Raw genomic sequence first — 55,808 nt, forward strand, 5'->3', positions numbered from 1 at the left:
ACCACGCCCGACGGCGGCGCGCTGCTGCGGGTGATCGCCGGCGACGTGGCGGGCGCGTCCGGACCGGGCTCGACCCACACCCCGATGGCGATGGTGCACGCGACCGTCTCCCCCGGCGCGCAGCTGCGGCTGCCCTGGCCGCGGCCCTACAACGCGCTGGTCTACGTGCTGAACGGGTCCGGCACCGTCGGTGCGGACCGGCGCCCGGTCCGCACCGGCCAGCTCGCCGTGTTCGGCCCCGGGGACCTGATCACCGTCGAGGGCGGCACGGGGCAGGAGTCCCGTCACCCGTCGCTGGACGTGGTGGTGCTGGGCGGGCAGCCGATCCGCGAGCCCGTCGCGTGGGCGGGCCCGTTCGTGATGAACACCCGCGAGGAGGTGCAGCAGGCGTTCGAGGACTACCAGCGCGGCCGCCTCGGCGTGGTGCCGTCGGACTACGTGCCGCACGGCTCCCTCCCCGGCTCGTTCAACTGACGGGTTGAGTACGGGCCCTCCCGGCGCTACGGTGTATTCAATCGAGAGGTTGAACGAGGAGGAGACGTGGAGGACCGGCTGAACCGGGTCTTCGCCGCACTGGCGGACCCGATCCGGCGCGACATGGTGGCCCGGCTGGCGACGGCCGACGCGACCGTGAACGAGCTGGCCGAGCCCTACGACGTCTCCGTGCAGGCCGTCTCCAAGCACATCCGGGTACTGGAGGACGCGGGGCTGGTCCGGCGCAGCCGGCAGGCCCAGCGCCGTCCGGTGCACCTCGAGGCGGAGGTCTTCGACCTGATGACGGCCTGGATCGAGCGGTACCGGCGGCAGGTGGAGGAGCGCTACGCGCGCCTCGACGACCTGCTCGCCGAGGGCGCACCCACCGAGCACGAGGAGACGGCATGAGCACCACCGGTACCCGCGGCACGGCCATCGACACCGTCGACGACCTGCCCGCCATCCGCATCACCCGCGAGTTCGACGCCCCGCCGGAGCGGGTCTTCGACGCCCACGTCGACGAGGACAAGGTCGTGCGCTGGCTGGGCCCGCGCGGGCTGACGATGACCGTGCACCGCTGGGACGCCGCGACCGGCGGCGGCTACCGCTACACCCACGCCGACGAGGGCGGCGAGTACCGCTTCTTCGGCTCGTTCCACGAGGTCCGAGCCCCCGAGCGGATCGTGCAGACCTTCACCTTCGAGGGCTTCGGCGACAGCGTCTGCCTGGAGACGATGACCCTGACCCCGCTGCCCGGCGGGCGGACCCGGCTGGTCGCGGAGTCGCTCTACGACTCGTTCGCCGCCCGCGACGCGATGCTCGCCTCGGGGATGGACGTCGGGGTGAACGAGGGCTACGAGCAGCTCGACGAGCTGCTCGCCGAGCGGGCGCCCTCCCGGTAGGCCGCCGGGGTCAGGCCCGTCGCGCGTTTGAACACCTGCCCGAAGTGCGACGGCCCGCGGAACCCCCACCGCGACCCGATCGCCGCGGCGGGCACGTCGGCCAGTGCGGGGTCGGCCAGGTCGCGCCGGCACATCTCGACCCGCCGCGCGCGGATCCAGGCCGCGGCGCTCGTGCCGGTCCCCGCGAACAGGTTGTGCAGGTGGCGCGCGGAGACGAAGTGCGCGGCGGCGATCCCGGCGGGCGCGAGGTCCGGGTCGCCGAGGTGCGCCTCGACGTGGGCCTTGATCCGGTCCAGCAGGTCGCAGTGCGGGGCGGGCTCGGCGCCGGCGGTGCTCCGCAGCAGCACCCCGACCAGGTCCACGGCGTGCCGCACCGCGACGGCGGCGTGCGGACCCATCGCGAGCCGGTGCGCGTCGAGGTGGCACAGGGTGTCGCAGACGTAGCCGGCCAGGCCGGGGCCGGCGTCGAAGGCGGTGCCCGCCACCCCGGTGAGCGGCTCGCCGCGGGGCTCGACGCGGTCGCGCGGGAACCGCACGCACAGCGCGCGGAACGCCCGGTCCGCGGTGGGGGTCCCCGGGTGGGCCGGGTCCAGCAGCGCCCACCGCCCGGGGACCAGCGGCTCACCGTCGCCGAGCAGGGCACTGCCCGCGAGCGCCACGACCAGCACGAGCCGCTCGTCGCCGGGAGTGGGCAGGTCACCGGTGACGGTGGTGAAGGAGACGCCGTCCGGTCCGGGGACGGAGCCGGGTCCGGAGTCGGTGGGACGGTCGGCGACGGTCGTCATCGGCGGCTCCTGGTCGTGCTGGTGGCCGCACCCAGCCTAGTCACGCCGTAGCCGCCCGCCGGGCCTGTGCGGGCGTGCACGCGGGCGACAGCGGTCTGCGCCCGTCGGCGATGTGCCGCGGCCGCAGTGTTCCTAGCGTCGGGCACGTGGCTCATGTCGAAGGCTCGCACCATGTGACCCTGTCCGTCGCCGGCGCCCAGGAGGACGTCGACTTCCACACGAAGATCCTCGGCATGCGCTTCATCAAGCGCACCGTCCTGTTCGACGGCTCGCTGCCGATCTACCACCTCTACTACTCCAACGCCGACGGCGACCCGTCCAGCGTCGTCACCACGTTCCCGTGGGCGCAGGCGGGCCAGTTCGGCACCCGCGGCACCAACCAGGCCCGCGAGGTGCTGCTGTCGGTGCCCGAGGACTCGCTGGACTACTGGTCGGCGCGGCTGCGCTCGCACGACGTCGAGGCGACCGACCTGGAGCGCTTCGACCGGCGCCGCCTGGCGTTCCGGCACCCGTCGGGCATCGAGTACCAGTTCGTCGGCACCACCGGCGACCCGCGGCGCGGCTACGAGGGCAACGGTGTGCCCGGTGAGCACGCGATCCACGGCATCCACGGCGTCGGGGTGCACATGACCACCCCGGACCGGATGGTCGAGTTCGCCGACACCTCGTTCTTCGCCCAGGGCGCCCCCGTCGAGGACGGCGACGTGTTCGGCCTGCGGATCGGCGACGCGAAGGTCGGCAACCACCTGGAGATCACCGTCAACCGCCGCGATGACCAGGGCACCTGGCGCTACGGCGCGGGCACCTACCACCACTTCGCGTGGAACGTGTCCGACCTGGCGAACCAGGACGCGGTGAAGTTCGACATCGAGGGCGCCGGCTACACCGACATCTCCGAGCTCAAGGACCGCAAGTACTTCAAGAGCGTCTACGTCCGGACGCCGAGCGGGGCGCTGTTCGAGCTGGCCGTCACCCACGACGAGGGCGGCTGGACCTGCGACGAGTCCCCGCAGGAGCTCGGGACCCGGTTCCAGCTGCCCGAGCAGTTCGAGCACCGGCGCGAGGAGATCTTCGCCAAGCTGGAACCGATCGAGGACTGATGGCGACCTGGGGGGATCCGGACGCGCCGCTGGTCGTGCTCGCCCTGCACGGGCGGGGCCGCGACCCCGACGACATGCGGGCCACCGCGGCCCGGTTCGGGGACGTGCCCGCCCGGTTCGTCGCGCCGCCGGCGCCGGGCGGCAGCTGGTACCCGAAACCGTTCCTGGAGCCGTTCGACGAGAACCGCGACGCGCTGCTGCGTGCCCTGGGCATCGTCGACGACGAGCTGGCCCGGCTCGCCGACGCCGGTGTCGGCCGGGACCGGGTGGTGCTGTGGGGGTTCTCCCAGGGCGCCTGCCTGGCCGCGCACCACCTGCTGGTGCGCGACCCGCGCCCGTGCGCGGGACTGGTGCTGTTCACCGGCGGGTTCGTCGGTCCGGAGCCGGTCCCGGCGCCACCGGCCGGGGCGCTGGCCCCGACCCCGGCGGTGCTGCGGTCGATCTCGCACGACCCGTGGGTGCCCGCGCACCGGGTCACCGAGACCGCATCGCTGCTGGTCGCCGGCGGTGCGCGGGTGGACCTGCGGATCGACGACGGCGACGAGCACGTGATCACCGACGAGGCGTGCGCGGCCGCGGCCGGGCTCCTGCACGCGGTCGCTGTCGGGGGTCGCCTCTAGCGTGGGGGTGTGTTCGTCGTCCACGCCCTGCACTCCCCCACCCGGGGCGTCCTGCTGTGGGCGGAGGACGGCGAGCGCACCCCCCGCACCGACCGCCGGTCGCTGCGCACGGCGCGGCCGCACCCGTTCGCGGTGCCGTCGGACGAGCTGGCCGCGATCCATCCGGGCAAGCCGGCGTCGGTGACGGTGCTGCTGCCCTCGCACCCGTCGGGCCCGCAGGACTCCCCCGGCCTGGTCCGGTCCCGGCCGCGCACCCGGAGCCGGGGCACGCCGACGCTGGCGCCGTGGACGTTGCCCGCGGTCGTCGTCGACCCCTCCGAGCTGACCGACCCCTCCGACGAGGTCCGCTACGGCGCCGGGTTCGCCCACCTCGCCGACCTCGCCCGGCTGGCCGAGGAGCTCGCGGCCCGCGGCCGGGTGCTGCCGGTGCTGCTCACCGAGTCCGGCCGGCCCGCGGCGCGCTGGCGCCCGGTCGTCCAGGGTCTCGACGCGGTCGCCCGCGCCGACCTGGTGCGGCGGCTGCCCCCGGTCGCACGGGCCGAGCAGCGTCGCCCCGGCGACGTCGCCGGGCAGGACCCGGACACCCTGGTCGACGCCGCGCTGGCCCGGTTCACCGACGCCGCCGTCCGCGAGCGGCTGGGGCGCAGCGCCGCGATGCCCGTCCCGCTGCCCGCCCGCGCGGACGCCCCGGCGTCGCTGCTGCACGCGCTGACCGGCCCGTCGGCGGACCTGCCCGCGACCGGTGCCGGGCTGCGGGTGCTGCGCGAGGCACTGGCCGTTTGGGACGACGTCGGCCGTGAGCAGCCCGGCGCCGCCACCGCGCTGTTCCGGCTCGCCGAGGTCTCCACCCTGCACGACCCGGCCGACCCCGGCCCGGACCTCGACGACCAGACCGGCGACGGCACCCGGTGGGAGCTCCAGTTCGCGCTGCGCTCCACCGAGGACCCGAGCCTGGTGTTCGACGCGGCCGGCGTGTGGGCCGGGGAGGCCGACGCCCTGGTCTCCGGCGCGCAGGACGTGCTGCTGGCCGAGCTGGGGCGGGCCGCGCAGGTGCTGCCCGGGCTGGTGCCCGCACTGCGCCGGGCCCGCCCGACCGGGCTCGAGCTCGACGTCACCGGCGCCCACCGGTTCCTCACCCGGGACGCACCCGCGCTGCTCTCGGCCGGGTTCGGGGTGGCGCTGCCGCGCGGCTGGGACGGGCGCCGCCCGCTGGGGCTGCGGCTGTCGGCGTCGTCGGCCCCGGCGCCGGGGGTGATCACCCGCGGCGGGCTGGGCCGTGACGAGCTGGCGGAGTTCCGCTGGTCGCTCGCCGTCGGCGACGAGGAGCTGGGCGAGTCCGAGATCGCCGCGCTGGTGGCGGCGAAGGCGCCGCTGGTCCGGCTGCGCGGGCGCTGGGTCGCCGTCGACGCCCAGGCGCTGGCCCAGGGGCTGGACTTCCTGCGCCGCCACCGGGACCGGCCGCCCACCGTCGGCGAGGTGCTGGCCGCGGCCCGTGGTGAGGCGGGCGCCCCGCTTCCGGTGACCGACGTGTCCGCCCGCGGGCACCTCGGGGGGCTGCTGGAGGGCACCGCCGAGGCGACGCTGACGCCGGTGCCGTCGCCGCCGGGGTTCACCGCGACGCTGCGCCCCTACCAGGAGCGCGGGGTGGCGTGGCTGGCGTTCCTGTCGTCGCTGGGGCTGGGGGCGTGCCTGGCCGACGACATGGGGCTGGGCAAGACCGTCCAGCTGCTGGCCCTGGAGGCCCACGACCGGTCCGGCGGGCCGACCGGCGCCCCGACCCTGATCGTGTGCCCGATGTCGATGGTCGGCACCTGGCAGCGGGAGGCCGCGACGTTCGCACCCGGCCTGCGGGTGCACGCCCACCACGGGGCCGCCCGCCCGCGCGGCGATGCCCTGCACGCCCGGCTCGGCGAGGCCGACCTCGTCGTCACCACCTACGCGACCGCGACCCGCGACGCCGAGGACCTGCGGGCGTGGCGGTTCCACCGGCTCGTCCTCGACGAGGCCCAGATGATCAAGAACGCACACGCGGCGGCGTCGCGCACGATGCGGTCGTTCGACGCCGGCCACCGGGTCGCGCTGACCGGCACCCCGATGGAGAACCGGCTGGCCGAGCTGTGGTCGGTGATGGACTTCCTCAACCCCGGCGTGCTCGGGGTGCCGGAGGTGTTCCGGCAGCGGTTCGCGGTGCCGATCGAGCGCCACCGCGACGCCGGGACGGCCCGCATGCTGCGCCGGATCACCCGGCCCTACCTGCTGCGGCGGGTGAAGACCGACCCCACGGTGATCGACGACCTGCCGGAGAAGATCGAGATCGTGGCCGACCACCGGCTCACCCGGGAGCAGGCGTCGCTGTACCGGACCGTCGTCGACGACATGATGGAGAAGATCGAGGGCAGCGACGGCATCGAGCGCCGCGGCAACGTGCTGGCCGCGATGAGCAAGCTAAAGCAGGTCTGCAACCACCCCGCGCAGCTGCTGCACGACGGGTCCCCGATCCACCGCAGCGGCGGGCGGCACCGCTCGGGCAAGGTCGCCCGGCTGGAGGAGATCCTGGAGCCGGTGCTCGCCGCCGGGGACCGGGCGCTGCTGTTCACCCAGTACACCGAGTTCGCCGCGATGCTGCGCCCGCACCTGTCGGCGCGGTTCGACACCGAGGTGCTCTACCTGCACGGCGGCACCCCGAAGAAGCGGCGCGACGAGATGGTCGCCCGGTTCCAGTCCGGGGAGGGACCGTCGCTGTTCCTGCTCTCGCTGCGCGCGGGCGGCACCGGGCTCACGCTCACCGCGGCGAACCACGTGATCCACCTGGACCGGTGGTGGAACCCGGCGGTGGAGGACCAGGCCACCGACCGGGCGTTCCGGATCGGGCAGCGGCGCGCGGTGCAGGTGCGCCGGTTCGTGTGCCCGGGGACGGTCGAGGAGCGGATCGAGGATCTGGTCACGGCGAAGCGGTCGCTGTCGGACATGGTGGTGACCGGCGGGGAGGACTGGCTGACGTCGCTGTCGACCTCCGAGCTGCGTGCGGTGTTCGCGCTCGGCTCGGACGCGGTGGCCGACCCCGACGAGGAGACGGGCGACGCCGATGAGTGACCGGCCGTTCTGGGCGCAGGAGGACTTCACCGGTGGGCCGCCGCGCCGCGTCGAGGGCGGGATCCGGATCCACGCGTCGAGGGGCGCGGTCGCCCGGACCTGGTGGTCGGCGCGGTTCCTGGCGGTGCTGGAGCGGCTCGGCGTCGGCGGGCGGCTCTCGCGTGGCCGCAGCTACGCCCGGTCGGGGCAGATCGTGTCCCTCGACGTCGACGCGGGCGCCGTGGTCGCGCTGGTGCAGGGCACCCGGCCGCAGCCGTACCGGGTCCGGATCGGGCTGGGGGTCTGGGACAAGACGCAGTGGCGGCGCGTGGAGCAGGCCCTGGCCGCCGACGCCTGGTACACCGCGGCCCTGCTGTCGGGGACCGTGCCCCCGGAGATCGAGGAGCTGCTCAACGGCCTGGAGCTCTCGTTGTTCCCGGCCGCGGGCGCCGACCTGTCGCAGGACTGCTCGTGCCCGGACCACACGGTGCCGTGCAAGCACCTGGCCGCGGTGTTCTACGTGCTGGCCGAGCGCTGCGACACCGACCCGTTCACCCTGCTCACGCTGCGCGGACGCGACCGGGACACGCTGCTGGAGCGGTTGCGGGCCGAGCGCGACAGTGGCGACGGCCCGTCCGGACCGGCCGGGCCGGCGCCGCTGGCGGACCTGCTGGACAGCTTCTGGGAGGGCGCGGCGGGGTCCGCTCCCCCGCGGCCGCCGGACACCGAGCCGGGCGCGGTGCTGGACCAGGTGCCCGAGCCGTCACTGCGGTCCGGCGGCGGGCGACTGACCGACGCGTTGCGGCCGGTGTACCGGGCGCTGGCCCACCCGGACGCGTGAGGAGCCGGAAATATGTGAGGGCCCGGTCGCCGTGGTCGAGCGACCGGGCCCTCGTCCCGAACTGACGCGCCGCTCCCACCACGAAGCGACACGTGAAACTTAGCCAAGGCTTACCTACGCTGTCAAGCCGTGGGCGGGAGCGGATGCTCCCGGAGAGTCGGGAACCGGCGCCGCCGGGTTCCGCGGGACCGTCGAGACCGACACCGACCCCGGAACGCGGGACGCGGGACGCGGGACGGCCCGGCCGCTGTGGTCGATGCGGCCGGGCCGTGTTTCCCGAACTGACGCGCCGCTCCCACCACGAAGCGACGAGCTGAAGTTAGCCTAGGCTAACCTCAACCGTCAAGAGCGGCACGGGAATCCGGGAGGTCTCAGCCGGCGACGGGCTGGGCGCGGGCCGGGTCGAGGCGGCCGGTGGCGCCGGCGTGGCGCTCGAACCAGATCGTCGTCAGCGGCGGGATGCTCGCGAGCAGGCCGATCACGGTGGTGCGCAGGTCCCAGCGGAACAGCCGCGCGGTCCACAGCGTGACGAGCACGTAGGCGACGAACAGCGCCCCGTGGATCGGCCCCATGACCTGCACCCCGACCTCGGTGGTGGCCAGCACCCACTTGAAGAACATGCCGATCAGCAGGCCGGTCCAGGACAGCGCTTCGGCGATCGCCACGACGCGGAAGGCCTTGGCGACGAGGGACGGGTCGTTCATGACGGTGCTTCCTCCAGGCGGACGGGACGTCGGAGACCACTCTGCCGTATCCCCGGCACCACCTTCTACCGGGTGTCGAAAGACACGCGGTGCGATGAGTCGGCGCGCCGCGACCGGTCGGAGCAGGCAGGGCCCCGCGACCGTGGGGCGCCGACCCGACCGGAGGTGGCATCCGTGCTCGATCTCGCCCCGACCGCCCGCGCCGTCGCCGACGTCGTCGCCGGTGTCCGCGACGACCAGCTCCACGACCCGACCCCCTGCGACGACATGACCGTCGCCGCCCTCCTCGACCACCTGCACGGTCTGGCGTGGGCGTTCCGGGTCGCGGCGCAGAAGTCCCCCGAGGCCGCGGGTACCGCGCCGAGCGCCGACGCCGCGCACCTCGTCGCGGACTGGCGCACCGCGGTCCCGGCCCGGCTCACCGCGCTGGCCGAGGCCTGGCGCGAGCCGACCGCCTGGGAGGGCTTCACCGCCGCGGGCGGGATGGACCTGCCCGCCGAGGTCGCGGGGGTCATCGCGCTCGACGAGCTGGTCCTGCACGGCTGGGACCTCGCCGTCGCGACCGGCAGCCCCTTCACCCCCGACGACGACGCCGTCGCCGCCGTCCTGGAGTTCACCACCGCGATGTCGGAGCCCGGCCAGGAGGCGTCCCGGGCGGGCCTGTTCGGGCCGGTCGTCGCCGTCGGGGACGACGCACCGGCGTTCCACCGGGCGCTCGGCAACAGCGGCCGCGACCCGCGCCGGGGCCGCTGACGCGGGGTAGCGTCGACCGGCGTGGTGACGTCCCCGCACGGCAAGGTCCGCATCGGCGTCGGCTCGGTGGGGCTGCGCGCCACCGACCCCGGCTCGGAGTTCGACGAGTTCGTCGACGCCCTCGAACGCGCAGGCGTCGACTCGCTGTGGCTGCCCGACCTCGTCTCCGCCCCCGGCGTCGACGCGCTGGTCGGCACCACCTGGGCGGCCGCCCGGACCCGGACGCTCAAGGTCGGCACCGGCGTCACGATCCTGCCCGGCCGCAATCCGATGCTGCTCGCGGCCGAGCTCGCGTCACTGGCGGTGCTGGCGCCGAAGCGGATCCTGCCCGCGTTCGGCATCCGGGCGGCGACGCCGTCGGAGCGCCAGCTGTTCCCCGTCCCCGGCACCCGGGCCGCGGTGTTCGAGGAGTCCCTCGTGGTGCTGCGACGGCTGCTGTCCGAGGAGTCGGTGACCCACCACGGCGAGTTCTTCACCCTCGACGACGCGACCGTCGCACCGCGCCCGGCCCGCCCGCTCGACCTGTGGCTGGGCGGGCGCGCCGAGGTCGGCCTGCGCCGGGTCGGCCGGCTCGCCGACGGCTGGCTGGGCAGCTTCCTCACCCCCGACGAGTCCGCCCGCGCCCGCACCGTCATCGAGGCCGCCGCCCGCGACGCCGGCCGGGAGATCGACGACGACCACTACGGCACCAACGTCACCGTCGTGCTGCCCGGCGAGGGGTCCGGTGCCGCCGCCGACCACGCGCTGCACCGGGCCGCCCAGCAGCGGCCCGACGCGGACCCCGAGCAGCTGGTCGCCCGCGGCTGGGACGGCGCCGCCGAGCAGATCCGCCGCCACGTCGAGGGCGGGCTGACCAAGTTCGTGGTGCGCCCCGCCGCCCCGGCGCAGGACTGGGCCCGGTTCCTCGACGAGTTCGTCGCCGAGCTGGGGCCGCTCGAGTCGGACTGAATGTTCCCGAACGGGTGACCGATCACCTACGGTGAGTGAGTGGCCGACTCCCCGCACGGCAAGGTCCGCATCGGTCTCGGCCTCGTCGGGGCCCGCGACCTGCCCACCTTCGCCGACGAGTTCGACGAGCTGCTCCACGCCCTCGACGCTGCCGCCGTCGACTCGCTGTGGCTGGCCGACATCGCGTCGAAGTCGGTGGTCGACCCGATGGTCGGCAGCACCTGGACCGCGGCGCGCACCCGCACCCTGAAGGTCGGCACCAGCGTCACGGTGCTGCCCGGGCGCAACCCGATGCTGCTCGCCTCCGAGCTCGCGTCGCTGGCGGTGCTCGCCCCCCGGCGGATCCTGCCGGTGTTCGGGCTGCAGGCCGCCCAGCCCTGCGACCGGCAGCTGCACCCCGTACCGGGCCGGCGCGCCGCGGTGTTCGAGGAGTCCCTCGTGGTGCTGCGCCGGCTGCTCACCGAGGACTCCGTGACCCACCACGGCGAGTTCTTCACCCTCGACGACGCCGCCGTCCTCCCCCGCCCGGCCGCCCCGCTCGACCTGTGGCTGGGCGGACGCGCCGACGCCGGGCTCCGGCGCGCCGGGCGGCTCGCCGACGGCTGGCTCGCCAGCTTCCTCACCCCCGCCGAGACCGCCCGGGCCCGCGGGATCATCGAGACCGCCGCCCGCGACGCCGGCCGCACGATCGACGACGACCACTACGGCACCAACCTGTGGGTCGCCCCGCCCGGCGCGGACCCCGGCCCCGCCCGGGCGCTCGCCGGGGCCCAGCGTCCGGACGTGGACTGGCGCGACATCGTCGGCGACGGCTGGGACGGCGTCGCCGAGCTGGTCCGCCGGCACGCCGACGGCGGCCTCACCAAGTTCGTGGTGCGCCCGACCGGCCCGGTGGCGGACTGGCCGGGGTTCCTCGACCGGTTCACCACCGAGCTCGGGCCGCTGCAGTCCGGCTGAGCGCCGCGGTGCGGCGCCGGGTCAGCGCGTCGTCCAGATCCCCCCGTCGACCGGCAGCACCGCGCCGGTCACGTAGGACCCGGCGGCCCCGGCCAGGAACAGCGTCGCCCCGACGACGTCCGAGGGCTTCCCCAGGCGTCCGAGCGGGGTGGAGTCGGCGATCTCGTCGCCCGCCGCCTCCAGCGTGGCGCGCATCATCCGCGACGGGAACGGACCCGGCGCGATCGCGTTCACGGTGATCCCGCGCCCGGCGAGGTCGCGGGCCAGCACCCGGGTCAGCTGGTGCACCCCGGCCTTGCTGGCCGAGTAGCTGTAGTTCGGCAGCTCGGGGACGCGCAGCCCGTCGATGCTGCCGATGTTGATCACCCGGGCCGGGTCCTCGGCCGACCCGGCGGCCTCCAGCAGCGGCAGGAACGCCCGGGTCAGGAAGAACGGCGCCTTCAGGTTGAGGTCGAGCACCTTGTCCCAGGCGTGCGCCGGGAACTCCTCCAGCGGCGCACCCCAGGTCGCGCCGGCGTTGTTGACGAGCAGGTGCACCCGCTCCTCGCGCTCCCCGACCTCGGCGGCCAGCCGGACGCACTCGTCCTCCGACGACAGGTCCGCGGCGATGCCGGTGCCGCCGATCTCTGCGGCGGTGTCGGCGCAGGCGTCGGCCTTGCGGCTGGACACGTAGACCCGCGCCCCGGCCTCGGCGAGACCGCCCGCGATCATGCGGCCGATGCCGCTGGTGCCGCCGGTGACCACGGCCACCCTGCCGCGGACGTCGAACAGTTCGGTGATCATGACGCACGCTAACCGGAGAGCTGGCACCCTCGCAGGCATGACCCGTTCCCGCGACCGCGACGACCGGGGCCGTGCCCGCAACGCCCGCCCCCGCGACGCCGCCGGGCGTCCGCTCCCGCACGGCGCACCCGGCGTCGAGCGGGTGCCCGAGGACCTGGTGCTCTCCCCCGCCGACGCCGTCACCGAGGCCCAGCGGCTGCTCGACTCGGGCCTGCCGTTCAACGCCCACGAGATCCTCGAGGGCGCCTGGAAGGACGCGGGCGACGACACCCGCGACCTGTGGCGGGCGCTGGCGCAGCTCGCGGTCGGGCTGACCCACGCCCAGCGCGGCAACGCCCGCGGCGCCGTCGCGCTGCTGCGCCGCGGCGCGGAGGGCGTCCGGCTGTGGCGGGTGCTCGACGTCGCCGTCCCGGCCGGGCTGGACCTCGACGGGCTGGTCGCGCACACGGACGCCCTCGCCGACGACGTCGAACGCGACGGTGCCGGCGCCGTCACGGCGGCGCGGCTCGCCCCGCGACTGCGCGGGACCCGGGCGCCGGGGAACCCGGGAGCCTGATCGCCGCGCGGCCGCGCGCCGGGAGCCACCCGCCGGGGAGTCCGACGCCACCCCACGACGTCCGTGACTCCGGCCCGTCCCCCGGGCCACCATGGGGCCGTGCCCCTCCACCTCGTGTCCCGCCCCGCACACTGACGGTGGCCGCCCGTCCCACCTCCCGGTCCTGGCCCCGCGCGCTGCTGCGTGAGGCCCGGTCGCTGCCCACGCTGGCGCTGCTCGGGCTGATCGCCGTCGTCGGTGTCCCGCTGGTGATCCTGCTGACGCCGGAGAACCACGTCGAGGTGTTCGGTCAGGACGTCGGCGTGGGCGCCCGGGTGCCGCCGCTGACGCTGTCGGGGCCCGCGCAGATCGCCCAGCTCGGCAACGCCGAGTTCGACCTCACGACCGTGCAGGTGTGGGGTCCCATCCGGCCGCGGCTGTCGATCGGGCCGTTGAAGCGGCCCGCCGACAACGGCCCGGTGCTAGGCCCGCACACCGTCGACGGCGCGGGCGACGCGGTCCGCGACCTCGGTGAGGGGTTCGTGACCTGGTACCTGTGGGGCGCCGCGGGCATCGTGCTGGTCGCGCTGCTGGGCAGCGGGCTGATGGCGACCGCGCGGCTGCTGCTGGCGCTGCGCCGGACCCGCACCCGCCGGTACCGGCCGGTGCACTGGGACGACCTGGCCGGGCCGATCGGGCGGATGACCGTCGTCGCGGTGACCGCGTCGGTGCTGCTGTGGGCGGGCGCCGGGGTCGCCGCGCTGCACGGCACCCTCACCGGTCTGGGGCGGGTCACCTCGCTGACCGACCTGGTCGGGGCGGCGACGGTCACCCCGTCGCCGGTCGGGCCCGCGGTCACCGGGGTCGCGGGCGCGGTGATCGGGGACTCCCGCGCGGCCCGGATCGGCGGCCCGCCGCTGCGGCAGGACGACGGCACGGTCACCGACGAGGACCGCGCCTGCGGGCGCAGCACCGACTCCACCGCCGCCGAGCTGGCCCGGCTGCGCGGCGAGGACGTCCTGAACCTGGCCTGCGTCGGGGCGGGCGTCGCGACCGGGCTGCGCGGGCCGCAGCTGCGCGAGGGCGTCACCGTCGACCCGCAGGTCGGGCGGCTCAAGCAGGTCCGGAACCTGCAGTGGGTGGTCGTCGCGGTCGGCCCGAACGACCTGGCCTGGTCGGACTTCCTGCTGTACTGCTACGGCCTCGCCACCTGCGACGACCGGCTCTCCGACGGCGAGTTCGAGTCCCGCCTCGCCGGGTTCGCCCGCGACGTCGGCGCCCTGTTCACCGACCTCGACACGCTGCCGGGGCGCCCGCGGGTGGTGGTCACGCTGTCCTACGACCCGTTCCCGGCCCGGTTCGACCCGACCTGCGCGGACATGCGCGGCCCGGCCGGCACCCCGGGGCTGGACCAGGCCAAGCTGGACCTGCTCGCCGAGCGGAACCGCCGGCTCAACGACGTGCTGGCCGACGGCGCCGCCCGCTTCGGGTTCAGCACCGCCGCGCCCGCCCTGGCGCCGCTGTGCGACCCGGACCGCGACCGGATGCCGCCGGACATCATGGGGCTCGCCACCCCCGACCCGTTCCACCCGACGGCGGTCGGCTCGCTGCGGATCGCGGCGTCGGCGGCGACGGCGCTGGCCGGTCCGCGCCCCACCGGGACGCCGTGACCCGCCGCCGGGCCGCTCAGGCGTCGGCGTCGCGCAGCACCCGCAGCGCGTTGCGGTGGGCCAGCTTCGCCAGGTCCTCCGCGCTCCACCCGCGGTCGGCGAGCGCGTCGAGCAGCCGCGGGTAGGTGGAGACGTCGGAGAGCTCGTCGGGCAGCTCGGTGGTGCCGTCGAAGTCGCCGCCGATGCCGACGTGGTCGATCCCGGCGGCTTCGCGCAGGTGCTCGACGTGCGCGACGACCTCGGCGAGGGTCGCGCGGGGCTGCTCCGGACCGTCCCAGCCCGCGATGAACCGGTTCCGGGCGGCGAGGTCGCGGTGGTCGGCCCCGGCGTCGGCCATCGCCTCCCGGACCCGCCCGTCCCACGCGGTCACGGCGGTGGAGACGAAGCGGGGCACGAACGTCGCCATGACCACGCCGCCGTTGCCGGGCAGGGCCTCCAGCACGTCGGCGGGGACGTTGCGCGGGTGGTCGGTGACGGCGCGGGCGCCGGAGTGGGTGAACAGCACCGGCCGGGTGGTGACGGCGAGGGCCTGGCGCATCGTCGTCGGTGCGACGTGCGAGAGGTCGACGATCATGCCGATGCGGTTCATCTCGGCGACGACCCCGCGGCCGAACTCCGACAGCCCGTCGTGGCGGGGCGTGTCGGTGGCCGAGTCGGCCCAGTTGTTGTTCAGGTTGTGGGTCAGGGTCAGGTAGCGGACCCCGAGCCCGCGCAGGACCCGCAGCACGGCGAGGGAGTCGGCGATGCAGTGCCCGCCCTCGGCCCCCATCAGGGAGGCGACCCGCCCGGAGCCGACGACGGCGTCGACGTCGTCGGCGGTGTCGGCGAACGCCAGGGCGTCCGGGTGGGCCGCGAGCAGCCGCCGCACCCGGTCCACCTGGTCGAGCACCGCGGTGACGGCCTCGTCGTGGCCCAGCTCGCCGGGCACGTAGACCGACCAGAACTGGGCGCCGACCCCGCCGGCCCGCAGCCGCGGGAGGTCGGTGTGCAGCCGCGGGTCCCCGGCGGCGACGTCCGGCTCGCGGGCCGGGTCGCCGCCGGAGAGCTCGCGCAGCGCCCAGGGCAGGTCGTTGTGTCCGTCGAGTACGTAGACCATGCCCCGGAGCCTGCCAGGGCTCAGTAGCGGATGACGCCCCGGATGTTCTTGCCCGCGTGCATGTCCTCGTAGGCCGTCGCGACCTGGTCCAGGGTGTAGGTGGTGGTGACCAGCTCGTCGAGCTTCAGCGCGCCGGCGCGGTAGAGCTCCAGCTGGCGCAGGATGTCCCAGTTCGGGTTGGACATGCCGAACATCGCGCCCTGGATCCGCTTCTGGAACAGGGTGACGTCGGCCAGCGACACCGGCAGCGGCTCGGTCGAGTTGATGTCGCCGAGCGCGGTGACGACGACGGTGCCCGCCTTGCGGATCGACGCCATCGCCTGTCCGATGTGGTCGGGCTTCACGACGCCGACGGTGACGACGGTCTGGTCGGCGCCCTGACCGTTGGTGAACTGCTTCGCGATCTCGGTGGCCTCCTCCATCGTCTCCACCGCGTGCGTGGCGCCGAGCTCCTGGGCCTTCTCGCGCTTCAGCGCGACCGGGTCGACGGCGATGATGTTCGCGGCGCCCGCGTGCGAGGCACCCTGGACCGCGTTGATGCCGATGCCGCCGATGCCCATGACGATCGTGGTGTGGCCCGGCTGCACGCCGCCGGCGTTGACCGCGGAGCCCCAGCCGGTGCCGACGCCGCAGCCGACCAGGCAGGCGACCTCGAGCGGGATGTCGTCGGGGACCTTCACGCAGGAGTCCTCGGAGACAACGGTGGTCTCGCAGAAGGTCGAGATGCCGCACATCTGGCCGACCGGGGTGCCGTCGTCGGCGAGCCGCAGGCGGGTGGTGGGCTCCTCCCAGCGGGTGCCGGCGAGCAGACCCGCGCCGAGGTCGCAGAGGTTCTGCATGCCGCTGGCGCACCAGCGACAGTGCCCGCAGGAGGGCAGGAACGAGAAGACGACGTGGTCGCCCTCCTTGAGGCCCTTCTTGTTCGCCCCGGCGCGGGTGACGATGCCGGAGCCCTCGTGGCCACCGGCGAACGGGTAGGTGCCGACCGGGATGTCCCCGGTGGCGATGTGGTCGTCGGAGTGGCACAGCCCCGACGCGACCATCTTGACCTCGATCTCGCCGGGGCGCGGCTCGTCGAGTTCGAGGTCGACGACCTCGTACTTGCCCGGAGCGCTCCGGACGATTGCTCCACGGGTGTGTCCCACGGTGGTTCACCTCAGACGTCGTCGTCCAACAGGATGCGCACGCGACGATATGAGCCCGGTCACTCCAGGGGAAGTGCCACACGCAGATCGCGGGACACCGTTCGCCTGTAGACCGTGTCGCTAACGGGGCATCCGACGCCAGACGGCGCGGGGCAGCAGCCGCAGCCCGAGGAACAGCAGCCGCAGGGTGCCGGGCACCCAGACGTCGGCGTTGCCCCGCCCGCGCCGGACCGCGCGCACCGTCGCGTCGGCGACCTGCGCGGGCGTCGACGACAGCGGCGCCGGGCTCATCCCCTCGGTCATCCGGCCGACGACGAACCCCGGGCGGATCAGCACCAGCCGCACCCCGGTCCCGTGCAGCGCGTCGGCCAGGCCGGAGGCGAACCCGTCGAGCCCGGCCTTGGCGCTGCCGTAGACGTAGTTGGCGCGCCGCACCCGCACGCCGGCCACCGAGGAGTAGACGACCAGCGTCCCGCTCCCCTGCGCGCGCAGCACCTGGGCCAGCTCGGTGAGCAGGTGCACCTGGGCGAGGTAGTCGGTGTGCACGATCGCGGCGGCGTGCGCGGCGTCGGTCTCGGCGCGGGCCTGGTCGCCGAGGATCCCGAACGCGACGACGGCGACGTCGATCCGCCCGTGGCGCGCCGTCACGTCGTCGAGCAGCGGGCGGTGGCCGGCGAGGTCGTCGGCGTCGAAGGCGACGGTGTCCACCGCGGCGCCCGCGGCCCGGACCCGGGCCGCCTCCGCGGTCAGCGCCTCCGGGCGGCGCGCGGCCAGCACGACCGTGTCGGTGTCCCCGGCCGCGAGCCGTTCGGCGACCTCCAGCCCGATCTCGCTGCGACCACCCAGGACCAGGACCGTGCGCTCCGAACCACCCACACGGTGCAGCCTCCCACCCGGTGGCGGACCATCGTCGCCATGGGGTCGGACGGGGAAGCCGGTGCGGTGTACGACTCGGTGCTCGACGCGGTCGGGGCCACCCCGCTGGTCCGGCTGCGCCGCATCGTGCCCGAGGGGTCGGCGCAGGTCTGGGTCAAGACCGAGTGGACCAACCCGGGCGGCTCGGTGAAGGACCGCGCCGCGCTGGCGATGGTGCTCGACGCCGAGGAGTCCGGGGCGCTGCGCCCGGGCGGCACGATCGTCGAGGGCACCTCGGGCAACACCGGCATCGGCCTGGCGATGGTCGCCGCCGCCCGCGGCTACCGGGCGGTGTTCGTGGTGCCGGACCGGACCACCGCCGAGAAGCAGGCGCTGCTGCGTGCCTACGGCGCCGAGGTCGTCCGCACGCCGGGACTGGTGCCCCAGGACGACCCGCGCCACGTGCGACGGCTGGCCGGCCGGATCGCCGCCGAGACCTCCGGCGGCTGGCTCGCCGACCAGTACGACAACCCGGCCAACCCGGCCGTGCACGAGCGGACGACCGGCCCGGAGATCTGGGCGCAGACCGGCGGCCGGGTCACCCACCTCGTCGCGGGGGTGGGGACCGGCGGCACCCTCACCGGCGCCGGCCGGTACCTGCGCCGGCACGGCGTCACCGTCGTCGCGGCCGACCCGTGGACCTCCCGCTACGGCGGCGGCGACGGCAGCCCGTACTACGTCGAGGCCGTCGGCCACTACCTGCACCCGCTGACCGGCACCGACACCTGGCCGCGGGTCTACGACCCGGCGGTGCACGACCGCGTCGAGCGGATCGGCGACGGCGACTCGCTGCGCACGGTGCGCAGCCTCGCCCGGTCCGAGGGTCTGCTGGTCGGCGGCTCGTCGGGGACGGCGGTGGCCGCGGCGCTGCGTGTGGCCGTCGAGGCCGGGCCGGACGCGGTGGTCGTCGCGGTGCTGCCCGACTCCGGGCGGATCTACCTGTCGAAGTACTTCGACGACGACTGGCTGACCCGCCTCGGGTTCCTCGACGCCGTCGCCGGGCCGCGGGTGCGCGACACGGTCGGCCCGTACGCGCCGGGGCTGCTCGTCGCCCCGGCCACGACGACCGTCGCCGCGCTGCTCGCGGCCCTGGACCGGGCGGGCCCCGGCGGCGCGGTCCCGGTGGTGCTGCCGCGCGAGACCGACGCCGTGACCTGGTCGGCACCGGACGTCATCGGCAGCGTGCGGCCCGCCGACCTGGTGGGACTGCGCCCCGACGAGCGGGTCGGGGCGCACGCCGGTCCCCCGCCCGCGACGGTCGGCCACGGCGGGTCCACCGCGGCCGCGACCGCGCGGCTCGACGCCGCCGCCGTCGGCCAGCACGACGCCGTCCTGGTGCTGGTCGACGGCCGTGCGGTCACCCAGGTGCGCCGCGACCGGCTCGGCGGCCACCCCGCCTGAGGCCGGTGTGGGTCCGCTCACACCGGACCGGGCGGGGATGGGCGGGGACGGCGCCGTCGTTGTCTGCTGTCACGGGGCGCGCCCGCCGCGTCCGGGAAGGGGACCGTCGTGGACCTCCTGCTGCACCACGGGCTGACCGCGTTCGGGCAGTTCGTGTCGTGGGCCGAGCTCGTCGGGCAGATCGGCGCCATCGCCGTGGTGTTCCTGGCGCGCCGGCGCAGCCTCGCGACCTGGCCGGTGCAGATGGCGGCCTGCGTGCTGCTGTTCACCGTCTACGCCTCGGCACACCTGGGCGGGCTCGCGTTCCGGCAGGTCATCGTGCTGGCCATCTCGGTGTTCGGGCTCGTCGCGTGGCTGCGCAGGCGCGACCCGGTCTACGGCCTCGCGGTCCGCCAGGCGAGCACCGCGCAGCGGCTCGGGCTGGTCGGGCTGCTCGTCGGCGGCACCGTGGTGATGGCGCTGGTCCTCGAGGCGCTCGACGCCAGCTGGGCGCCCTGGCCGGACGCCGCGATCTTCGTCGGCACCGCGGTCGCGTTCCTCGCCCAGGGTCTGCGGTTCATCGAGTTCTGGGTGATCTGGCTGCTGGTCGACGCCGTCGGCGTGCCGCTGCAGCTGGCCTCGGGGCTGTGGTTCTCCGCCGCGGTCTACGTCGTGTTCGCCGGGCTGGTCGTGCACGGCTGGTGGAGCTGGGCGCGGGCCCGGCGCACCGTGGGGGCCGCGCAGCGGGAGCCGTCGCGGGCGGTCTGAGCCCCCACGGGATACTGCTCGGATGAGCACGTCCCCCGTCCGCCGCGCCGCCGTCCTCGGTTCCCCGATCGCCCACTCGCTCTCGCCCGCGCTGCACAACGCCGCCTACACCGCGCTCGGGCTGACCGGCTGGTACTACGACCGGCACGAGGTCGACGAGGCGGGCCTGGCCGGGTTCGTCGCCGGGCTCGGCCCGGAGTGGGCGGGACTGTCGCTGACGATGCCGCTCAAGCGGGTGCTGCTCGACGTCGCCGGCCACGTCGCGCCGGGGGCGGCCGCGATCGGCGCCGGCAACACCCTGGTCTTCGAGGGCACCGGCGCGACCGCGCACAACACCGACGTCACCGGCATCGCGCGCTCGCTGCGCGCCGCGGGCGCGGGCGGCGGGCGCGCCGTGGTGCTCGGGGCGGGCGGGACCGCGCAGGCCGCCGTCGCCGCGCTGCACGACATGGAGGTCGACGCCGTCGACGTCCTGGTCCGCGACGCGGGGCGGACCTCCGCGCTGCGCGGGACGGCCGAGCGGCTCGGCACCGAGGTGACGGTGCACGCGGTGCTCACCGACACGCCCGCCGCGGCGCGGCTGCTCGAGGGCGCCGACGCGGTCGTCTCCACCCTCCCGGCCGGGGCGGCCGACGCACTGGCCGGTGCGCGCTGGCGGCCGGGGACCGTGCTGCTCGACGCCGTCTACGCGCCGTGGCCGACGGTGGTCGCGGGCGGCGCGGCGGCGGCCGGGGCGCGGATCGTGTCCGGCCTGGAGATGCTGCTGCAGCAGGCGGTCGCGCAGGTCGAGCTCATGACCGGGCGTCCCGGTCCGGAGGCCGCCATGCGCGAGGCGCTCGACGCGGCCGTGCTCGCCCGCAGCTGAGCCCCCGGCCCGGCGGCGCCACGGCCCGGGTGGCGCTGCTCAGGCCCTGATGATTCTCGGCGAGCGGAGCGCCGCGGGCGGGACGACCATGACGGTCGTGGAGGAGAAGAGCTGCGTGGTCTGCGGGCGGCGGATCGAGTGGCGGAGGAAGTGGGCCGACGACTGGGAGCAGGTGCGTTACTGCTCCCAGGGCTGCCGCAGGCGCAAGGTCCGCCCGGTCGACTCCGAGCTGGAGTCGGCGATCACCGGGCTGCTCGACCGCAGGAAGGGCGGGGCGACGATCTGCCCGTCCGACGCGGCCCGCGCCGTCGACCCCGACGGCTGGCGCGATCTCATGGAGCCGGCGCGGATGGCCGCGCGCCGGCTCGTCGACGCCGGGCGGGTCGAGATCGTGCAGTCCGGCCGGGTCGTGGACCCGTCGACGGCGAAGGGCCCGATCCGGATCCGCCGGGTGCCCGGCTGAGCGTCGTGCCAGGCTGAGACCGTGCCCCGCGACACCTACACCCACGGCCATCCGGGCGTCGTCGTCCGGTCGCACGCGGCCCGCACCGCGGAGAACTCGTGCGCCTACCTGCTGGACCGGCTCACGCCCGGCACCAGCCTGCTCGACGTCGGCTGCGGCCCCGGCAGCATCACCGCCGACCTGACCGAGCGGGTCGCGCCCGGCCGGGTCCGCGGCGTCGAGGTGGTGCCCGGACCGCTGGAGCAGGCCCGCGCCGGTGCCGCCGCCCGCGGCCTGGACGTGGAGTTCGCCGTCGACGACGGCTACGCCCTGTCCGACCCGGACGGCACCTGGGACGTCGTGCACGCCCACCAGGTGCTCCAGCACGTGTCCGACCCGGTCGCGGTGCTGCGCGAGATGGGCCGGGTCGCCCGGCCGGGCGGCCTGGTCGCCGCCCGCGACGCCGACTACGCCGGGTTCCACTGGTGGCCGCACGACCCGCGGCTGGACCGCTGGCTGGAGCTGTACCGGGCCGTCGCCCGCGGCAACGACGCCGAGCCCGACGCCGGACGACGGCTGCTCGGCTGGGCGCACGCGGCCGGGTTCACCGAGGTGACGCCGTCGGCGTCGGTCTGGTGCCACGCGACCCCGGAGGCCCGCGCCGCCTGGGGCGGGATGTGGGCCGACCGCATCCACACCGGCGTCGGGCGGATGGCCGTCGAGCGCGGGCTGGCCGGGGAGTCCGAGCTGGACGGGATCTCCGCGGCGTGGCGGGAGTGGGCGGCGCACCCCGACGGCTGGATCGTCATCCCGCACGGCGAGGTCCTCTGCCGGGTGCCCGACCGGCCCTGAGCCGCCCGGGTCAGGCGCGGCGGTGCAGGGCGACCACGTAGTCGCCGCCGGACCAGGGTGCACGGTCCCAGGTGGACCACCGCGCGACCGGGTCGAGCCCGGCGGCGGCGCACCAGGCGTCGTGGTCGTCGGGGGTGGGCCAGCCCGGCTGCGTGGCGAACCCGGCCAGCAGCAGGCCGTCCGGACGCAGGTGCCGGGCACAGCCCGCGACCACCCCCGCGCGGTCCTCGGCGTAGGGGATCACGTTGCCCGCCAGCACGACCAGCCCGAACCGCTCGGGCAGGTCCAGGGTCTCCAGACCGGTGGTGACCCAGCGCAGCGCGGGCGCCTTGGCCCGCGCCGCGGCGATCATGTCCGGGTCCGGGTCGACGCCGACGACCGCGACGCCGCGCCGGTCCAGCTCGATCGCGACGCGGCCGGTGCCGCAGCCGCCGTCGAGGACGGGGCCGTCCCCGCGCAGCGCGCAGACCAGGTCGGCCTCGCCGTGCGGGTTCTTCCCGGCCGCGGCCATCGCCGCCCACCTGCGGTCGTAGTCGTCGAGGTCGACCCGGCCGCGCCAGACCTCCCAGTCGTCGGGGAGCCCGCCGGGGCCCGGCTCCGCGGGGTCGGCGCGGGGTCCGCTGTGGTCGTGCGGGGCGTGGTCGTGCGGGGCGTGGTCGGGCACCCCCGCAGGTTAGGCGGCGACCCCGGAGCCCAGCCGACCGCGCAGCCACCGGCCGACGCCCGCCCCGCGCAGGCACGGGTGGAGCACCACGACGGGCTCGGGCACGCCGGCGTCGGTGCCGAGCAGCGCGGCCACGCCGACCAGGTCACCGGCGGCGGTGCGCAGCAGCAGCGCCGGTGCGGCGACGGGCGCCAGCAGCCCCGCGAGGTCGGCGGCCGTCCAGTCCACGGCCGGTTCCCCGGCCAGGCAGGTCCGCAGCAGCACGTCGAGCTCGGCGGTCTCCTCCCCCGACGCGGGTTCCGCGACGAGCTCGGCCCCGCCGGGCAGCAGCACCGTCTCCCGGGGCGGCGGGGTCGCCGCGCCCGCGCGCAGGAACGCCTCCCCGCGGGCCCGCTCGGTGACGGTGAACGGCGCCCAGTCCCGGCAGGCCAGCACCGGCGGGCCGGCCGGGGCGGTGAGCTCCAGGACGTGCGTGCCGGCCGCGACCGGGCCGGTGCCGACCTCGTCGGCGTGCAGGAGCGCGGCGAGACCGTCGAACAGCCCGTCCCGGCCGCGGGCGGCGGCCACGAGGTCGAGCGCCCGGGTGGGCCCGTCGACCAGCTCGTGCGGGTCGGCCGGGGTGACCTGCACGGTGTCCGGGCCGGACCCGCGCAGCCGTCGCCGGATCACCCGCGACAGCCGGTCCGCGGTCACCCCGCCGCCGACGAGCATCTCGTCGACGACGGTGCCCGCGTCGCGGCCGTGCACCGACAACGACAGGATGTTGCCGCCGACCTCGGCGACGGCCGCGGTCAGCCGGGCCAGCGCACCGGACTCGTCGGGCAGCCGGACGCGGACCTTGAGCAGCGGCGCCGGTCCCGGCTCGGCCGCGGTGCCGAGGACCGCCGGGTCGAGGTCCGCCGGGCCGGGCTCCGTCGAGCCGGGGTCCGCGGCGTCCACGACCCGCAGCACCGGCGGGACGGACGGGCCGTCGACGAGGGTCTGCCCGGGGCCGACGGCGGCGTGCCCGGCCGCCCGCAGCGCGGCCCACATCGTCACCTGGTTCGCGGTGAGCACCGGCTTGCCGAGCTCGCGCTCCAGCCCGGCGATCGCGTCGTAGGTGGGCAGGTTGGTGCAGGAGACGAAGACCGCCTGCGCGTCGGGGTGGTCCGCGGCGCGCACGGCCGCGGCGACCTGCTCCGGGGTCGTCGTCCAGATGTGGCCGAGCAGGCCCAGGCCGTGCCGGGCGACGGTGTCGACCCCGGACCCGGCGAGGAAGTCGGCGAGCAGCCCGGTGAGGTCGTCGACGTAGGGGGTGGCGACGGCGAGCCGGGTGACCCCCAGCTCGGCGCACGCCGCGACCAGCGACCCCGCCGTCGTGACCGCCGCCGGCGCGCCCGCGGCCAGCACCGCCTCGCGCAGCGCGGCCTCCCCCGCCACGCCACCGACGAAGCTGCCCGAGGTGCACGAGTACGCGACCACGGCGGGCCCCGGGGTCAGCACGTCGCGGGCGGCCCGCCGGACCATCGCCGGGTCGGAGATCAGCCGGGCCTGCGCGGCGTCGGCCGGGGTCGCGACGAACGGCGTGCGGGTCACGTGCAGGGTGACCCGCTCCGGGACCCACCGCCACATCTCACGGTCGAGGGCGAAGTCGTACGGCACGACCACACCCACCCGGTCCCGATCCCGCGGGGACGACAGCTCACCCATACCGGCCTCCATGACGCAACGATCACCGTCCATCGTTGCCGCCACGGGTCGCGGCGGTTTCGCGATGGTGAGGACGCCCGCCGGAGGCCGTGTGGGTACTGCCCGTTCTCGATCGTCCTGCCCGCAGGATGCCAGCGGTGGCGGCTCCGTGACCTCCGTGCCACGCCGACCGGCGCCTGCGGTGCGCCGAGTGCGCTACGCGCCGGCCCAGCCGCGCGGGTCGGACTCCGGGCGCGTCGCGACCGCGCGCAGGAACGCCTGGGCCCGGGCCACCTCGGTGACGGTGAACGGCGCCGCCCGCCGGGCGACCAGCCGGGTGCCGTCGGGCGCGGTCAGCTCCAGGTCGTGCTCGTCGCGCGCACCCGGCTCGTCCGGGCCCGGCGTCCGGACGCCCGACGCGCCGAGCAGCGCGGCGACCCCGTCGGCGGGGCTCTGACCGGCGGCGACGATGTCCAGTGCCCGGGTGGGCGGGTCGACCAGGTCGTGCGGGTCGGCGGTCATGACCAGGACCCCGCCGTCGGGGGCCGCCCCGCAGACCGCCACCGACAGCTCGCCGACGCTGCACGGCCCGGACACCAGCAGCTCGTCGACGACGGAGTGCGCGTCCTGACCGTGCACCGACAGGGCGAGGATGTTGCAGCGCACCTGCGCCAGCGCCGCCGTCAGCCCGGCCAGGGCACCGGGTTCGTCGGGCAGCCGAACCCGCACCCGGTAGAGGCCGTTGGTCGTCCCGGGATCGGTGCTCATCACCACCAGCCTGCGGGACCGATGTTGCGGCCCTGTGTCGGGGCGGTGTCGGGTGCGTCGCGGCCGGCGCGCCCGTCCGCCGGGCGCGCCGGCCACGCGGGTCAGCCGCAGACCGCCCCGTCGGCCGCCGACGACACGAGCTTCGCGTACTTGCCCAGCACCCCGCGCCGGTTCGTCGGCTCCGGGCACGTCCACTCCGCGCGCCGCCGCTCCAGTTCGGCGGGCTCGACGCCGATGTCGATCGTGCGGGCCTTCATGTCCAGGGTGACCGTGTCGCCGTCGTGGACGAGCGCGATCGGTCCGCCGTCGGCGGCCTCGGGCGAGACGTGCCCGACGCACAGCCCCGTCGTCGCACCGGAGAAGCGGCCGTCGGTGACCAGCAGGACGTCCTTGCCGAGGCCCGCGCCCTTGATCCGCCCGGTGACGGCGAGCATCTCCCGCATCCCGGGCCCGCCGCGGGGGCCCTCGTAGCGGATCAGGACGATCGTGCCGGGCCCGATCTCGCCGGCGTCGACGGCGTCGAGCGCGCCCTGCTCGCCGTCGAAGACGCGGGCGGTGCCGGTGAAGGTGGCGGCGTCGAACCCGGCGGACTTGACGACGGCGCCGTCGGGCGCGAGCGAGCCGCGCAGGATCGTGAGGCCGCCGGTGGGGTGGATCGGGTCGGCGAGGTCGTGGATGACCGAGCCGTCGAGGCCCGGCGGGTCGAGCTCGGCGAGGTTCTCCGCGACCGTGCGGCCGGTGACGGTGCGGGCGTCGCCGTGGATGAGGCCCGCGTCGAGCAGTGCCTTCATCACCACCGGTACGCCGCCGACCTGGTCCACGGCGTACATGAGGTGCCGCCCGAACGGCTTGACGTCGGCCAGGTGCGGGATCCGGTCGCCGACGGTGTTGAAGTCGTCCAGGGTCAGCGGCACCTCGGCCTCGCGGGCGATGGCGAGCAGGTGCAGCACCGCGTTGGTGGACCCGCCGAAGGCCATGACGACGGCGATCGCGTTCTCGAAGGCCTCGCGGGTCAGCACCGACCGCGCCGTCAGTCCCTGCGCGATCATGCCGACCGCGGCCTCGCCGGAGGCGCGGGCGACGCCGTCGCGGCGACGGTCCACCGCGGGCGGGCTGGCCGAGCCGGGCAGCGCCATCCCGAGCGCCTCGGCGGCCGCGGCCATCGTGTTCGCTGTGTAGAAGCCGCCACAGGCACCCTCCCCCGGGCACATGGCCCGTTCCAGGGTGTCGAGCTCGTCGGGGGTGATCAGGCCGCGCGCGCACGCCCCGATGCCCTCGAACGCGTCGCCGATGTTGACCTCCCGGTCACCGACCCGGCCCGGCATGATCGATCCGGCGTAGACGAACACCCCGGCGAGGTCGAGCCGGGCCGCGGCCATCAGCATCCCGGGGAGCGACTTGTCGCAGCCGGCCAGGAGCACCGTCCCGTCGAGCCGCTCGGCCTCGACGACGGTCTCCACCGAGTCGGCGATGATCTCCCGGCTGACCAGCGAGTAGTGCATGCCCCGGTGCCCCATCGAGATGGCGTCCGAGACCGAGATCGTGCCGAACTCCATCGGGTAGCCGCCCGCGGTGTGCACGCCCTCCTTCGCCGCGGTCGCGAGCCGCTGCAGCGACAGGTTGCACGGGGTGATCTCGTTCCAGGACGAGGCGATGCCGATCTGGGGCTTGGCGAAGTCGTCGTCGCGCATGCCGACCGCGCGCAGCATGCTGCGGGCGGCGGTGGCGCCGATGCCGTCGGTGACCTGGTGACTGCGGGGCTTGCGGGAACTGGTGGTGGCCATGCGCGCTCCTCGGCCGGACTCCGGTGTCGGGACGGGGCCGATCCTCCCGCACATCACCGGCGCAGGCCCGTTTCCGGCCGCAACGGATAGCTCGTCCGGGCGTATCCGTTGCTACGGGTGATCGTTGGACTCTCCGGCAGCACCGTCATTCACCCGAGAGGACCCGAGCGACACTCATGGCGCACACGAACGAACCCACTCCCCGTAGCACTCGCCGGGTGCGTCGCCGCCGCGCACTGGTCCTCGCGGCCACCGGGCTGGCCACCGGGCTGGTCATCGGGCTGGGCGCCGCGGGCACCGCGGTCGCCGCCGGCACCGGCTCCGGTGTCGCCGGCACCCCGTGCTCGGCGACGGCGAAGGCCTGTGTGGACCTGGAGTCCCAGCAGGCGTGGCTGATGAAGGGCGGGAAGGTCACCTACGGCCCCGTCGACGTCGCCACCGGTGGGCACGGCACGGAGACCCCGACCGGGGACTTCGCCGTCTACGACAAGGACCGCGACCACCACTCCGCCGAATTCGACGGCGCCCCGATGCCGTGGTCGGTCTTCTTCGCCCCCGGCGGCATCGCCTTCCACGAGGGCGACCGCGGCTCCGGGTCCGCGGGCTGCGTGAAGATGCGCAACCAGGACGCGACGGTGTTCTTCGGCAAGCTGGCGCAGGGTGACCGGGTCGAGGTGCGCTGACCCTCCCCCACCGACGACGACAGGGGCCCCGCGCGATCCGCGCGGGGCCCCTGTCGTGTGCCGTGTGTCAGCGGGCGCCGGCGTTGTCCCGGTCGCGCCGCACGTTGGCCTTGCGGCCCTTCAGCGTCGTCGCACCGCGCAGCGAGCGCAGCACGTCGTCCGCGGCGTGCTCGGGCACCTCGACCAGCGAGTGGCGCTCGTGGATCTGGATGGCGCCGATGTCGCGGCCGGACAGCCGGGACTCGTTCGCCAGCGCACCCACGATGTCCTGCGGGCGCACACCGGAGGCACGGCCCGCCGAGACGAACAGGCGGGTCGCCCCGGCCTTCGGCGGGCGGGCGCCCTGGCCGCGGGCACCGCCCGGACGGCCGTCGCGGTCGCGGCGCGGGCCACGGTCGCCGGGGCCGCTGTCACGGCCACCGCGCGAGCGGACCTGCGGGATCTCGATCTCGTCGTCCGGCACCGAGTTGCCGGCGCGGGCGAGCCGGATCGCCGCGGCGGCGATCGAGGCGAGGTCGTGGTCGCGGGCCAGCTCGACGACGAGCTGCTCCACGCCGTCCTGCGGCGGGGTGTCGGCGTCCTGACCGGCCTGCTCGCGCAGGGCCAGCGCGGTGCGGGCGAGCCGCACGGTGCGCAGGTCCTCCGGCGAGGGCACCGGCGCGCTGGGCACCGACGCCCCGATGAGGCGCTCGATGTTGCGCAGGTGACGCACCGACCCCGGGGTGACCAGGGTGATCGCGACGCCCTCGCGGCCCGCCCGGCCGACCCGGCCGATGCGGTGCACGTAGGACTCCGGCGACGACGGCACGTCGTGGTTGACCACGTGGGTCAGCGAGTCGATGTCGAGACCACGGGCCGCAACGTCGGTGGCGACCAGCAGCTCGGTGCGGCCGGCGCGCAGGCGCTCGACGACCCGGGTGCGGTGCTCCTGGTCCATGCCGCCGTGCAGCGCCTCGGCGCGCAGGCCGCGCGCGGTGAGGGTCTCGGTGACGGCGTCGACGTCGGCGCGGGTGCGGCAGAACACGATCGCCGCGGTCGGCTGCTCCATCTCGAGCACCCGGCCCAGCGCGACGGTGACGTGGCTGCGCGGCACGTGGTACGCGGTCTGGCGGACCTTGGGGGCCTCGCCCTCGGGCGTGGCCTCCTTCTTGATCCGGATGTCGGTCGGGTCGCTCAGGTGGGTCCGCGCCAGGCTCTGGATGCGGCCCGGCATGGTCGCCGAGAACAGCACGGTCTGGCGGCCCCGCGGCGTCGCGCCGAGGATCGTCTCGATGTCCTCGACGAAGCCCATGTCGAGCATCTCGTCGGCCTCGTCCAGGACGGCGACCTCGATCGCGTCCAGGGCGAGCGCGCCGCGGTTGACCAGGTCGATCGCGCGTCCGGGGGTGGCGACGACGATGTCGACGCCGCGACGGAGCTGGCCCAGCTGCGGGCCGATGGGCGCGCCGCCGTAGACGCAGGCGACCGAGGCGCCGAGCGCGGCACCGTACTTGGAGACCGCGTCGCCGACCTGCATGGCCAGCTCACGGGTCGGGGCGAGCACCAGGCCGAAGGGCTTGGTGCCGCGGGAGCGCGAGGTGCGGCCGTCAGCCAGGCGCTGCAGCATCGGCAGCGAGAACGCGGCGGTCTTGCCGGTACCGGTGGCGGCCTGGCCCAGCAGGTCGCGCCCGGCGATCAGCGGGCCGATCGCGGCGGCCTGGATCGGGCTCGGCGAGGCGTAGCCCAGCTTCTCGAGGGTGTCGAGCAGCTGCGGCGCGAGGCCCAGGTCGGCGAAGGTCGGGCCGGCGGGGGTGTCGTCGACGGGCTCGTCGGCGGTGTCCGCGTCCTCGGTGTCCGCGTCCTCGGCCACGTCGGCGGAGGGGGTGCCCTCCCCGGCGTCGGTCGTGTCGGGGGTGGTGGCGGCGTCGGCGATCTCGGTGTCGAGCTCGGCGGCGGCGTCGGTGTCCGTCATGGCGGCGGAAGTGGTGATCTCGTCTCCGGAGTCGTTCAGGTCGGGGTGCTGGTCCAGCAGAATGCTCACTCGGTCCTCAAATGGCGCGCGCAGGGGGGTGCGCTGTGTCGTCGGGCGGCTCTCGCCCGCTCTCCCAGCCCGCCAGGCCCGCGTGCGGCATCTCGATCCAGATGATGTGCCGGTGAACCCAGACCTCCGGGGCTCGCGGCCGTGCGTCGTCGCCGACGGCCGTCGATCGACCAGTGTGCCATGTCCCGGCGCGGTCCGTGCGTCGGGTCCCGCGTGACCGACACCACCGATGCCCCTGGTCACGACCCTCGGCGCGACCGCGGGGAGATCACCGACCCTGGTCGGGTGACGGCATTCCTCTCCAGCGCCGCGACCCGGCGCCCGGCGAACCTGCGTGATCTCGGCGGTCTCCGCACGACGGACGGCTACCGGCTACGGCACGGGGTGCTCTACCGGTCCGACGCACTCCGCCCCGGCGACCCGCGCGACGCCCGGGCCCTCGACCTGCCCGAGGGATCGCCGTGGCCGCCGCGGACCGTCGTCGACCTGCGCTCGGCGGCGGAGACGCGCGAGCCGCACCCGCTCGCCGACGTCGCCGACGTCCGGCCGGTCCCGCTCGGCGCGTCGCTGACCCCGGAGCGGGTCGCGACGGCCGCCGCCGGGCAGGACGGGCTCGGGTGGGCCTACCGGCTGCTGGCCTCCGAGGCCGGCGCCGAGCTCGCCGGGATCGTGCGGACCGTCGCCGACGCGCCCGCCCCGGTGCTCGTGCACTGCGCCGCGGGCAAGGACCGGACCGGGATCGTGGTCGGGGTGCTGCTGGCACTGCTGGACGTGCCGCGCGCGACGATCGTCGCGGACTACCTGCGCACCAACGACGTCCTGCCGACCCTGTGGGACCGGCTGCGCGCCTGGGGCCAGCCCGAGCCCGACGACGAGGCGCTGCTCGGGGTGGACGCCGCCGCCCTGGAGGCCGTGCTCGACGACCTCGACGCGCACCCCGGTGGCCCGGCGGGCCGGCTGCGCGAGTGGGGCGTCGGCGACGACGACCTGCGCCGCCTCGCCGAGCGGCTGCTGGAGCCGGTCCTCCCGCACTGACGCGACCGGGCCCCGCGCACCCGGGGTGCGCGGGGCCCGGTCGTCGTACGGGGCCGGAGCTCAGGACTTGCCGAAGCCCGCCTTGCGCAGCGCCTCGGCCATCGCGTCGTTGGCGGGGCCGCGGTCCTGCCGGCCGCCGCCGGAGCCGCCGCGACCGCCCTGGCCGGCCTGGCCGCCGGAGCCGCCGCGTCCGCCGCCCTGACCGCCGCGTCCGCCGTCGCCGCGGCCACCGTCGCGGCCACCGCGGCCGCGGTCGCCGCCGCCCTGGCCGCGTCCGCCGCCCTGGCCACCGCCCGGACCGCGCCCGCCGCGCTCGCCGCCGTCGCGGCCCCGGCCGCCCTGGCCACCGCCCTGGCCCTGGCCGGGCCCGCGGGACCGGCCGCCGCGCTCGCCGGCACCGGGCTCGTCGTCCAGACGCAGGGTCAGCGAGATCCGCTTGCGGGCCTCGTCGACCTCCAGGACCTTCACCTTGACCACGTCACCGGACTTGGCGACGTCGCGCGGGTCGGACACGAAGTCCTTGCTCATCGCGCTCACGTGCACGAGGCCGTCCTGGTGCACCCCGACGTCGACGAACGCGCCGAAGGCCGCCACGTTGGTGACGACCCCCTCCAGCAGCATCCCCGGCCGCAGGTCGGAGATCTTGTGGACGCCCTCGGCGAAGGTCGCGGTCCGGAACGCCGGCCGCGGGTCCCGGCCGGGCTTCTCCAGCTCGGCCAGGATGTCGGTGACGGTCGGGAGCCCGACGCCGTCGTCGATGTAGTCCTTGGGCTTGATCTGGTGCAGCCGTGCGGCGTTGCCCATCAGGGCGGACACGTCGAGCGTGGTGCGCTCCACCATCCGCCGGACGACCGGATAGGACTCCGGGTGCACGCCGGTCACGTCGAGCGGCTCGTCGCCCCCGCGGATGCGCAGGAAGCCCGCGCACTGCTCGAACGCCTTGGGCCCCAGCCGCGCGACGCCGGTCAGCGCGGTCCGGTTCCGGAACGGGCCGTTCTCGTCGCGGTGGGCGACGATCGCGCCGGCGAGGGACTCGGAGATGCCCGAGACCCGGCGCAGCAGCGGCGCGGACGCCGAGTTCACGTCGACGCCGACGGCGTTCACACAGTCCTCGACGACCGCGTCGAGCGAGCGCGACAGCGACGACTCGGGCAGGTCGTGCTGGTACTGCCCGACCCCGATCGACTTCGGGTCGATCTTGACCAGCTCGGCGAGCGGGTCCTGCAGGCGCCGCGCGATGGAGACCGCGCCGCGCAGCGAGACGTCCATGTCGGGCAGCTCGGCCGAGGCGTAGGCCGACGCCGAGTACACCGACGCGCCGGCCTCGGACACCATCACCTTGGTCAGCTTCAGGCCCGGGTTCGCCGCGATGAGCTCACCGGCCAGCGCGTCGGTCTCCCGCGAGGCGGTGCCGTTGCCGATCGCGATCAGCTCGACGGAGTGCTTCGTGCACAGCGCCGCCAGGGTCTTCAGCGACCCGGCGCGGTCCTTGCGGGGCTCGTGCGGGTAGATCACCGCGGTGTCGACGACCTTGCCGGTCGCGTCGACGACGGCGACCTTGACCCCGGTGCGCAGGCCCGGGTCGAGGCCCAGGGTCGCGCGGGTGCCCGCGGGGGCGGCGAGCAGCAGGTCGCGCAGGTTCGCCGCGAACACGCCGATCGCGCCCTCCTCGGCGGCGGTGCGCAGCCGGACCCGGATGTCGATGCCGAGCGCGGTGAGCAGCCGGGTCCGCCACGCCCACCGGACGACGCCGAGCAGCCACGCGTCACCGGCGCGGCCGCGGTCCGCGACGCCGTACTCGGCGGCGATCAGGGCCTCGTAGGGGTTCGGCTCGTCGTCGGCGACGCCGGCGTCGAGGGTGACGTCGAGCGCCTCCTCGGACTCGCCGCGGAAGGCCGCGAGGATCCGGTGCGAGGGCAGCGTCGTGAACTTCTCGGCGAAGGAGAAGTAGTCCGAGAACTTGGCCGCGGCCTGGTCGTTCTCCTTGCCCTCGCGGACCGTGGTGACCAGCCGCCCGTGCGCCCACATGCGCTCGCGCAGGCCGCCGACGAGGTCGGCGTTCTCCCCGATCCGCTCGACCAGGATCGAGCGGGCGCCCTCCAGCGCGGCGCCGGCGTCGGCGACCTCGTCGGTCACGTAGGAGGCGGCCGACGAGTGCGGGTCGAGCGTCGGGTCGGCGAGCAGCGCGTCGGCCAGCGGCTCCAGGCCCTGCTCGCGGGCGATCATCGCCTTGGTGCGGCGCTTGGGCTTGTAGGGCAGGTAGATGTCCTCGAGCCGGGCCTTGGACTCGGCGGCGAGGATGGTGGCCTCGAGGGACTCGTCGAGCTTGCCCTGCGACCGGATGGAGTCGAGGACGACGGTGCGCCGCTCCTCCAGCTCCCGCAGGTAGCGCAGCCGCTCCTCCAGGGTGCGGAGCTGGGCGTCGTCGAGGCCGCCGGTCGCCTCCTTGCGGTACCGGGCGACGAAGGGGACCGTCGAGCCCTCGTCCAGCAGGGCCACCGCGGCCCCGACCTGGTCCGGCCGGGCGCCGAGCTCGTCGGCGATGCGCTGGTTGATCGAGCGGTGCTGCTGGATGTCCGGGGGTGCCGTGCCTGTCACCGCCCCATCGTGGCGAACGGTGTCGCGGGCGCCACCGCCGGGTGGGGGGTCGGGCCCGCGCCCGTCCGGACGGCGGTCCCCGCGACCGCTGTCCGGTGTCCGACATCCGATGGAGAACCCGGTGGGTGAGCGCCCGCTCACCCGTGCCAGACTGCCGCCCGTGGCTCGCTGTGGATCATGGCCCGCCGGGCGGCCCGCCGCCGTCCGCGGCCAGCGCGGCGAGCCCGGTCGCGAGCGCGTGCACCATGCGGCTGTACAGGTCGGGCGGCGCCTCGCCGGGCACACCGAGGCGGTACTCCCGGACGAGGCCGTGGAACAGCGCGATCATCGCGGTCGCCACCTCCTCGTCCGGCACGCCGAGGTCCACCCCGTTGGCCGCGCGGCCGCGCGCCACCATCGCGGCGGCCTCGGCACGGACCCGGCGGTGGTGGTCGGACACGGCCGCGCGCAGTGCCGGGCTGCGCATCGCGGCGGCCCAGCTCTCGGCGTCGAGCAGGGTCGCCGGGCGCGAGCGGGCGGTCTCCAGCAGAACCGTCTCCAGCTCGGCCAGCCCCTGCTCGGGGCCCGTGTCCATACCGGACCGCACCCGGTCCAGGTCGCCCTCCAGGTAGCCGGTCATCAGCGCCCGGAACAGGTCCTGCTTGCTGCCGAAGCGGCTGTAGATCGACCCCACCGACACCCCGGCGGCGCGGGCGATCTCGTCCACCGAGGCGCCGTCGTAGCCGCGCTCGGCGAACACGTCGGCCGCCGCGGCCAGCAGGGCCGCCCGCGTGCGCGCCACGCCGTCGTCCCGTGTCTCCCGGCGCCTGCCCCCGGGCGTCGCTCCCGTCACGTCGTCCCCCCGTCCGCTCCCCCAGGTCCCGGAGGTTCCCATGCGGTTGCGCAGTCTGCTGTCGTCCGTGCTCGTCGGAGTGATCGTCGCCGGAGCAGGGGCGGGTGTCGCGTCCGCCTCCACCTGTGACGACGCCTGCCGGGTCGACGGTGCCCGCGCCTACGTCGCCGCGCTCGCCGACCACGACCCGTCGGCGGTGCCGTTCCACCCGCACGCGACCCGGGTCGAGGCGGCGCTGCCGACCGGGTTCTCCGGCGACCAGCTGCGCGCCGACCTGCGGTTCGGCCCGCAGTACCGGATCATCCGCGCCGTCTCCGACGAGACCTACCGGGTGCGCGGGGACGGCGTCGTCGTCGCGGAGTTCACCCTGTCCGTCGGGGCGGGTCCGATCGGCCTCACGACCGCGCGGGTGCACGAGACCTTCCGCTACGAGGACGGCCTGATCCGCGAGATCGTCGCCGACATCCGGATCGGGGGCTGAGCCGGATGCGGGTGACCAGCCGCCGGGGCTTCCTGACCGGGGCCGCGCTCGGCGCCGCCGCGCTGGGTGCCGCCGGGACCGCGACCGCCGCGCCGGCCCTGCTGCGCCGCGAGGTCACCGCGATGTCCGCACCGGCCGTCGTCGTCGGGAGCGGGCTCGGCGGGTCGATCGCCGCGGCCCGGCTCGCCGAGGCGGGCGTGCGCACCCTGGTCCTCGAACGCGGCCGCCGCTGGACCACCCCGGCCGCCGACACGTTCCCGCCGTTCCTGCGCCCGGACCGCCGCTCGTCGTGGCTGACGCCCGCGCCGGTGTTCCCCGGCCAGCCGCCGACGCTGTACAAGCCCTACACCGGACTGTTCGAGAAGGTGTCCGGGCGCGGGATGAGCGTGCTCTGCGGGGCCGGGGTCGGCGGGTCGACCCTGGTCTACGCCGGGGTGTGGATCCGGCCGGACGCGGCGGTGTTCTCCGCGGCGGTCCCCGGCATCGACCACGACGAGCTCGCCGCCGTCCACTACCCGCGCGCCGCCGCCCGGGTCGGGGTCTCGCCGATCCCCGACGACGTCCTGGCCCACCCCGCGCACGTCGGCACCCGGCTGTTCCTGGAGCAGGCCCGCCGCGCCGGGCTGGCCGCGCAGCTGCTGCCCAACGCGACCGACTGGGACGTCGTGCGCGCCGAGTTCGCCGGGCGGGCGACGCCGTCGATGTCGGTCGGCGAGTACTTCACCGGCGTCAACTCCGGGGCGCGGCTGTCGGCGGACAAGAACTACCTGCGCGACGCCGAGGCCTCGGGCCTGGTGACCGTCGCCCCGCTGCACCGGGTCACCGACCTGACCGCGGTCGGCGGCGGGCGCTACCGGCTCGACGTCGAGCGGATCGACACCGACGGAGTCGTGCAGGAGCGGATCGCGCTGACCACCGGTGCGGTGTTCCTCGCCGCCGGGTCGACCGGGACCTCCCGGCTGCTCGTGCGGGCCCGCGAGACCGGGACGCTGCCCGACCTCACCGCCGACGCCGGCCGGTTCTGGGGCAACAACGGCGACCGCATCCAGCTGCGCGTCGGCGTCCCCGAGCCGGCGGGCGGACCGCAGGCCGGACCGATGGCGGCCGGCATCCGCCCGCCCACCGACGACCGCGCCGAGGCCGTCACGCTCACCTTCGGCCCCGCGCCGCTGCCGTTCGACGTCCGCGCGATGTCGCTGCCCGGGTTCGGGGCCTGCGACCCGGTCGGCGAGTTCCGCTTCGACGGCGCCACCGGCGAGGCCGTGCTGCACTGGCCCACCGACGGCGACGCCGACGCCCAGCGCACCGTCCGCGACCTCACCCAGCGGCTGATCGCCCCGGACGCCCCGGTCGGCGCCGGCCTCGGACGGGTCGTCTCCGACGTCGCCTCCCGGCTGCCCGCAGGGCTCTCCGGCCTGGTCGCGCGCGCCGCGGACGCACCCTCCGGGGTCCTCGACCTGGGGACCCTGGACCCGGTCACCTGGCACCCGCTGGGCGGCGCGGTGCTGGGCCGGGTCACCGACGACCGGGGACGCGTGGCCGGGCACCCGGGGCTGCACGTCGTCGACGGGGCGCTGGTGCCGGGGACGACGGGGAGCACGAACCCGTCGTGGACGATCGCGGCGATCGTGGAGCGGGCGATGGACGGGATCCTGACCGACGGGCTGTGAGCCCAGTCCGCGGCGCCCCTCCCCGGTCCGCGGCACCCCGTGCGCGGGTCGCCGCGCGACGTCACGGGGCGCCGCGGGCCTGGTTCACCAGGTGACCGGCAGCGCCCGCACTCCCCCGGTGACCTGCTCGGCCCGCACGTCCAGGTCCTCCGGGGCGACGGCGAGCCGCAGCCCGGGCAACCGCCGGAACAGCCGCGCGAACACCGTCGCGAGCTCGGTGCGGGCCAGGCTCGCACCGATGCAGAAGTGGCCGCCGTAGCCGAAGGACACGTGCGGGTTGGGCCGGCGGGTCGGGTCGAAGGCGTCGGCGTCGTCGAACACCTCGGTGTCCCGGTTCGCCGACGCCGTCGAGATCATCACCGCGTCACCGCGGCGGATCGTGACGCCCCCGACCTCGATGTCGGCGTGCGCGTAGCGCAGCAGCGCGAGCCCACCGGGGGCCGACATGCGCAGGACCTCCTCGACGGTGCCGTGCAGCCGGCCGTCGACGTCGGCGACGAAGGCGTCCCGGCGGGCGGTGTCGGTGAGCAGCAGGAGCACGCCGAGGTCGATGCGCCCGACGGTCGTCTCGTGCCCGGCGAACAGCAGCCCGGCGGCGAGCCGGGTCAGCTCGGCCTCCCCGAAGCCGGGGTCCTCGGCCTGGGCCCGCACGAGGTCGGTGACGACGTCCTCCCCCGGGGTCTCCCGCTTCGCCGCCGCGAGCCGTCCCATGTAGCCGCGGAACTCGGTCATCGCGGTCTCGGCGTCGCCCCCGGAGCGGATGGTCGCGACCCGCTCGGACAGCCCGCTGAAGTAGCCGCGGTCGGCGAAGGGCACGCCGAGCAGCTCGCAGATGACCAGCACCGGGAGCGGGAACGCGAGGTGGGCGTGCAGGTCCGCGACGCCGTCGGGGGACGTCTCCCTCGCGGCGACGAGGTCGTCCAGACAGCCGTCGACGAGCTCGCCGACGTGGTCACCGAGGCGCCGCATCCGCTTGGCCGAGAACGCGGGGACGAGCAGCCTGCGCATCCGGTCGTGCTCGGCCTTCTCGGTCTCCACGGTGCCGGTGGGGCCGCCCAGGATCGCCGCCTCGGACACCCGGGCGGCCTGCTCGGGAGCGGGGTGCGAGCGACCGAGCCGCGGGTCGGCGAACAGGGAGCGCGCCTCGGCGTGCCGGGTGACCAGCCACGCCGGGTCACCGACCGGGGTGCGCACCGGCACGATCGGTCCCTCGCGGCGGAGCACCGCGTACAGCGGCGCGACGTCGATGACGTTCGGACGGTCGAAGGGCAGCTGCGGGGCCTCGGCGGTCGTCACGGGGACACTCCCTCGTCGTCGTGATCCGGACACCGGAACGGTAGCCATCTATCGTTTCGTGGCGCAACCGGGAGTCCCGTTCGTCCCGCCGGCGCGCGGCCGTCCGGCCGGGCGACGATGCTGTGCCCATGGCGACAGGGAAGCGCATGCTCCGCACGGCCGCCGTGCTCGTCCTGGCGCTCCTCGCCGCGGGCTGCACGTCCCCGCCCGACGGCCCGGCCGCACCGGGACGCGCGGGTACCCCGGTGCGGTTCGCCGAGCCGCTGCCGCCGCCCGCCGAGCCGGGCGTCGCGCCGACGGTGACCGGCACCCCGCCCGGGCGGACCGTCGCGGTCGGCGCGGTCCCGGAGGGCATCGTCGCCGACGGGCCGACGCGCCGCGTCGCGGTCGGGGTGCGACAGCCCGACCGGCTCGTGCTGCTCGACGCCGACACCGCCGCCGTCGTCGGGCGGGTGCCGCTGCCGGGCGTGCTGCGCCACCTGCAGCTCGCCGGGCCGGGCGGGCCGGTGCTGGTCCCGAGCGAGAGCGCGAACGGCCTGCTGCGCGTCTCGCTGCCCGGCGGCCAGGTGTCGTCGGAGGTGATGACCGGCCCGATGGCGCACGACGCGACCGAGACCGCGGCCGGGACGGTGTTCGTCGCCAACGAGGCGGGTGGCAGCGTGTCCGTGGTCCGCGGGGACCGGGTGGTGCGCCAGCTGACCGACGTCACCCAGCCCGCCGGGCTCGCCCCGGTCGGCGACCGGGTCGGGCTGATCGACGTCCGCGAGAACACCCTCACCGTCTACGACGCCGCGACCGGCGACGGCATCCGCGAGCTCCCGGCCGGCGACGGCCCGACCCACCTGGTCGCCGACCGGCACGGCCGCATGATCGCGACCGACACCCGGGGCGGGCACCTGATCGTCTTCGATCCGGCGGGCACCCCCGCCGAGGTCGGACGGGTGGACCTGCCCGGCGAGCCCTACGGGATCGCCTACGACCCGGTCCGCGACCGCGTGTGGGTCACCGCGACCGGGGCGAACCTGCTCGTCGGCTACGACATGACCGACCCGACGCCGCGGGAGGTGGCCCGGATCCCCACCGTGCGGCAGCCGAACACCGTGGCGGTGGACCCGGACACCGGGCGGCTCTTCGTCACCGGTACCGCCGACGGTGTCGTGCAGGTCGTCGACGGGCCCGCCTAGGAGCGCGCGGAGCTCACCGGCGGGCCCCGAGGGCCGGCAGCAGCACGTCGTCGCAGACCGACCGCAGGTACCCGGCGTCGGCGACGGCCGACGGCCCGTCCAGCAGCGTCGGCGCCACCACCGCGCCCGCCAGCAGGTAGGGCAGGTGCCGGGCGGCGGGCGGGTCGGCGGGCAGCTCCCCGCGGGCGACGGCCCGCACCACCACCGCGCGCAGCGCCTCCACCTGCGGCAGCAGCCGCGAGGACAGCGCGGCCAGCAGGGCGGGGTCGCGCTGCCCGGCCCCGGCCAGCCCCAGCACGATCGGCACGTCGACCCGGGCCCGCGCGGCCAGCTGGTCGACCACCGCCGCGAGGTCCCCGGCCAGCGACCCGGTGTCGATCCGGTCGATCGCGAGCGGGCTGCCCGCCGAGACGGCCTCCACCACCAGCGCGGCCTTGTCTCCCCACTGCCGGTAGAGCGTGGCCTTGCTGGTGCGGGTCGCCGCGGCGACGGCCTCGACGGTGGTCGACTCATAGCCGCGTTCCGCGACGAGGTCACGGGTCGCGGCGAGCACCTCCCGGCGGCGCTCGTCGGGGAAGCGGCTGGTCACTCGCGACGCAGGAAGAACAGGAACGGGTGGGCCAGGCCGCGCATGTCCATGGCACCGAGGACGGTGTCGTCGTCGACGCGCCGGAAGACGTCGTGGATCGGCAGGTCGTCGTAGCACATGGTGGCGCTGGCGACCCCGCGGTACTCGGTGGTGCGCAGCCGCGCCTTCGGGGCCCGGGTGGCGAGCGCGGGGCCCGCGGTGCGGGCGATCCGCGCGAGGGTCGCGTTGCGCAGCGCGGCCGGGTGACGCAGCAGTGCGGGCAGCGGGACCAGGGCGGGGTTGAGCGAGAACCGGCCGCCGCGGGGGTGGTCCATGACGAGCGGGTGGACGTCGTCGACGCCGTCGAACCGCTTGCCGTGCCAGCCGAAGCGCCCCAGCAGCCCGTCCATCGGGTTGCCGGTGGGGATCTCGCCACCGGACCAGTCACCCAGCATCTCCTCGACGCGGACGGCGGGCAGCGCGTCGAAGAACCCGAGGCCCTCCTCGAGCGTGGCGCCGTGCGCGAGGTGGCGCAGCGTGTCGGCCGGTGCGGTGCTGGTCATCGCGAGCTCTCCATCGAAACGGTGGCGTTTCGATGGAGCGTACCCGCTCAGCGCAGGGCGGAGCCCTTCGTCTCCGGCAGGGTCAGCACCGCGACGAAGGAGATCACCGCCCCGACGGCGACGTAGACGAAGAACAGGATCGCCAGGTCCGCCTCCTGCAGCGAGGCGATGACCAGCGGCGCGGTCCCGCCGAACACGGCGACGGTCAGGTTGTACCAGGCACCGATGCCCAGGGCGCGGACCTTCGTCGGGAACAGCTCGCTCATGATCGCCGGCGCGACCGAGGTCATCGCCGTGTAGAGCCCCAGCCCGACGACGAACACGACGAACATGTTCCAGAAGCCGGGCCCGATCAGGAACGACAGCGGTACGACGAGCACCGCGGTGGCCGCGGACCAGACCAGCATCTGCGGCTTGCGGCCGTACCGGTCGGCGGCGGCCCCCATCGGGTACTGCAGGAGCACGAAGATCGCCGTGGCGATCGACAGCGCGAGGAACACCTCCGTCGCGTCGGCGCCGCGGGAGCGGGTGGCGAACGGGGTCAGCGCGGAGAAGAACGTGTAGTAGCAGAGCGTGTGCAGGATCGTGAAGCCGACGAGCTGCGCGACCGCCCTCGGGTGCTCACGCAGGGTCAGCATCAGCGGGTTGCGGATCCGGGCCGCGGACTCCTTGTTCTCCTCGAACTGCTCGGTCTCGCTCATCTGGCGCCGCATCCAGAGCCCGACGATCCCGAGCACCCCGCCGAGCAGGAACGGGATCCGCCAGCCCCAGGAGGCCAGCTGGTCCTCGGTCAGCGTCGCGGCCAGCACGAAGCCGGTGAGCGAGGCGAACAGCACCGCGGTGCCGGTGGAGATGTAGAAGAACGACGAGTAGCGCCCGCGCCGCTCGCGCGGGGCGATCTCGGCGAGGTAGGCCGAGGCGTTGGAGACCTCCCCGCCCAGCGACATGCCCTGGGCGATGCGCGCGAGCAGGAGCAGCACCGGCGCGAACCAGCCGATCATCGCGAACGTCGGCAGCAGGCCGATGACGAACGACCCGCCCGCCATCAGCAGGATCGTCACCAGCATCGCGGTCCGGCGGCCCTTGAGGTCGGCGAAGCGGCCCAGCAGCAGACCGCCCAGCGGCCGGAAGAAGAAGGCGAGCGCGTAGGTCGCGAGCGTCGAGATGAGGGCCAGCGCCGCGTTCTCGGGCGGGAAGATCTGCGTCGCGAAGTAGATCGAGAACGTCGCGTAGATCGTCCAGTCGTACCACTCGACCGCGTTGCCGATGGACGCCGCGACGAGCGTCCGAACCGGGAGACGGTGACGTTCCGTCGTTCCGGTGGTGGGTGCCTGGGACACGGTTCCCCCTGACGTGTCGGCCGAACGGTCGGCGAACGGTAACCGTTACAGCCCGACAATTCGACCGGACGGGTCAGGAGAGGACCAGGCCGACGATCGTCGCGGTCCCGAAGACGAGGGTCACCACGTGCCCGAGGACGGCGAGCCCGCGCCGGCCGCGCCGGGTGCCGAGCACCACCGCCGTCGTCCAGGGCAGGTAGCCGAGCAGGGCGACGCCGAGGAACGGCAGGGTCAGCGCGGCGAGCACCCCGGTCGTCCCGGTGGGCACCGCACGGTCACCGGCGGGGGTCAGCTGCGCCGCCACGACCTCCCCGGCCGACGAGTCCGGCGAGGCGTCGACGGCGATCGGGTCACCGCCGGCGTCGGGCCGGAACAGTCCGTTGCAGTCGTAGCGGCCCTCCCCCAGGTCGGTGCAGTCGGTGACCTCCAGGACCCCGGGCGCGCCGACCGAGCCGGTGGCCAGGCGCAGGTCGTCGACGGCGAACCACCCGCACGCGAGCGCGAGCAGCAGCCACAGCGCCAGCAGGAACCCCATCCAGCCCGGGGTGGGGGTCTCCGGGTCGTCCCAGTCGACCTCGACGTCGGGGTTCCGGCGCTCACTCACACGCGCGAGTATCGCCGTCGCGACCCGGGCACCCCATCATCATTTCTCGGTACACCGAGCCGCCCGTCCCACGAGTCCGGAGGATCCCCGCGATGCCACTGTCCACCGCCACCGACGGCTTCCGACTGGCCTACGACCGCCACGGGGAGCCCGGTGCGCCGCCGGTCCTGCTGCTGCACGGCTGGCCGGGCGACCGGACTGACATGACCGCCGTCGCCGAGCGGCTGGCCCCCGCGCACGACGTCGTCGTCCCGGACCTGCGCGGGTTCGGCGGGTCCGACAAGCACGACCGCGACCCGGCCGAGCAGTACTCGGCGGCCGCGCAGGCGTGCTCGCTGACCGCGCTGCTGGGCGAGCTGGACCTGTCCGATGTGGTCGTCGCCGGCTACGACGTCGGCAGCCGCGTCGGCCAGCAGGTCGCGAAGGACCGGCCCGACCTGCTGCGCGCGCTCGTGGTCACCCCGCCCGCGCCGGGGGTCGGGCAGCGGATCCTCGCGGAGCGGCCCGTGCGCGAGTTCTGGTACCAGTCCTTCCACCAGCTCGACCTGGCCCGCGAGCTCGTCGACGGCGACGCCCGCGCCGCCCGCGCGTACCTGCGCCACTTCTGGTCGCACTGGTCCGGCCCGGGGTTCACCCCCGACGACGAACGCCTCGACCACCTCGCCGCCTCCTACGGGGCGCCGGGCGCGTTCGTCGCGTCGATCAACTGGTACCGCTCCGGCGGCGGCGCGGTGGCCCGCTCGCTCGCCGAGACCACACCCGACCCGGCCGACCGCGTCACCGTCCCGACGACGTTCCTGTGGCCCGAGCACGACCCGCTGTTCCCGCGCGACTGGTCCGACCGGGTCGGGGAGTTCTTCACCGAGGTGACCGTCACCCCCGTCGACGGCGTCGGGCACTTCGTCCCGGTCGAGGCACCGCAGGTGTTCGCCGACGCGGTGGCCGCGGTGGCCGCCCGGTAGGACCTGTCGTCGCGGCCGCCGCTGTGGTCCGATGATCGTCGTGGTCCGGGGATGGCGGTGGATCGGCGGGGCGGCGGTCGCGGTGCTGGCGCTCGTGGCGCTGCTGTCCTGGGTGCGCTGGGCCGGGCTGCCCGCGGACGTCGCCGTCCCCGCGACCACCGGCGGTCCCGTCGCGGTCACCGAGCCCGGGACCCGCTGGGTGTACCTGGAGACCCGCAGCGGCTACGGCTCCGCCGACGCGCTGCCGACGGTGACCGGCCCGTCCGGCCCGGTGCCGCTGGTCCCGGCGACGATGGACGAGACCTACTCCGTCGGTGCCCGCTCCGGCTTCCTGATCGGGTCGTTCGAGGTCGAGGAGCCGGGCACCTTCACGCTGTCCGCCGCGCCGGGGGCACGCGGGATCGGGGTCGCGCTGGTCGTCGCCGCGGCCGGGATCGCCCCGCTGATCGTGGCGATCCTGACGACGGTCGCGGCCGGCGTCGGCGCGATCGTGCTGCTGGTGCTGGTCCTGGTGCTGCGGCGACGACCCCCGCGCACCGCCCCGCCGCCGTGGACGGTGCACTGATGGGGACCCCGCGGGTGCACGACGACGGCGCGGTCCGGACCGTCACCCTGGACCGTCCCGAGGCCGCCAACGCGCTGCACCTCGACGACGTCGACGCGGTCACCCGGGCCGTCACCGACCTCCCGGACCGGGTGCGGGTCGTGGTGGTCACCGGGGCCGGGGACCGCGCGTTCGGCGCCGGGATGCACCTCGACGTGTTCCGCGACGCCGCCCCCGGCGACGGTCGCGCGATCATCACCCGGCTCGCGACCTGCCTGCGCGCGGTGCGCACCGCACCGGTGCCGACGATCGCCCGGCTGAACGGCGCCTGCCTCGGTGCGGCGTTCGAGCTGGCGCTGGCCTGCGACCTGCGCGTCGCCCACACCGGGGTGCGGGTGGGGCTGCCCGAGGTCCGCCTCGGGATCCCGTCGGTGGTCGACGCGGCGCTGCTGCCCCGCTACGTCGGGGCCGCGCTCGCCCAGGAGATGGTCCTGACCGGCAGCGTGCACCGGGTCGACGAGCCCGGGACGGCGCCGCTGGTGAACCGCCTCGTCGACTCCCCCGCCGGCCTCGACGCCGCCGTCGACGACCTCGTCGCGACGCTGCTCGCCCCGACCCGCGAGGTCCTGGCGGCGCAGAAGGAGCTGCTCGAGACCTGGCGCGAGCAGGGCATCACCGGCTCGGTGGACGCGAGCGTCGACACCTTCGCGGAGGTGTTCGCGCTGCCCGCGACCCGCGCCGCGATCGCGCGGTACCGGCCGTAGGGTCGCCGCCATGGCCGTCACGACCAAGATCGCAGACCTGACCGGGCCCGGGTACACCGACCGGTTCGGGATCGGCGGCACCGACCTCGGCATCCTCGCCACCGCCCCGGACGGGCGCCTGGTCGCCGTCTTCGGCGACACCTTCGACCGGGCCGGTGTCGGCGGGCCCGGCTGGCGCTCCCCGGTCGTGCTGTTCGCCGACCCCGACGACGTCCGGGGCGGCCTGCGCTGGACCGGCTCCGGCGGCGACGCGGCCGACTACGCCTGCCGGCTCGTCAGCAAACCGGCGACGAACTGGTTCCGGCTGCACCGCCGCGTCACCACGATCCTGCCCGCCGACGTCATCACCGTCGGCGACACGATGTACCTGCACGTCATGGCCAACAAGGGCCTCGGCAACGTGCTGTGGAGCGAGATCGTCGCCTCCCGCGACAACGGCGTCACCTGGCAGCGGACCGGCTGCGACTGGCCCGGCGACCACCACGACGGCCTGTTCCAGCAGCTGACCTGGTGCGACGGCGGCGACGGGTACGTCTACGCCTACACCACCGGCTTCCAGCGCCGCGACGGTCTGCTGCTGCACCGGGTGCCCGCCGACCGGATCACCGACCGCGACGCGTGGGAGCCGTGGGGCTTCGCCGGGGAGCGCTGGGACTGGGGCAACCCGCCGACGCTGACGCTGCCGGGCGCGTTCGGCGAGCTCAACCTGCGCCGGGTGCCCGGCCCGGACGGTCGCGAGCACCTGCTGCTCACCGTCTTCGACGCCGGGAACTACCGGATCGACACGCTGCTGCTCGACCGCCCGGACGCCGACCTGCACCGCGCCCCGCGGACCACCGTGCTGACCGGCTGCGGCTGGGACGACGAGGACCACGCCACCGGCCGCGTCGCGCAGCTCTACGGCGGCTACGTCGTCCCCGGCTCGACGCTCGACGACCTGCACCTGGTCGTCAGCCAGTGGAACACCACGACCAACTGGCCCTACCGCGCGATGCAGTTCCGGACGGACGTCACGGAGCTGCTGCGGACGGAGTAACCCCAGGTCCCGGCGTCATGAGAAGTGGGTATCTCCCGGCCGGGACCGCATCCGGACGGGGGCTCCGCTCGTAGGGCACTCCATGAGCTCGGAGCACGACGGGACGCGCCCCTTCACCGCGACGGTGGTCGTCGGCGGCTGTCCCCTCACCGCCGACGAGCTGCGCGTGCTGGCGCGGACGCTGCCCGAGCTGTCCCGGGTGCGGACCGCGCACCACGACGGCGAGCTGCTCCTGCAGGCGCGCCTCGACGACGTCGACGGTCCCGCCGCCGTGCGACGGCTGCGCCGCGCGGTGCCGCGGCTGCTGACCGGGTTCCCCGGTGTCGTCGTCGCGGCCGGCCCCGGGCCCGCACCCCGGCCGTGGACGCCGTGGCGGCGCCCGGCCGTCAGCCCGGTTCCCGCTCCCCGGGCGGCAGGAGGCTGAAGTACCAGCGGCCCGCCTCCTCGGTGACCGACAGCGTCACCAGCACCGGGCCCGAGCGCACCTCGACCCGGTCCGGCCCGGTGGGCAGCACGGCAGGCGACCCGGCCGCCTGCAGGCGCTCGACGTAGTCGTCGACGAAACCGCGGTCCGGGGCGTCGAGCAGCAGCTCGTGCAGCCGGGCGCCGCCGCCGTCGGGGGTCCGCAGCGCGGCGCCGCCCCGTTCGTAGAGCGCGGCCCGGTCGTCGGCGCCGCGCTCCCCCGCCGCCGCGATCAGCGTGACCGTCCCGACGATCCACGCCCCGACGAACGCGACGGCGATCCACCCCAGCAGGGTGCGGGTGCGCGCAGGACGTCTCATCAGGCCGAGACTGTGTCATACCGGACACCGTCGTCCGCCGCACACCGGTCGCCGTTCACCGGTCCGAGCCGGTGTCCACCCGAACCCCGCGGGTACCCGCACTCGTAGACCCGGGTGGAGGTGGTCGACGGTGGCCCGATGGTGGCGGCCCGTGCTGCTGGTGACGCTGGTGGCCGCGGGCTCCGCGGTGCTGCTGGTCACCGGCTGGCCGACGGTCGAGGGCGTCCGCGCGACGACGTCGGCCGCGGGCTGGGCGGCACCGGTCCTGTTCACCCTGCTGTTCGTCGGGTTCACCCTGGTCCCCGCGCCCGCGACCGTGATGGGCATCGCCGCCGGGGTCCTGTTCGGCCTGCCCGTCGGCCTGGCGACGACGATGACCGCCGTCGCCGTGGGCTCGCTGATCGGCTTCGTGCTGTCGCGGACACTGGGCCGCGAGGTCGTCGCCGGCATCGGCGGCGCCCGCATCCGCCGTCTCGACGCGCGGCTGCGCCGGGGCGGGCTGTGGGCCGTCGCCGGGGGCAGGCTGCTGCCGGTGATCCCGTTCCCGGTGCTGAGCTACGCCTGCGGGCTGACCGCGATCCGGCTGCGCGACTACCTCGCGGGATCGGTGCTCGGGGTGGCCCCCTCGGCGGTGGCGTTCGTGACGATCGGCGCCTACGGCGGGGACCCGGGCTCGGTGCCGTTCGTCGCCGCCGTCGCCGGGCTGGTGCTGCTGACGGCCGCGGCGCTCGTCGCGGGTCGGCGACGGCGGCGACGCACGGAGCCCGGTGCCGCTCCGCCGGTCCCGCCGGTCCCGCCGGTCCCGGTGGGCTGAGGCCCGGCTGCCCGACCCCGCCCCGGCGCCGCCCGGGCTGCGCTCGCCGCCTCCCGGCCGCGCCGACATCGATCAGTACCTCAGCGCTGTCCTCCCGGCACGCGACCGCCCTGAGGTACTGATCGATCGCCGGAGCCGGGTCCGAGGGAGTGGGCGAACGCCCGGAGGTCGTCGAGGTGGACGGCCAGCCGTGCACCAGCAGCAGCGGGACGGCGTCGGTCCGCGTCGAGCGGCGGACCAGCGCGTGCACCCCGGCGTGGTCGGGGGTGTCGACGACGACGGAGTCCGCGGCCAGCCGCTCCTCCACCGCCCGCCAGTCGAAGCGGTGCCGCCAGTGGTCGGAGAGCGCGCGCAGGTGGTCGGGCGGGACGCCGTAGGACCACCCGGCACCGGCCGGCACGTCGGGCCAGCGGGTGTCGTCGAGACGGGCGTGCAGGCGGTCGATCTCCGCCTGCGGGACGGGGAACGGGTTCGGTGCCACGACACGACCGTGGCACCGGACCCGGACGGATCCCGTCCTCGGAGGTCAGGCCGAGACGACGGTCCCGACGTGCTCCCCGGCGAGGGCCTTCGTCAGGTTCCCGGCGACGGTCCCGTTGACGATCCGCACCGACCGGACGTGGCGGGCGCGCTGCAGCGTGCACAGCGCCTCCCGGTCGACCGGCAGGGTCCGGGCGGCGTCGGCGAGCAGGTCGGCCGCGGACGCCTCGCGCAGCACGGTGTCCCCGTCGAGCACGCCGTCGACGTCGCGGACGTAGGTCAGCGACGCCGCGCCCCACGCGTCGGCGAGCAGCAGCGCGCCGGTGTCGGTGCGGTGCGCCGGGATCTTCCCGGCCGCCGACGGCAGCTCGTGCACGCCGTAGGGCGGGTAGCCGTTGGTGACGGCGGCGTTCGACGCGGCCAGGTGCACCGGCAGCTGGTGGGCGACGGTGTCGTGCCCGAGGTAGGCGACGCCCTGCTCGGCGAGCAGCGCGGCGACCAGGTGCCCGTTCTGCTCGGCCTCACGGCCGGCGATCTCGGCGAGCGCACCGGTCGGCAGGCCCAGGTCGAGGCCGACGCCGAGCGCGTGCCGGGCGCGGATCCCGGCACCGGTGGCGATCAGCAGCGGGTCCCCGGAGATCGCGGCGCGCAGCTCCTCGACGAGCGGCAGCAGCACGTCGCGGCCGCGGTCGACGATCGAGCGGCCGCCGAGCACGACCACGCGCAGGCGGGGCAGCATCCGGATGACCGGCTGCTGCTGGTCGACGGGGCGGACCTGCTCGCGGTCGAGCAGGGTCTGGCGGGCCAGCGGGGACTCGACGTCCTTGGTGTGGGTGGTGCTCATCGGGCGTCTCCCGCGGTGATGATCGTGCCCACGTGCTCGCCGGCGAGCGCGCGGGTGAGGTTGCCGGGCTTGAGACCGTTGACGATCTGGATCGAGCGGACGTGCGTCGCGTGCCGCATGAGCTCCAGCACCGGGCGCTCGACGATCAGGTCGGGCAGGTCCCGCTCGATGAGCTCGTCGACGGTGATCTCGGGGATCAGGGTCGCCGACGGGTCGTTCTTCGGGTTCGCGGTGTAGAGACCGTCCTCGTCCTTGACGAAGATCATGTTCTTGCAGCCGTAGGTCTCGGCGACCAGGTAGCAGCCGGCGTCGGTGCGGTAGGGCGGGATGACGCCCTCGTCGGGTAGCGGCTGCCACATCGCGTACGGCGGCATGCCGGCGAAGATCGCCGCGCGGACCTCGGACAGCGACAGCGGCAGCGCGTCGAACCCGCCCCCGGCGACGACCGGCACCCCGTGCCGGGCCATCAGGTAGCCGAGCATGGTGGCGTTCTGCCCGGCGACGGCGCTGCCGACCGAGCTGAGCACGCCGGTGGGCAGGCCGAGCTCGGCGGCCAGGGAGTACGCGTGCCGGGCCCGGGTGCCGCCGCCGGTGCCGATCAGCAGCCGGTGCTCCGACCGGGCCTCCAGCAGCTCCTCGACGAGCGGGAACACCGCCTCGCGGCCGCGGTCCATGAAGCTCTGCCCGCCGACCTTGACCACGGACACGTCGGGCAGGACCCGGGTGTCGGGGGTCCGCTCGGTGGCCGCGGCGAGCTCCGGGTCGTCGAGCGACCGGGTCAGCAGCAGCGACTCGAGCTCGGCCGCGCTCGCGGCGTGCGTCATCGCATCTCCTCGTGTTCCGATGCGCGCGCCCGGACGGGCGGCGCGGTCCAGCGCGAACCTAGCGACTCCGGGTCGCGTCGTGCCCGGCGGCGCCACGGGCACCTCCGGCCGGGCTGCGGCACCGGCTCCGGGCGCCGCGCCGTCGGCGCGGCCGGTCGTGCACGACCGGCCCGCATACGCTGATCGCGACGCCGTCCGGGTGATCCATGCCACTGTGCGGCGCCCGTTCCGCAGCTCCGCCCTCTCCCGCACTCGGCCCCCGCACCCGCGGTGCACCCCACCACGTGCGGCGCCGCACGGGTTCCGGTTCCGCCGCACACCCCCGGACGTGTGCGGTGCGCTCGGAACCTGTGCGGCGCGGGTCCGGTGGGGGCGGCGACCGCCCGGCGTCGAACCGGCCCGGCGCGGGCGGTGCGCCGGACGCGGGCGGGGCGGCCGAACGCGAGCGGGGCAGGGCGGCGCGGGTGTCTCAGGCGCGGAGGCGGAAGGTGCCGGTGGGCGCGTCGAAGGCCAGCTCGTCGGTGTCGAACGCCGCCCCGACCGCACCGGAGGCGGCCAGCTCGCCGGGCGTCCCCGTGTGCAGCGCGCCCGCGCCGTCGAGCAGCCAGGCCCGGTCCGCCAGACGCAGTGCCGGCTCCAGGTCGTGGGTGGACAACAGCACCGCGAGGTCCTGCTCCCCCGCCAGCCGGCGCAGCGTCCCGAGCAGCGCGACCCGGGAGGAGACGTCGAGGAACGCGCTCGGCTCGTCGAGCAGCAGCAGCGACGGCTGCTGGGCCAGTGCGCGGGCGACCATCATCCGCTGCCGCTCGCCGTCGGACATCCGGGCCAGCGGGCGTCCGGCCAGCGGGCCGGCGCGGATCGCGTCGATCGCGGCGTCGACGGCGGCCTCGTCGTCGGCGGTGAGCAGGCCGGTGGCGCCGGTGTGCGGCAGCCGCCCCAGCTCGACGACGTCGCGGCCGGTCAGCTGCCCCGGGTCCGGCCGGTCGGTCAGCACCACCCCGACCCGGCGGGCCCGCTCGGGCGGCCGCAGCCCCAGCAGGTCGGTGCCGTCGAGGGTCACCGCCCCGCCGAGCGCGGGCTGCAGCCCGGCGAGGGTCCGCAGCAGCGTGGACTTGCCCGCGCCGTTCGCCCCGAGCAGCACGGTCAGCTCGCCGCGGGCGGCGACGGCGTCCACCCCGGACAGCACCGGGCGCACCCGGCCGCGGCGCAGCGCCCCGCCCTCGGCGTACCCGACGACGAGCCCGGACAGCACCAGCCCGGCGCTCACCAGGCCGCGCCCAGGCGTCGGGAGCGCAGCAGCACCGCGATCACGACCGGTGCCCCGACCAGGGAGGTCACCACGTTCAGCGGGACCGTGCCCAGCCCCGGCGGGTTCGCGACGACCGCGCAGGCCAGCCCGACCAGCGCACCGGTCAGGGCGGTGGCCGGGACGAGCACCCGGTGCCGCGAGGTGCCGACCGCCATCCGGGCCAGGTGCGGCACGGCGATGCCGAGGAACCCGATCGGCCCGCAGAACGCGGTGACCGTCCCGGCGAGCACGGCGGCGACGAGCAGCACGACCACCCGTACCCGGGCGACGTCGACGCCGGCGGTGCGGGCGTAGTCGTCGCCGAGCAGCAGCCCGTCGAGCGGCTTGGCCAGCACGACCACCGCCAGCAGCCCCGCGGCGACGATCCCGCCGAGGACCGGCAGCTCGCCGCGGCCGACGCCGGACACCGAGCCGAGGCCCCACATCAGGTACTGCTGCGCGGTGCGCGGGTCGGTCCAGACCAGCAGCAGGCTGACCACCGAGGTGACCGCCGACCCCAGCATCACGCCGATCACGAGCAGCGCGGTGACGGACCGGGCGAACCGCGACAGGGCCAGCACCAGCGCGAGCACGGCGGCGGCACCGACCGCCGCGGCCGCGACGGTCGTGAGCCGCCCCCCGACGACCGGTGCGGCCCCGAGCCCGCCGGTGGCGAACGCGGCGGTCCCCGCGGCCGCGCCGAGCGTGGTCACCAGCGCGACGCCCAGCCCGGCCCCGGCGCTGACCCCGAGCACGTAGGGCTCGGCCAGCGGGTTGCGGAACAGGGTCTGGGTGAGCAGCCCCGCGGTGCCCAGCCCGACGCCGACGGCCGTCGCGGTCACCGCCCGCGGCACCCGCAGGTCGGTGACGAGCAGGTCGAGCCGGGCGTCGGGGGTGCCGATGCCGAGCAGCGCCGACAGCGTCCGGTCGAGCCCGATCACCACCGACCCGGTCGAGACGGCGAGGGCGAACAGCACGACGACCCCGGCGGCGAGCAGCGCCAGGACCAGCGGCGCCCGGCGTCCCGAGCGCTGCCCGGCCCGGTCCGGGGCCCGGGTCGCCGGAGCGGGCGACGCCGGTGCGGCCGGCCTCATCCGGCGGGCACCTGCCGGTAGTAGGTGAACGCGTGCCCGGGCAGGGCCTGCGGGTGCAGGATCGCGACGAGGTCGGCGAGGATCTCGTCCTGGTGGAGCGCGCCGCGCTCGTAGAGGGCGTTGCCGCCGTCGGCGGTGGTGGCCCGGTCGCGGGTCCACAGCTGCCCGCCGGGGCGGGCCGCGGCGAGCGAGGACAGCCGCGGGTCAAGCGTCGCGACGTCGGCGGTCGTGGCGAACGGGCCGTCGGCGAGCCAGACGCGGGCATCGCCGTCGTCGGCCAGCACCCGCTCCAGCGACTGCGCCTGGGTGCCGGTGCCGGGCATCCCGGCGCCCAGCCAGGTGGCGCCGGCGTCGCGGAACAGGATGCCCGCGGTCGACTCGGCGGCCGGGACGTTCCAGGTGCCCTGGTAGGGCTGCCCGGCGACGATCGGGGTCGGCGGCAGGCCGCGCACGCGACCGGCGAGGTCGGTGTAGCGGCCCGCGATGCCGTCGAAGACCTCCGCGGCGCGGGCGTCCTGCCCGGTCAGCGCACCGACGACCTTGATCCACTCGGCCTGGCCGAGCGGACCGGTCTCCAGGTAGTCCGCCCAGCCGACCACCGGGATGCCGGCGGCGGCCAGCGCCGGGAAGGCCGGGTCGTCGGTCCCCGCCGACAGCACGACCGGCGGCGCGGCGGCGACGACGGCCTCGGCGTCGATCGTGGAGTTCGGCGCGAAGTCGACGGCGGCACCGGAGTCGACGCGCGCCCGCACGGCCGGATCGGTGACCAGCGCGGCCCCGCCGACGCCGGTGATCCGGTCGAGCCCGCCCAGCTCGGTGATCATCGGCAGCTGGGTGGTCGAGCCGGCGAAGATCCCGCTCACCGGGGTGTGCACCACCGGGGCCCCGGCGAGCGCCGCGGGCAGCGCCGGGTCGCCCTGCTCGCAGCCGACGAGCACGACCGACTGCGGCTGCCCACCCGGGAAGGGCGTGCGGACGGTCAGGACCCGGTAGCCGTCGCCGCCGGTGATCGTGACGTTGGTGGCGTGGGTGAAGGCGACCGTGTCGTCCGGGGCGGACGCGGCGCCGGGCACGCAGTCCTGCGCCGCCGCGCCGGTCCCGCCGGGGGCCGGCGGTGCCACGGCGGGTGCCGAGCACCCGGCGACGAGGGCCAGTGCGAGCAGGGCCGCGAGGACCCACCGAGGACGCGTCACCTGAACAGTCTCACATATGTGGATCAGGCCCCGACGAAGTCGGAGAGCCCGTCCAGGAGCCGGTCGACGTCGGCGTCGTCGGTGTAGCAGGCCAGCCCGATCCGCAGGGATCCGGTGTCCCCCAGACCGAGCCGCCGCGAGCACTCCAGCGCGTAGAACGACGAGGCGGGCGCCGCGATCCGCCGCTGCGCCAGGTGCCGGTAGGCGTCGGCGGCGTCGAGGTCGTCGAAGGTCACCAGCAGGGTCGGGGTCCGCCGCGCCGCCCGGGAGCGCACCGTGACCCCGGGCAGGGCGGCGAGGTGGGTCTCGATGCGCTCGCGCAGCGGCCGCTCGTGCTCCTCCACCGCGGCCATCGACGCCTGCAGCCGCGCCCGGCGGTCCCCGGTCGCCGACGGGTCCAGGGCGGCGAGGAACTCGACGGCGGCGGTGGTCCCGGCGAGCAGCTCGTAGGGCAGGGTGCCGAGCTCGAAGCGCTCGGGCACGGCGTCGCTCGACGGTGCCAGCTTCGCCGGGTGCAGGGTCTCCAGCAGCGCCGGGTCGGCGGCGAGCACCCCGCAGTGCGGGCCGAGGAACTTGTAGGGCGAGCAGGCGTAGAAGTCGGCGCCGATCGCGGCGACGTCGATCGGGGCGTGCGCGGTCAGGTGCACGCCGTCGACCATGAACAGTGCCCCGGCGGCGTGCACGGCGGCGGCGATCGCGGGCAGGTCGGGGCGGGTCCCGACCAGGTTCGACGCCCCGGTCACCGCGACGAGCCGGGTGCGGTCGGACAGCAGCGGCGTCACGTCGTCGAGCTCGGTGGTGGCGGGGTCGAAGTCGAGCCACCGCACCGTCACGCCGGCCGCCTGCGCCGCGGTCACCCAGGGGCGGATGTTCGCGTCGTGGTCGAGGCGGGTCACGACGATCTCGTCGCCCGGGGACCAGGTCGCGGCCAGCGTGCGGGCGAGGTCGAAGGTCAGCGCGGTCATGCTGCGCCCGAACACGATCCCGCGCGGGTCCGCGCCGAGCAGGTCGGCCGTCGCGGCGCGGGCGCCGAGCACGATCGCGTCGGCGGCGCGCTCGCCGCTGGTGACCGTCCCGCGGTTGGCCAGCGGGGAGGTCATGGCGGCGGCCACCGCCCCGGCGACGGCGTCGGGGACCTGGGAGCCGCCGGGCCCGTCGAAGTGGGCGATCCCGGCGCGCAGGGCGGGGAAACGGCTGCGGACGGCGGCGACGTCGTAGCTCATGGCCGGAACCCTGTCACGACGGCGCCCCGGACGCGCCCGGGCAACGATCACATGTCGTCGGGGTGTCGTACCGCCCGTGTGGGTGACACGCGGGCCATGATCCTCGGCATGTCGAGGTCCTGGGAGCACTCGCGCGGGCGCCACACCCCACGCCGGCGGCGGCGCTCGGTGCACCGTCGCACCTGGGCGGTGCTCGCCATCTCGCTGGTCGCGCTGGTGGCGCTGCTCGCGGGCGGGACCGCCGCGATGGCGGGCGGCCGGATCGGCGACGGCGTCGGCTCGCTGGCCCGCAACCTCGCGGGCGCCGTCGACCGCCTCCGTCCGGCGCCGGCCGTGCCGCCCGCGCCCCCGGTCCCCGAGGTCCTCACCAGCGTCCCGGCCGGCGGTGCCCCGGTCGCCCCGCGCAGCCCGGTCCGCACCGAGGTCAGCACCGGGACCCTCGACGGGGTCGCGCTCACCGCCGACTCCGATGACGGGCCGGTCACCGTCGCGGGCACCCTGTCCCCCGACGGCCGCAGCTGGACCGCCACGGAGCCGCTGGACCTCGCCACCACCTACCACTGGTCGGGCAGCTGGGTGCTGGGCCCGAAGGACCGGCGCCCGGTGCCCGCGGCCCCGTTCACCACCGTCGACCCCGACGACACCGTCGACGCCACCATGAACATCCGCGACGGCGGCGAGGTCGGCATCGGCGCCCCGGTCGTGCTCACCTTCGGCGAGAAGCTCCCCGACGCCGCGAAGGCCACCGTCGAGCGGGCGCTGAGCGTCACCGCGTCGCGGAAGGTCGAGGGCGCCTGGGCGTGGCTGCCCGACACCGCGGAGGGCTCGCGGGTGCACTACCGCCCGAAGGCCTACTGGCCCGCGCACACGCAGGTCCACGTGCGGGGCGCGCTGCGCGGACTCGACCTGGGCGACGGCACCTTCATGACGAAGGACCTGGACCGGACCTTCACCGTGGGGCGCAGCCAGATCGTGAAGGCCGACACCCGCAGCCACGCGATCGTCGTCGTCCGCGACGGCAGGGAGGTCGCCCGCTACGACGCCTCCTACGGCCTGGAGTCCGACCCGCGCCGGGTGACCCGCTCCGGCATCCACGTGGTCATGGCCAAGTCGGAGAAGGTGCTGATGAGCAACCCCGACTACGGCTACGTCGACGAGCCCCAGTTCTGGGCGGTCCGGATCTCCAACAACGGCGAGTTCATCCACGCCAACCCCGCGTCGTCGTGGGCACAGGGCAACCGCAACGTCAGCCACGGCTGCGTCAACCTGTCCACCCGCGACGCCAAGGAGTTCTTCGCGAGCGCCGTGTTCGGCGACCCGGTCGAGGTGACCGGCAGCTCGCAGCCGCTGACCGCCCGCGACGGCGACCTGTACGACTGGACGATCCCCTGGGACGAGTGGCGCTCGCTCAGCGCGCTGTCCTGACCGCACCCCCGTCCCCGGTGGTCCGCCCGCGGGGACGCCTCCGCACCGAACCGGACCGTCTGGTCCGGGACCGATCGGTCCGGTACCGTGGCCCCATGGCTCGCACCCCCGCCCCGGGCACCCGGGAGCGCATCCTCACCACCGCGTCGCGCCTGTTCTACGCACACGGGGTCCGCGCGATCGGGATGAACCAGATCATCGCCGAGGCGGGCACCGGGAAGAACCTGCTCTATCAGCACTTCACCACCAAGGACGACCTGGTCGCCGACTACCTGACCCGGGTCCGCGAGCGCCGCTCGGACGCGGTCCACCGGGCCCTCGACGCCGCGGGCGACGACCCGCGCGCACGGCTGGTGGCCCTCGTCGCCGAGATCGGGGACCTGGTGACCCGCACGGGCTCCCGGGGCTGCGCCTTCCGGAACTACCTCGTCGAGTTCCCCGACGACGGCATCGCCGGGGACACCCCGGCCGCGGTCGCCCGGGGGCACCTGGCCGACGTCCGGTCGATCGTCGAGCGGCTCGTCGGCGAGCTCGGGGCCGACGACCCCGACCGGCTCACCGGAGAGCTCTGCCTGATCACCGACGGGCTGTTCATGCAGGCCGCCCACCGCGATCCGGCCGACGTCCGGCGTGGCGCCGACGCCGCCGTGGCGCTCACCCGCCGCCTCGTCGGCGCCTGACCATCCGCTGAACCACTCGCCGTACCACCCCGCACTGTCCGCACGTCACCCCGGACCGATCGGTCCGCTTCGAGAGGACGACCATGCCCGCCCCCAGACCCGGTGTCGTCCTGCTCATCACGTCGGCGGCGGCGTTCCTGTCCAGCCTCGACCTGTTCATCGTCAACATCGCCTTCCCCGACATCCGTGCCGCGTTCCCGGGCACCGACCTCGGGCAGATGTCGTGGATCCTCAACGGATACACGGTGGTGTTCGCGGCGTTCCTCGCCCTCGCCGGGCGGCTGGCCGACCGCGTCGGCCACAAGCGGATCTTCCTGGTCGGCCTCGCCGTGTTCACGCTCGCGTCGGCCGCCTGCGCGATGGCGCCGAGCGTGTGGTCGCTGGTCGCCGCACGGACGGTCCAGGCCGTGGGCGCGGCCCTCGTCATGCCCACCTCGCTGTCGCTGCTGCTCACCGCCCACCCGCCCGAGCGCCGCAGCCGGGCCGTCGG

The 55,808-nt window shown here is 75.7% G+C and carries 56 protein-coding genes and 1 pseudogene (2 of these 57 cut by a window edge); 31 read left to right on the top strand and 26 right to left on the bottom strand.

The window, feature by feature from the left end:
• From KPL57_RS49915 to KPL57_RS49925, 3 genes are all read left to right on the top strand, one after another.
• Positions 1-474: the end of a pirin family protein gene (locus KPL57_RS49915; RefSeq protein WP_226357418.1), read on the top strand. 513 nt of this gene lie to the left of the window's left edge; only the last 474 of its 987 coding nucleotides appear in the window; its start codon lies beyond the left edge, outside the window; the stop codon is at positions 472-474.
• A gap of 66 nt (positions 475-540) precedes the next feature.
• Positions 541-882 carry a helix-turn-helix transcriptional regulator gene (locus KPL57_RS49920; protein WP_226357419.1) on the top strand — a complete coding sequence of 114 codons (342 nt, stop codon included), beginning with the start codon at positions 541-543 and terminating at the stop codon, positions 880-882.
• Positions 879-1,376, top strand: a complete 498-nt coding sequence (locus KPL57_RS49925; protein ID WP_226357420.1) for an SRPBCC family protein — start codon at positions 879-881, stop codon at positions 1,374-1,376. The genes KPL57_RS49920 and KPL57_RS49925 overlap by 4 nt, the downstream gene beginning before the upstream one ends.
• Here the strand turns inward: KPL57_RS49925 and KPL57_RS49930 are convergent.
• A complete protein-coding gene (locus KPL57_RS49930; RefSeq protein WP_226357421.1) occupies positions 1,328-2,161 on the bottom strand; it encodes a helix-turn-helix domain-containing protein in 834 nt (277 codons plus the stop codon). The two genes, KPL57_RS49925 and KPL57_RS49930, sit on opposite strands and share 49 nt — an antisense overlap.
• Positions 2,162-2,307: 146 nt before the next feature.
• Here KPL57_RS49930 and KPL57_RS49935 point away from each other — a divergent pair, with 146 nt between their 5' ends.
• From KPL57_RS49935 to KPL57_RS49950, 4 genes are read left to right on the top strand one after another with little or no spacing between them, the layout of a single operon-like run.
• Positions 2,308-3,261 carry a VOC family protein gene (locus KPL57_RS49935; protein ID WP_226357422.1) on the top strand — a complete coding sequence of 318 codons (954 nt, stop codon included), beginning with the start codon at positions 2,308-2,310 and terminating at the stop codon, positions 3,259-3,261.
• Positions 3,261-3,881 carry an alpha/beta hydrolase gene (locus KPL57_RS49940; protein WP_226357423.1) on the top strand — a complete coding sequence of 207 codons (621 nt, stop codon included), beginning with the start codon at positions 3,261-3,263 and terminating at the stop codon, positions 3,879-3,881. The genes KPL57_RS49935 and KPL57_RS49940 overlap by 1 nt, the downstream gene beginning before the upstream one ends.
• Positions 3,882-3,890: 9 nt before the next feature.
• The gene (locus tag KPL57_RS49945; protein WP_226357424.1) at positions 3,891-6,974 is read left to right on the top strand and encodes a DEAD/DEAH box helicase; all 3,084 of its coding nucleotides are present in this window, start codon (positions 3,891-3,893) and stop codon (positions 6,972-6,974) included.
• A complete protein-coding gene (locus KPL57_RS49950) occupies positions 6,967-7,794 on the top strand; it encodes an SWIM zinc finger family protein (RefSeq protein ID WP_226357425.1) in 828 nt (275 codons plus the stop codon). The genes KPL57_RS49945 and KPL57_RS49950 overlap by 8 nt, the downstream gene beginning before the upstream one ends.
• Positions 7,795-8,165: 371 nt before the next feature.
• Here the strand turns inward: KPL57_RS49950 and KPL57_RS49955 are convergent, their stop codons facing one another.
• Complete coding sequence (locus KPL57_RS49955; protein WP_226357426.1) at positions 8,166-8,498, bottom strand: DUF3817 domain-containing protein; 333 nt, start codon at positions 8,496-8,498, stop codon at positions 8,166-8,168.
• A gap of 174 nt (positions 8,499-8,672) precedes the next feature.
• On the opposite strand from KPL57_RS49955, the gene KPL57_RS49960 reads away from it, so the two are divergent.
• Genes KPL57_RS49960 through KPL57_RS49970 form a run of 3 tightly spaced genes read left to right on the top strand, consistent with a single transcriptional unit; the run spans position 8,673 to position 11,156 of the window.
• A complete protein-coding gene (locus tag KPL57_RS49960) occupies positions 8,673-9,251 on the top strand; it encodes a TIGR03086 family metal-binding protein (protein ID WP_308253126.1) in 579 nt (192 codons plus the stop codon).
• A 21-nt stretch (positions 9,252-9,272) separates the two neighbouring features.
• Positions 9,273-10,199: a TIGR03854 family LLM class F420-dependent oxidoreductase gene (locus KPL57_RS49965; RefSeq protein WP_226357428.1), complete on the top strand. Its 927-nt coding sequence runs from the start codon at positions 9,273-9,275 to the stop codon at positions 10,197-10,199.
• Positions 10,200-10,238: 39 nt separating this feature from the next.
• The gene (locus KPL57_RS49970; RefSeq protein ID WP_226357429.1) at positions 10,239-11,156 is read left to right on the top strand and encodes a TIGR03854 family LLM class F420-dependent oxidoreductase; all 918 of its coding nucleotides are present in this window, start codon (positions 10,239-10,241) and stop codon (positions 11,154-11,156) included.
• A gap of 21 nt (positions 11,157-11,177) precedes the next feature.
• Here KPL57_RS49970 and KPL57_RS49975 read toward each other — a convergent pair whose 3' ends face one another.
• Positions 11,178-11,939 (bottom strand): SDR family oxidoreductase, encoded by a 762-nt coding sequence (locus KPL57_RS49975; protein WP_255655311.1) that lies wholly within the window; start codon positions 11,937-11,939, stop codon positions 11,178-11,180.
• Between the two features lie 37 nt (positions 11,940-11,976).
• Here KPL57_RS49975 and KPL57_RS49980 point away from each other — a divergent pair, with 37 nt between their 5' ends.
• Together KPL57_RS49980 and KPL57_RS49985 are read left to right on the top strand one after the other, a co-directional pair.
• Positions 11,977-12,495, top strand: coding sequence for a DUF309 domain-containing protein (locus KPL57_RS49980; RefSeq protein ID WP_226357430.1), 519 nt, complete (start codon positions 11,977-11,979; stop codon positions 12,493-12,495).
• Positions 12,496-12,632: 137 nt separating this feature from the next.
• Positions 12,633-14,144, top strand: a complete 1,512-nt coding sequence (locus KPL57_RS49985; protein WP_226357431.1) for a GDSL-type esterase/lipase family protein — start codon at positions 12,633-12,635, stop codon at positions 14,142-14,144.
• Positions 14,145-14,160: 16 nt separating this feature from the next.
• On the opposite strand, the gene KPL57_RS49990 is transcribed toward KPL57_RS49985, so the two are convergent.
• The 3 genes from KPL57_RS49990 to KPL57_RS50000 all read right to left on the bottom strand — a co-directional run bounded on the left by KPL57_RS49990 (position 14,161) and on the right by KPL57_RS50000 (position 17,261).
• A complete protein-coding gene (locus KPL57_RS49990) occupies positions 14,161-15,240 on the bottom strand; it encodes a dipeptidase (RefSeq protein WP_226357432.1) in 1,080 nt (359 codons plus the stop codon).
• A 20-nt stretch (positions 15,241-15,260) separates the two neighbouring features.
• The gene (locus KPL57_RS49995) at positions 15,261-16,385 is read right to left on the bottom strand and encodes an NDMA-dependent alcohol dehydrogenase (protein WP_226357433.1); all 1,125 of its coding nucleotides are present in this window, start codon (positions 16,383-16,385) and stop codon (positions 15,261-15,263) included.
• 120 nt (positions 16,386-16,505) lie between these two features.
• The gene (locus tag KPL57_RS50000) at positions 16,506-17,261 is read right to left on the bottom strand and encodes an SDR family NAD(P)-dependent oxidoreductase (RefSeq protein WP_226357434.1); all 756 of its coding nucleotides are present in this window, start codon (positions 17,259-17,261) and stop codon (positions 16,506-16,508) included.
• A gap of 39 nt (positions 17,262-17,300) precedes the next feature.
• Here KPL57_RS50000 and KPL57_RS50005 point away from each other — a divergent pair, with 39 nt between their 5' ends.
• The 5 genes from KPL57_RS50005 to KPL57_RS50025 all read left to right on the top strand — a co-directional run bounded on the left by KPL57_RS50005 (position 17,301) and on the right by KPL57_RS50025 (position 21,607).
• Positions 17,301-18,701, top strand: a complete 1,401-nt coding sequence (locus tag KPL57_RS50005; protein WP_226357435.1) for a PLP-dependent cysteine synthase family protein — start codon at positions 17,301-17,303, stop codon at positions 18,699-18,701.
• A 108-nt stretch (positions 18,702-18,809) separates the two neighbouring features.
• Positions 18,810-19,448, top strand: a complete 639-nt coding sequence (locus tag KPL57_RS50010) for a nicotinamide mononucleotide transporter family protein (RefSeq protein WP_226357436.1) — start codon at positions 18,810-18,812, stop codon at positions 19,446-19,448.
• A gap of 22 nt (positions 19,449-19,470) precedes the next feature.
• Positions 19,471-20,313 (top strand): shikimate dehydrogenase, encoded by an 843-nt coding sequence (locus KPL57_RS50015; RefSeq protein ID WP_226357437.1) that lies wholly within the window; start codon positions 19,471-19,473, stop codon positions 20,311-20,313.
• Between the two features lie 97 nt (positions 20,314-20,410).
• A complete protein-coding gene (locus tag KPL57_RS50020; RefSeq protein WP_226357438.1) occupies positions 20,411-20,776 on the top strand; it encodes a DUF2256 and DUF3253 domain-containing protein in 366 nt (121 codons plus the stop codon).
• A gap of 21 nt (positions 20,777-20,797) precedes the next feature.
• Complete coding sequence (locus KPL57_RS50025; protein WP_226357439.1) at positions 20,798-21,607, top strand: methyltransferase domain-containing protein; 810 nt, start codon at positions 20,798-20,800, stop codon at positions 21,605-21,607.
• Positions 21,608-21,617: 10 nt separating this feature from the next.
• Here KPL57_RS50025 and KPL57_RS50030 read toward each other — a convergent pair whose 3' ends face one another.
• The 4 genes from KPL57_RS50030 to ilvD all read right to left on the bottom strand — a co-directional run bounded on the left by KPL57_RS50030 (position 21,618) and on the right by ilvD (position 26,491).
• Positions 21,618-22,271 carry a bifunctional 2-polyprenyl-6-hydroxyphenol methylase/3-demethylubiquinol 3-O-methyltransferase UbiG gene (locus tag KPL57_RS50030; protein ID WP_226357440.1) on the bottom strand — a complete coding sequence of 218 codons (654 nt, stop codon included), beginning with the start codon at positions 22,269-22,271 and terminating at the stop codon, positions 21,618-21,620.
• A gap of 9 nt (positions 22,272-22,280) precedes the next feature.
• Positions 22,281-23,960 (bottom strand): hypothetical protein, encoded by a 1,680-nt coding sequence (locus KPL57_RS50035; RefSeq protein WP_226357441.1) that lies wholly within the window; start codon positions 23,958-23,960, stop codon positions 22,281-22,283.
• Between the two features lie 195 nt (positions 23,961-24,155).
• Positions 24,156-24,707, bottom strand: coding sequence for an ACT domain-containing protein (locus tag KPL57_RS50040; protein ID WP_226357442.1), 552 nt, complete (start codon positions 24,705-24,707; stop codon positions 24,156-24,158).
• Positions 24,708-24,808: 101 nt separating this feature from the next.
• The gene (gene ilvD, locus KPL57_RS50045; RefSeq protein WP_226357443.1) at positions 24,809-26,491 is read right to left on the bottom strand and encodes a dihydroxy-acid dehydratase; all 1,683 of its coding nucleotides are present in this window, start codon (positions 26,489-26,491) and stop codon (positions 24,809-24,811) included.
• A gap of 218 nt (positions 26,492-26,709) precedes the next feature.
• Between ilvD and KPL57_RS50050 the strand changes: the two genes are divergently transcribed.
• Positions 26,710-27,174, top strand: a complete 465-nt coding sequence (locus KPL57_RS50050) for a L,D-transpeptidase (RefSeq protein ID WP_308253127.1) — start codon at positions 26,710-26,712, stop codon at positions 27,172-27,174.
• 67 nt (positions 27,175-27,241) lie between these two features.
• Here the strand turns inward: KPL57_RS50050 and KPL57_RS50055 are convergent, their stop codons facing one another.
• Positions 27,242-29,194 carry a DEAD/DEAH box helicase gene (locus tag KPL57_RS50055; RefSeq protein ID WP_226357445.1) on the bottom strand — a complete coding sequence of 651 codons (1,953 nt, stop codon included), beginning with the start codon at positions 29,192-29,194 and terminating at the stop codon, positions 27,242-27,244.
• 285 nt (positions 29,195-29,479) lie between these two features.
• Between KPL57_RS50055 and KPL57_RS50060 the strand changes: the two genes are divergently transcribed.
• A complete protein-coding gene (locus tag KPL57_RS50060) occupies positions 29,480-30,229 on the top strand; it encodes a tyrosine-protein phosphatase (protein ID WP_226357446.1) in 750 nt (249 codons plus the stop codon).
• A gap of 60 nt (positions 30,230-30,289) precedes the next feature.
• Here the strand turns inward: KPL57_RS50060 and KPL57_RS50065 are convergent, their stop codons facing one another.
• Together KPL57_RS50065 and KPL57_RS50070 are read right to left on the bottom strand one after the other, a co-directional pair.
• A complete protein-coding gene (locus tag KPL57_RS50065) occupies positions 30,290-32,827 on the bottom strand; it encodes a Tex family protein (RefSeq protein WP_226357447.1) in 2,538 nt (845 codons plus the stop codon).
• Between the two features lie 175 nt (positions 32,828-33,002).
• Positions 33,003-33,608 (bottom strand): TetR/AcrR family transcriptional regulator, encoded by a 606-nt coding sequence (locus KPL57_RS50070; protein ID WP_226357448.1) that lies wholly within the window; start codon positions 33,606-33,608, stop codon positions 33,003-33,005.
• A gap of 91 nt (positions 33,609-33,699) precedes the next feature.
• Between KPL57_RS50070 and KPL57_RS50075 the strand changes: the two genes are divergently transcribed.
• Entirely contained in the window at positions 33,700-34,140 is a 441-nt protein-coding gene (locus KPL57_RS50075) for a hypothetical protein (RefSeq protein WP_226357449.1), read from the top strand.
• 11 nt (positions 34,141-34,151) lie between these two features.
• Positions 34,152-35,810: a GMC oxidoreductase gene (locus KPL57_RS50080; RefSeq protein ID WP_226357450.1), complete on the top strand. Its 1,659-nt coding sequence runs from the start codon at positions 34,152-34,154 to the stop codon at positions 35,808-35,810.
• A gap of 84 nt (positions 35,811-35,894) precedes the next feature.
• On the opposite strand, the gene KPL57_RS50085 is transcribed toward KPL57_RS50080, so the two are convergent.
• Entirely contained in the window at positions 35,895-37,154 is a 1,260-nt protein-coding gene (locus KPL57_RS50085; protein WP_226357451.1) for a cytochrome P450, read from the bottom strand.
• 80 nt (positions 37,155-37,234) lie between these two features.
• On the opposite strand from KPL57_RS50085, the gene KPL57_RS50090 reads away from it, so the two are divergent.
• Positions 37,235-38,290, top strand: a complete 1,056-nt coding sequence (locus KPL57_RS50090; protein ID WP_226357452.1) for a YncE family protein — start codon at positions 37,235-37,237, stop codon at positions 38,288-38,290.
• A gap of 13 nt (positions 38,291-38,303) precedes the next feature.
• Here KPL57_RS50090 and KPL57_RS50095 read toward each other — a convergent pair whose 3' ends face one another.
• The 4 genes from KPL57_RS50095 to KPL57_RS50110 form a co-directional block, all read right to left on the bottom strand.
• A complete protein-coding gene (locus KPL57_RS50095) occupies positions 38,304-38,879 on the bottom strand; it encodes a TetR/AcrR family transcriptional regulator (protein WP_226357453.1) in 576 nt (191 codons plus the stop codon).
• Positions 38,876-39,421 carry a DUF4334 domain-containing protein gene (locus tag KPL57_RS50100; protein WP_226357454.1) on the bottom strand — a complete coding sequence of 182 codons (546 nt, stop codon included), beginning with the start codon at positions 39,419-39,421 and terminating at the stop codon, positions 38,876-38,878. Before KPL57_RS50100 ends, KPL57_RS50095 begins: the two co-directional genes overlap by 4 nt.
• A 47-nt stretch (positions 39,422-39,468) precedes the next feature.
• Entirely contained in the window at positions 39,469-40,761 is a 1,293-nt protein-coding gene (locus KPL57_RS50105; protein WP_226357455.1) for an MFS transporter, read from the bottom strand.
• A gap of 73 nt (positions 40,762-40,834) precedes the next feature.
• Entirely contained in the window at positions 40,835-41,365 is a 531-nt protein-coding gene (locus KPL57_RS50110; RefSeq protein ID WP_226357456.1) for a hypothetical protein, read from the bottom strand.
• 92 nt (positions 41,366-41,457) lie between these two features.
• On the opposite strand from KPL57_RS50110, the gene KPL57_RS50115 reads away from it, so the two are divergent.
• The 5 genes from KPL57_RS50115 (at position 41,458) to KPL57_RS50135 (ending at position 45,095) form a co-directional block, all read left to right on the top strand.
• Positions 41,458-42,327, top strand: a complete 870-nt coding sequence (locus KPL57_RS50115; protein ID WP_226357457.1) for an alpha/beta fold hydrolase — start codon at positions 41,458-41,460, stop codon at positions 42,325-42,327.
• A 31-nt stretch (positions 42,328-42,358) separates the two neighbouring features.
• Positions 42,359-42,892, top strand: a complete 534-nt coding sequence (locus KPL57_RS50120; RefSeq protein WP_226357458.1) for a hypothetical protein — start codon at positions 42,359-42,361, stop codon at positions 42,890-42,892.
• Positions 42,892-43,635: an enoyl-CoA hydratase/isomerase family protein gene (locus KPL57_RS50125; RefSeq protein ID WP_226357459.1), complete on the top strand. Its 744-nt coding sequence runs from the start codon at positions 42,892-42,894 to the stop codon at positions 43,633-43,635. The genes KPL57_RS50120 and KPL57_RS50125 overlap by 1 nt, the downstream gene beginning before the upstream one ends.
• A 10-nt stretch (positions 43,636-43,645) precedes the next feature.
• The gene (locus tag KPL57_RS50130; RefSeq protein WP_226357460.1) at positions 43,646-44,671 is read left to right on the top strand and encodes a DUF4185 domain-containing protein; all 1,026 of its coding nucleotides are present in this window, start codon (positions 43,646-43,648) and stop codon (positions 44,669-44,671) included.
• Positions 44,672-44,753: 82 nt separating this feature from the next.
• Entirely contained in the window at positions 44,754-45,095 is a 342-nt protein-coding gene (locus tag KPL57_RS50135; protein WP_226357461.1) for a hypothetical protein, read from the top strand.
• Here the strand turns inward: KPL57_RS50135 and KPL57_RS50140 are convergent.
• Positions 45,058-45,453, bottom strand: a complete 396-nt coding sequence (locus KPL57_RS50140) for a hypothetical protein (protein ID WP_226357462.1) — start codon at positions 45,451-45,453, stop codon at positions 45,058-45,060. The two genes, KPL57_RS50135 and KPL57_RS50140, sit on opposite strands and share 38 nt — an antisense overlap.
• A 130-nt stretch (positions 45,454-45,583) precedes the next feature.
• Between KPL57_RS50140 and KPL57_RS50145 the strand changes: the two genes are divergently transcribed.
• Positions 45,584-46,267: a TVP38/TMEM64 family protein gene (locus KPL57_RS50145; RefSeq protein ID WP_226357463.1), complete on the top strand. Its 684-nt coding sequence runs from the start codon at positions 45,584-45,586 to the stop codon at positions 46,265-46,267.
• Between the two features lie 235 nt (positions 46,268-46,502).
• Here KPL57_RS50145 and KPL57_RS50150 read toward each other — a convergent pair.
• From KPL57_RS50150 to KPL57_RS50180, 7 genes and pseudogenes are all read right to left on the bottom strand, one after another.
• Positions 46,503-46,748 (bottom strand): annotated as a pseudogene (locus tag KPL57_RS50150) (epoxide hydrolase N-terminal domain-containing protein); the annotation flags it as partial.
• A gap of 45 nt (positions 46,749-46,793) precedes the next feature.
• Entirely contained in the window at positions 46,794-47,591 is a 798-nt protein-coding gene (locus KPL57_RS50155; protein ID WP_226357464.1) for a molybdenum storage protein subunit alpha, read from the bottom strand.
• Complete coding sequence (locus KPL57_RS50160; RefSeq protein WP_226357465.1) at positions 47,588-48,415, bottom strand: uridine kinase; 828 nt, start codon at positions 48,413-48,415, stop codon at positions 47,588-47,590. The genes KPL57_RS50155 and KPL57_RS50160 overlap by 4 nt, the downstream gene beginning before the upstream one ends.
• Before the next feature lie 469 nt (positions 48,416-48,884).
• Complete coding sequence (locus KPL57_RS50165) at positions 48,885-49,682, bottom strand: ABC transporter ATP-binding protein (RefSeq protein ID WP_226357466.1); 798 nt, start codon at positions 49,680-49,682, stop codon at positions 48,885-48,887.
• The gene (locus tag KPL57_RS50170) at positions 49,679-50,797 is read right to left on the bottom strand and encodes an iron ABC transporter permease (protein WP_226357467.1); all 1,119 of its coding nucleotides are present in this window, start codon (positions 50,795-50,797) and stop codon (positions 49,679-49,681) included. The genes KPL57_RS50165 and KPL57_RS50170 overlap by 4 nt, the downstream gene beginning before the upstream one ends.
• The gene (locus KPL57_RS50175; RefSeq protein ID WP_226357468.1) at positions 50,794-51,990 is read right to left on the bottom strand and encodes an ABC transporter substrate-binding protein; all 1,197 of its coding nucleotides are present in this window, start codon (positions 51,988-51,990) and stop codon (positions 50,794-50,796) included. The genes KPL57_RS50170 and KPL57_RS50175 overlap by 4 nt, the downstream gene beginning before the upstream one ends.
• Before the next feature lie 23 nt (positions 51,991-52,013).
• Positions 52,014-53,213 (bottom strand): cysteine desulfurase-like protein, encoded by a 1,200-nt coding sequence (locus tag KPL57_RS50180; RefSeq protein WP_226357469.1) that lies wholly within the window; start codon positions 53,211-53,213, stop codon positions 52,014-52,016.
• Between the two features lie 108 nt (positions 53,214-53,321).
• On the opposite strand from KPL57_RS50180, the gene KPL57_RS50185 reads away from it, so the two are divergent.
• From KPL57_RS50185 to KPL57_RS50195, 3 genes are all read left to right on the top strand, one after another.
• Complete coding sequence (locus KPL57_RS50185) at positions 53,322-54,638, top strand: Ig-like domain-containing protein (RefSeq protein ID WP_226357470.1); 1,317 nt, start codon at positions 53,322-53,324, stop codon at positions 54,636-54,638.
• A gap of 95 nt (positions 54,639-54,733) precedes the next feature.
• Complete coding sequence (locus KPL57_RS50190) at positions 54,734-55,318, top strand: TetR/AcrR family transcriptional regulator (protein ID WP_226357471.1); 585 nt, start codon at positions 54,734-54,736, stop codon at positions 55,316-55,318.
• Positions 55,319-55,401: 83 nt separating this feature from the next.
• A protein-coding gene (locus KPL57_RS50195; RefSeq protein ID WP_226357472.1) for an MFS transporter crosses the window boundary here: on the top strand, positions 55,402-55,808 show its 5' end (the start). The gene runs 1,036 nt beyond the window's last position; 407 of the gene's 1,443 nt are visible here — the first part of the coding sequence; it begins with the start codon at positions 55,402-55,404; its stop codon lies off the right edge, out of view.

Source organism: Pseudonocardia sp. ICBG601 (assembly GCF_020496245.1).

Excerpts from the sequence above, each read along its gene's own strand:
- KPL57_RS50125 (WP_226357459.1), top strand. The coding sequence starts at position 42,892 with ATGGGGACCCCGCGGGTGCACGACGACGGCGCGGTCCGGACCGTCACC.
- KPL57_RS50035 (WP_226357441.1), bottom strand. The coding sequence starts at position 23,960 with ATGGGTGAGCTGTCGTCCCCGCGGGATCGGGACCGGGTGGGTGTGGTC.
- KPL57_RS49940 (WP_226357423.1), top strand. The coding sequence starts at position 3,261 with ATGGCGACCTGGGGGGATCCGGACGCGCCGCTGGTCGTGCTCGCCCTG.
- KPL57_RS50005 (WP_226357435.1), top strand. The coding sequence starts at position 17,301 with ATGGGGTCGGACGGGGAAGCCGGTGCGGTGTACGACTCGGTGCTCGAC.
- KPL57_RS50090 (WP_226357452.1), top strand. The coding sequence starts at position 37,235 with ATGGCGACAGGGAAGCGCATGCTCCGCACGGCCGCCGTGCTCGTCCTG.
- KPL57_RS50040 (WP_226357442.1), bottom strand. The coding sequence starts at position 24,707 with ATGAGCACCGATCCCGGGACGACCAACGGCCTCTACCGGGTGCGGGTT.
- KPL57_RS50185 (WP_226357470.1), top strand. The coding sequence starts at position 53,322 with ATGTCGAGGTCCTGGGAGCACTCGCGCGGGCGCCACACCCCACGCCGG.
- KPL57_RS50015 (WP_226357437.1), top strand. The coding sequence starts at position 19,471 with ATGAGCACGTCCCCCGTCCGCCGCGCCGCCGTCCTCGGTTCCCCGATC.
- KPL57_RS49975 (WP_255655311.1), bottom strand. The coding sequence starts at position 11,939 with ATGATCACCGAACTGTTCGACGTCCGCGGCAGGGTGGCCGTGGTCACC.
- KPL57_RS50135 (WP_226357461.1), top strand. The coding sequence starts at position 44,754 with ATGAGCTCGGAGCACGACGGGACGCGCCCCTTCACCGCGACGGTGGTC.
- KPL57_RS50170 (WP_226357467.1), bottom strand. The coding sequence starts at position 50,797 with ATGAGGCCGGCCGCACCGGCGTCGCCCGCTCCGGCGACCCGGGCCCCG.
- KPL57_RS50160 (WP_226357465.1), bottom strand. The coding sequence starts at position 48,415 with ATGACGCACGCCGCGAGCGCGGCCGAGCTCGAGTCGCTGCTGCTGACC.
- KPL57_RS50180 (WP_226357469.1), bottom strand. The coding sequence starts at position 53,213 with ATGAGCTACGACGTCGCCGCCGTCCGCAGCCGTTTCCCCGCCCTGCGC.
- KPL57_RS49950 (WP_226357425.1), top strand. The coding sequence starts at position 6,967 with ATGAGTGACCGGCCGTTCTGGGCGCAGGAGGACTTCACCGGTGGGCCG.
- KPL57_RS49990 (WP_226357432.1), bottom strand. The coding sequence starts at position 15,240 with ATGGTCTACGTACTCGACGGACACAACGACCTGCCCTGGGCGCTGCGC.
- KPL57_RS50085 (WP_226357451.1), bottom strand. The coding sequence starts at position 37,154 with ATGGCTACCGTTCCGGTGTCCGGATCACGACGACGAGGGAGTGTCCCC.
- KPL57_RS50120 (WP_226357458.1), top strand. The coding sequence starts at position 42,359 with ATGATCGTCGTGGTCCGGGGATGGCGGTGGATCGGCGGGGCGGCGGTC.
- KPL57_RS49925 (WP_226357420.1), top strand. The coding sequence starts at position 879 with ATGAGCACCACCGGTACCCGCGGCACGGCCATCGACACCGTCGACGAC.
- KPL57_RS50190 (WP_226357471.1), top strand. The coding sequence starts at position 54,734 with ATGGCTCGCACCCCCGCCCCGGGCACCCGGGAGCGCATCCTCACCACC.
- KPL57_RS50130 (WP_226357460.1), top strand. The coding sequence starts at position 43,646 with ATGGCCGTCACGACCAAGATCGCAGACCTGACCGGGCCCGGGTACACC.
- KPL57_RS50115 (WP_226357457.1), top strand. The coding sequence starts at position 41,458 with ATGCCACTGTCCACCGCCACCGACGGCTTCCGACTGGCCTACGACCGC.
- KPL57_RS50100 (WP_226357454.1), bottom strand. The coding sequence starts at position 39,421 with ATGACCAGCACCGCACCGGCCGACACGCTGCGCCACCTCGCGCACGGC.
- KPL57_RS50140 (WP_226357462.1), bottom strand. The coding sequence starts at position 45,453 with ATGAGACGTCCTGCGCGCACCCGCACCCTGCTGGGGTGGATCGCCGTC.
- KPL57_RS49955 (WP_226357426.1), bottom strand. The coding sequence starts at position 8,498 with ATGAACGACCCGTCCCTCGTCGCCAAGGCCTTCCGCGTCGTGGCGATC.
- KPL57_RS49930 (WP_226357421.1), bottom strand. The coding sequence starts at position 2,161 with ATGACGACCGTCGCCGACCGTCCCACCGACTCCGGACCCGGCTCCGTC.
- KPL57_RS50075 (WP_226357449.1), top strand. The coding sequence starts at position 33,700 with ATGCGGTTGCGCAGTCTGCTGTCGTCCGTGCTCGTCGGAGTGATCGTC.
- KPL57_RS49980 (WP_226357430.1), top strand. The coding sequence starts at position 11,977 with ATGACCCGTTCCCGCGACCGCGACGACCGGGGCCGTGCCCGCAACGCC.
- ilvD (WP_226357443.1), bottom strand. The coding sequence starts at position 26,491 with ATGGCCACCACCAGTTCCCGCAAGCCCCGCAGTCACCAGGTCACCGAC.
- KPL57_RS50155 (WP_226357464.1), bottom strand. The coding sequence starts at position 47,591 with ATGAGCACCACCCACACCAAGGACGTCGAGTCCCCGCTGGCCCGCCAG.